This is a genomic window from Pseudomonas sp. LB3P81, assembly GCF_054897965.1.
Genome location: NZ_JBUBVG010000001.1, coordinates 1255973 through 1313340, shown reverse-complemented (window position 1 = coordinate 1313340; position 57368 = coordinate 1255973). Strand labels below are relative to the sequence as shown.

Sequence of the window (57368 nt, the reverse complement as noted above, 5' to 3'; positions counted from 1 at the left end):
GGTTTTTCCCGCGTTTGGCCGGGGTGCGGGGGATGAAGTCATTCAGGTCATCCAGATCATCGCGCTCAGCGCGCAGGTCATCGTTTTTCATGGGCTTCTCTAGATTTTCAGGATGTACACAAAACCCTGTGGGAGCGGGCTTGCTCGCGAAAGCGGTGGGTCAGCTTGCATAAGCGTTGAAGGTGCCGACGCTTTCGCGAGCAAGCCCGCTCACACATTTGATCTGTGTGCAGTCTAGAGGGCTTGGTTGGCGGGTCGAGAATTATCTGCGCCAAATAAAAAACGGGAAGCCCAAGGGCTTCCCGTTTTTCGTATCACCACACGACTCAGATCACCGCAACGATAGCCTTGGTCACGACATCGATGTTGCTCTGGTTCAGCGCGGCGACGCAGATGCGGCCGGTGTCCAGGGCGTAGATGCCGAACTCGTTGCGCAGACGGGTCACTTGCTCAACCGTCAGGCCGGAGTAGGAGAACATGCCGCGCTGACGACCGACGAAGCTGAAGTCACGTTGCGGAGCCTGTTTCGCCAGCAGGTCGACCATCTGGGTGCGCATGCCGCGAATCCGCAGGCGCATTTCGGCCAGTTCCGCTTCCCACTGGGCGCGCAGTACCGGGCTGTTCAGCACAGCGGCGACGATGCTTGCACCGTGGGTCGGCGGGTTGGAGTAGTTGGTGCGGATCACGCGTTTGACTTGCGACAGCACGCGTGCGCTTTCTTCTTTCGAATCGCTGACGATCGACAGGGCGCCAACGCGCTCGCCGTACAACGAGAAGGATTTGGAGAACGAGCTGGAGACGAAGAAAGTCAGGCCCGATTCAGCGAACAGACGCACAGCAGCGGCGTCTTCGTCGATGCCATCGCCAAAGCCCTGGTAGGCCATGTCGAGGAACGGTACGTGACCTTTGGCTTTCACCACGTCCAGGACGTTTTTCCAGTCTTGCGGGCTGAGGTCGACGCCGGTCGGGTTGTGGCAGCACGCGTGCAGCACAACGATCGAACCGGACGGCAGGGCGTTCAGGTCTTCCAGCAGGCCGACACGGTTAACGTCGTGGGTCGCGGCGTCGTAGTAACGATAGTTCTGCACCGGGAAACCGGCGGTTTCGAACAGCGCGCGGTGGTTTTCCCAGCTTGGGTCGCTGATCGCCACGACGGCGTTCGGCAGCAGTTGTTTGAGGAAGTCGGCACCGATTTTCAGTGCGCCAGTACCGCCAACGGCCTGAGTGGTGATGACGCGGCCAGCAGCGATCAGCGGCGAGTCATTGCCAAACAGCAGTTTCTGCACGGCCTGGTCGTAAGCAGCGATGCCATCGATCGGCAAGTAGCCACGGGAAGCGTGTTGAGCGACGCGAATCGTCTCGGCTTCGACAACGGCGCGCAGGAGTGGAATTCGCCCCTCCTCGTTGCAGTAAACACCGACCCCCAGATTGACCTTGTTGGTACGGGTATCGGCGTTGAATGCTTCGTTGAGGCCCAGGATTGGATCGCGTGGTGCCATTTCGACAGCGGAGAACAGGCTCATTTTTGCGGCGGCTCTGAATGGAGAGTGGAGGGACGTGTCGCGCTCCAGCCGAATGCACTAGAGCGGTGCACAAACGGGGAGCTAGTATAGAGGCCATCTGCGATTGATGGCGACAGTCGATTCGGCTTTTAGCGTAAGTTTTTTCGATTATTTTTCGACCGTTAGTCGATTGGCTGCGTCAAAGACTTCAAGGGATGTAGGACGTTTGCCTTGAAAGCGAGGGTAATCGCCACCACATTGAGCGCAATCCAGTTTTTTCCTCGGGCGACGTCGGTCGTTTGTGGTCTTTCTCGTTGCTGTCCGGTTTGCCCGGACGGGCGCGACCCAGAGGGTATTTCATGTCTGAATTCCAGCTAGTCACCCGCTTCGAGCCCGCCGGCGACCAGCCGGAAGCCATTCGCCTGATGGTCGAGGGTATCGAAGCCGGGCTGGCGCACCAGACGTTGCTCGGTGTGACCGGCTCGGGCAAGACCTTCAGCATCGCCAACGTCATTGCCCAGGTTCAGCGCCCGACGCTGGTGCTGGCACCGAACAAGACCCTGGCTGCGCAGTTGTACGGTGAGTTCAAGGCGTTCTTCCCGAACAATGCCGTCGAGTACTTCGTTTCCTACTACGACTACTACCAGCCCGAAGCCTACGTGCCGTCCTCGGACACCTTCATCGAGAAGGACGCCTCGATCAACGATCACATCGAACAGATGCGACTCTCGGCGACTAAAGCGTTGCTGGAGCGCAAGGACGCGATCATCGTCACCACGGTGTCGTGCATCTACGGTCTGGGCAGTCCGGAAACCTATTTGAAAATGGTGCTGCACGTGGATCGCGGCGACAAGCTCGATCAGCGCGCATTGCTGCGTCGCCTGGCGGACCTGCAATACACCCGCAACGACATGGATTTCGCCCGCGCGACGTTCCGCGTGCGCGGTGATGTGATCGACATCCATCCGGCAGAATCCGATTTCGAAGCGATCCGCATCGAGCTGTTCGATGACGAAGTCGAGAGCCTGTCTGCCTTCGATCCGCTGACCGGCGAGGTGATCCGCAAGCTGCCGCGTTTCACGTTCTATCCGAAAAGCCACTACGTGACGCCGCGAGAAACCCTGCTCGACGCCATCGAGGGGATCAAGGTCGAGTTGCAGGAGCGTCTGGAGTACCTGCGTTCCAACAACAAACTGGTGGAAGCGCAACGCCTTGAACAGCGCACGCGTTTCGACCTGGAGATGATCCTCGAACTGGGCTACTGCAACGGCATTGAAAACTACTCGCGTTACCTGTCGGGTCGCGATTCCGGTCAGGCGCCACCGACCTTGTTTGACTATCTGCCGGCCGATGCCTTGTTGGTGATCGACGAGTCCCACGTCAGCGTGCCGCAGGTCGGCGCCATGTATAAAGGCGACCGTTCGCGTAAAGAAACCCTGGTGGAATACGGTTTCCGCCTTCCGTCAGCGCTGGACAACCGGCCGATGCGCTTCGACGAGTTCGAAAGTATCAGTCCACAGACGATTTTTGTATCGGCCACGCCGGGCAACTACGAGGCGGAACACGCCGGTCGTGTCATTGATATGGTGGTGCGCCCGACCGGCCTGGTGGACCCGCAAATCGAGATCCGTCCGGCGTTGACCCAGGTCGACGATCTGCTGTCGGAAATCAGCAAACGCGTTGCACTGGATGAACGGGTATTGGTCACCACGCTGACCAAGCGCATGTCCGAAGACTTGACCGACTACCTGGCCGACCACGGCGTGCGGGTGCGTTATCTGCACTCGGACATCGACACCGTGGAGCGCGTGGAAATCATCCGCGATTTGCGCCTCGGAACCTTTGATGTGCTGGTGGGGATCAACCTGCTGCGTGAAGGCCTGGACATGCCGGAAGTCTCGCTGGTGGCGATCCTCGATGCGGACAAGGAAGGCTTCCTGCGTTCCGAGCGCTCGCTGATCCAGACCATCGGCCGTGCGGCGCGGAACCTCAACGGTCGGGCGATTCTGTATGCGGATCGCATCACCGGTTCCATGGAGCGGGCAATCGGCGAAACCGAGCGTCGTCGCGACAAGCAGATCGCCTTTAACCTCGCCAACGGCATCACGCCCAAAGGTGTGTTCAAGGACGTTGCCGACATCATGGAAGGCGCCACCGTGCCGGGTTCGCGCAGCAAGAAGCGCAAAGGCATGGCCAAGGCTGCCGAGGAAAACGCCAAGTACGAAGCGGAATTGCGTTCGCCGGGGGAAGTCGCCAAGCGTATCAAGGCGCTGGAAGAGAAGATGTACCAGCTCGCTCGCGATCTGGAGTTCGAAGCAGCGGCGCAGATGCGCGACGAGATCGCCAAGCTGCGGGAGCGGTTGATTGCGGTTTGATGGCGATAAGCGGTCCATGTGGCGAGGGGATTTATCCCCGTTCGCCTGCGAAGCAGGCGCTTATCCGGTGAGCGCGGTGTAACCGACACATCTTGGTCGGCGGTTTAGAGGCCGCTTCGCGGCCCAACGGGGATAAATCCCCTCGCCACAAGGTTACGCACGTCTTATCAGTGGGCTTCCCCAGCCTTCAACCCCGCCGGCAACTGCTTGGTCAACAACACCGCGATCATGCTGACCCCCAGCGCAATCCCGACAAAATGAAACGCATCGTTGTAAGCCATGATCGACGCCTGCTGATGGGCGATCTCACTGAGCTTGCCCAGCGCCGCCGTTTCACTGCCAAGCCGATCCGTCAGCGACGCCATGCGTTCGGCGACTTGCGGGTTGCTCGGCACGATCGCTTCGCGCAAATAATCAAAGTAGGTCTTGGTCCGCGCGTCCAGCAACGTGGCGAGGAGGGCGATGCCGATCGCGCCGCCGAGGTTGCGCAGGATGTTGAACAGGCTCGACGCCGACCCCGCATCCTGCGGCAGGATGTACGCGGTGGCGATCAGCGAGATCGTCACCATGATCAACGGCTGACCCAGTGCGCGGATGATCTGGATCTGATTGAACTGCGGTCCGGCAAAGTCCGGGTTCAGCACGCCCGAGGAAAAACTCGCCAACCCGAACAACCCGAAGCCCAGCGTGCATAGCCATTTTGGCGAAATGAACTTCATCAGTTTCGGCACCAGCGGAATCAGGAACAGCTGCGGCACGCCCATCCACATGATGACTTCGCCGATCTGCAGGGCGTTGTAGTTCTGAATCTGCGCCAGGTACAAGGGCAACAGAAAGATCGAGCCGTACAAACCGACACCCATTCCCAGGCTGGAAATACTCGATAAACCAAAGTTGCGATTGCCCAGGATGCCGAGGTTGATCAGCGGATTGGGCTTGGAAAACTGCACGATCACAAAGGTGATCAGACTGATCAGCGCGATGCTGCCCAGGGTCACGATCAGGTCCGACTCGAGCCAGTCCTTGCGATGGCCTTCCTCCAGAAAAACCTGCAAACAGCCAAGGCCGATACCGAGCGTAAGAATCCCGGTGTAGTCGGTGCTTTTCAGCAGTTCCCAGTGCGCTTCTTTTTTCTCCAGGCCATACATCAGGCCGGCGATCATGATCAGGCCCGGCGGGATGTTGATGTAGAAGATGTATTCCCAGCCCCAGTTTTCCGTCAGCCAGCCGCCGAGCGTCGGGCCGATGGAGGGCGCGAACGTTGCGGTCATGGCGAACATCGCCATGCCTTTGGCGCGGTGGTGTTCTGGAAGTTTGATCAGCGTCAGGGTGAACGCCAGGGGGATCAGCGCGCCGCCGGTGAAGCCTTGCAGCGCGCGGAAAATGATCATGCTTTCCAGGCTCCATGCCATGGAGCAGAGCAGGGAAGCGGCAAGAAACCCGAGCGAGACCCACACGGCCAGCCGTCGCGCCGAGAGCAGTTGCACCAGCCACGCCGTCAGCGGAATCATGATGATTTCCGCGACCAGGTACGACGTGGAAATCCATGAGCCTTCTTCCAGGGTCGCCGACAGCGCACCCTGAATATCCTTGAGCGACGAGTTGGTGATCTGGATGTCGAGCACCGCCATGAACGCGCCGAGCATCACGCTCATCACCGCGATCCAGTCCCGCCGGGTCGGTTCGCCGGCGGGGCGGATCAGATGATCACCGGCCATCGTCAGGGGCGTCTTTGATGTTCACTTTCGCGGTAACCGACATGCCCGGACGAATCTTGCCGTGCAGCGGGTTGTCCGCGGCGAAGGTCAGTTTTACCGGAATCCGTTGTACGACTTTGGTGAAATTGCCGGTGGCATTGTCCGGCGGCAACAGGCTGAACTGCGCGCCCGAGGCGGCGAACAGGCTATCGACACGCGCTTTGATCGGCGTGTCGCCGTAGGCGTCGAAGGTCAGTTCAGCTTGCTGGCCGGGCTGCATGCGGCCGATCTGGGTTTCCTTGAAGTTGGCCTGAATCCAGATGTCCTGGTCCGGCACGATCGACATCAGATAAGCGCCGGCCTGCACGTATTGGCCTTCGCGGGCGGCGCGCTGGCCAATCAGGCCGCTGATGGGTGCGTGGATTTCGCTGCGGGTCAGGTTCAGTTCGGCCTGAGCCAGATCGGTTTTGGCGTTGGCGATCATGGCGTCGAGGCGCTTGATTTCGGCGCTCAGGGAATTGACTTGCTGGCGCTGACTTTGAGCGTCCGCCTGGGCCTTGGTCACTTGCGAGCGGGCGATGTGGTTGTCGGCGGAGAGGGTGGTCACCCGCTCTTCGGAAACGTAGCCGGGTTTGCGCAGGGTTTGCGCGCGGGACAAGTCGATTTGCGAGCGACCGAGGCTGGCCTGACTGGACGCGACTTGCGCCTCGCTGGAGGCAATCAGGCTGGCTTGCTGGGTCAGTTTGCTCTGGGCTTGCAGGCGTTCGGCCTGGCGGGTGGCCAGAGCAGCGTTGGCGCGGTCGACGGCGAGGTGGAAGTCGTCGCCTTCAAGCTTGATCAGCAATTGGCCTTTCTCGACGCGCTGGTTGTCCTGCACCAGTACCTGATCGATGCGCGCGCCCAACTGGCTCGACACACGGGTGATCTCGCCCTGGACATAGGCGTTGTCGGTGCTTTCATAAAATCGTCCCTTGAAGAACCACTGGGCAAGAAAGCCCCCGGCAATCAGCAGGACGATCAACAGGAAAATAAACAGGCGACGCTTGAGTTGGGCAGGCATGGGGCAGACTGTAGTCGAGAAATTGTAAGGAAAGTTATCGGCAGGCGAATTTGGCATACAGTCCATAGTGGGTAAATGCCATTGGCTGATAAACCATCATTCATCGCGGCCAAGGCCCTTTGTAGGCGCAAACTTGGCTTAAATGCCCTGCTTACTGGAGCCGGGCGGGCAACGCCTGTTACCATTCGCCCTTTGTTTTATCTTCATTTCGAGACTTGCCATGACCACCGTCCGCACGCGCATCGCGCCATCGCCTACCGGGGACCCCCACGTAGGTACCGCTTACATCGCTTTGTTCAACTATTGCTTTGCCAAGCAGCATGGCGGTGAGTTCATCCTGCGAATCGAAGACACCGATCAGTTACGTTCGACCCGCGAGTCCGAACAGCAGATTTTCGACGCCCTGCGCTGGTTGGGTATCGACTGGAGCGAAGGCCCGGACGTCGGCGGCCCGCACGGTCCTTACCGGCAGAGCGAGCGTGGCGACATCTATCAGAAGTACTGCCAGCAACTGGTCGAGATGGGCCATGCCTTCCCGTGCTTCTGCACCGCCGAAGAACTGGACCAGATGCGCGCCGAGCAAATGGCCCGTGGCGAAACCCCGCGTTACGACGGCCGTGCGCTGTTGCTGTCTGCGGATGAAGTCGCGCGCCGTCTGGCCGCTGGCGAGCCGCACGTGATCCGCATGAAAGTGCCGAGCGAAGGAGTGTGCGTGGTGCCGGACATGTTGCGCGGCGATGTCGAGATCCCGTGGGATCGCATGGACATGCAAGTGCTGATGAAGACCGACGGTCTGCCGACGTACTTCCTGGCCAACGTGGTCGATGACCACCTGATGGGCATCACCCACGTTCTGCGCGGCGAAGAATGGCTGCCTTCGGCACCGAAACTGATTCTTCTGTACGAATACTTCGGCTGGGAACAACCGGAGCTGTGCTACATGCCGCTGCTGCGTAACCCGGACAAGAGCAAGCTGTCCAAGCGCAAGAACCCGACCTCGGTGACGTTCTACGAGCGCATGGGTTTCATGCCGGAAGCGATGCTCAACTACCTCGGGCGCATGGGCTGGTCGATGCCGGACGAGCGCGAGAAGTTCTCGCTGCAGGAAATGGTCGATCACTTCGACCTGAGCCGAGTTTCCCTCGGCGGGCCGATTTTCGACATCGAGAAACTGTCGTGGCTCAACGGCCAGTGGCTGCGTGACCTGCCGGTGGAAGAGTTCGCCTCGCGCCTGCAAACCTGGGCACTCAACCCTGAATACATGATGAAAATCGCGCCGCACGTGCAGGGCCGCGTTGAAACGTTCAGCCAGGTTGCACCGCTGGCCGGGTTCTTCTTTGCCGGTGGCGTGAACCCGGATGCCAAGCTGTTTGAATCGAAGAAATTGTCGGGCGATCAGGTTCGTCAGTTGATGCAGTTGATTCTGTGGAAGCTGGAAAACCTGCGTCAGTGGGAGAAGGACAGCATCACCGCGACGATTCAAGCGGTGGTCGAATCCCTGGAGCTGAAGCTGCGTGACGCCATGCCGCTGATGTTCGCCGCGATCACTGGCCAGGCGAGTTCGGTGTCGGTGCTCGATGCGATGGAAATCCTCGGCCCGGACCTGACGCGTTTCCGTCTGCGCCAGGCCATCGACCTTCTCGGTGGCGTGTCGAAGAAGGAAAACAAGGAATGGGAAAAGCTCCTGGGTAACATCGCCTGATTCCTTGATGTCCCGAAAAGATCGCAGGCTACGCCAGCTCCTGCATTTGAAATGCAATCCCCTGTAGGAGCTGCCGAAGGCTGCGATCTTTTGATCTTGCTTTTGGCGGCGCCCCCGTTTTACGGGGAGAGGGCGGTAAGTGATTGTTATGACGGCAAAAAACTTTGAAATATTTTAAAAATAAGTTTGACAGCCTTTCGAAGCGCCATTAAGATTCGCCCCGTCCTCAGCGATGAGGGGCTATAGCTCAGCTGGGAGAGCGCTTGCATGGCATGCAAGAGGTCGACGGTTCGATCCCGTCTAGCTCCACCAATTTACACTTCAAGGTCTGGCCACACCGGCCTTGAAGCGATCAACACTCAGCGTTGATCTGTTGTATAGAAGGGTTTGCGTCCCCTTCGTCTAGTGGCCTAGGACACCGCCCTTTCACGGCGGTAACAGGGGTTCGAGTCCCCTAGGGGACGCCAGTTTTACAGAAGCGATGTTGCAAGATGTCGCTCCGCCGCGAGGCGAAAAATCCGGGGCTATAGCTCAGCTGGGAGAGCGCTTGCATGGCATGCAAGAGGTCGACGGTTCGATCCCGTCTAGCTCCACCAATTTTACAGTTCAAGGTCTGGCCACACCGGCCTTGAATCGATCAGCTCTCAGCACTGATCAGTTGTATAGAAGGTTTTGCGTCCCCTTCGTCTAGTGGCCTAGGACACCGCCCTTTCACGGCGGTAACAGGGGTTCGAGTCCCCTAGGGGACGCCACGATTACCCGCTCTGCGGGATTTTATAAGGGTCATTCAATTATTGAATGGCCCTTTTGTTTGTCTGGCGTTTGGCTAAATCCCCTCGTTTCTTTCAAGCTGTGCTTCAGACCAGCGGTCACACTCACGACTTGCGTAAAATTATTATGAGAATAATATTCTAGTCGTAATATTCGGAGGCAACGATGAACGATAAAAAAGCTCAAACCCGCGAACGCATCCTCAAGGCCGCCAGCGCAGCGCTGATTCAGCGTGGCCCGGCCGAACCCAGCGTGGGCGAAGTGATGGGCGCAGCCGGCCTGACGGTTGGCGGCTTCTATGCGCACTTCGAAAGCAAGGACGCGATGATGCTGGAAGCGTTCAAGCAACTGCTTGGTCATCGCCGTGGCCTGATCGCCGACATGGACGCCGAATTGACCGGCGAAGAGCGTCGCGCCTTGGTCGCTGCGTTTTACCTGTCACGCAAACACCGTGATTCCTCTGAGTCGGCGTGCCCGATCCCGGCGTCCGTCGGCGAGCTGGGGCGTCTGCCGGACGCGTTTCGCGTGGCGTTGAATGAGCATGTGGAAATGATGGTCGCGCAGTTGGCGGCCAGCCCGGAAGACACCGACAAAGCCCTGGCCGACATGGCCTTGATGGTGGGTGGTCTGGCTCTGGCGCGGGCGCTGGGGCCTGGAGAGTTGTCCGATCGATTGCTGCGTGCCGCCAAGTCGGCGGTGCTATGACCTGAAGGCCGAGCCTTGGGAGTGAGAGCGATGAGCACGTTAAAGTGGGTTCGTGGCGTTAATGGCACCTTGGGCTGGTTTGCTCCGCAACTGGTCGCGAGCAAAATGCGACTGGCATTCATGACGCCGCGGGATCTGCCGCCGCGTGATTGGGAATTGCCGTTACTGGCGAAGTCCGAGCGCATCACTTTACGCTTCGGCCTGTCGGCGTTGCGCTGGGGGCAAGGCCCGGCGGTGTTGCTGATGCACGGTTGGGAAGGCCGGCCGACGCAGTTTGCCAGTCTGATCACCGCGCTGGTTGATGCCGGTTACACCGTCGTTGCGTTGGACGGTCCTGCGCATGGTCGCTCACCGGGCAACGAAGCAAACGTCGTGCAGTTCGCCCGGGCCATGCTCGAGGCCGCCGCCGAGTTGCCGCCGCTGCAGGCGGTCATCGGTCACTCGATGGGCGGTGCCAGCGCCATGCTCGCCGTCCAATTGGGTTTGCGCACTGAAACCCTGGTGACGATCGCGGCTCCGGCGCGGATTCTCGGGGTTCTGCGTGGTTTCGCGCGCTACGTGCGGCTGCCGCCAAAAGCCCGTTCGGCGTTCATTCGCCAAGTTGAAAAAGACGTCGGCATGCGCGCCGCTGCACTGGATGTCTCGCACTATCAACTCGACATGCCCGGTCTGATCGTTCACGCCGAAGACGACTGCTTCGTCCCGGTCAAGGAATCCCAGCTGATCCACGAAGCCTGGTTCGACAGTCGTCTGCTGCGACTGAAAGAAGGCGGTCATCAGCGGGTACTGGCTGACCCTCGGGTGATTGATGGCGTGTTATCACTGCTGGCCGGCCGCAGCCTGCAATCGCGCCAATCGGCCTGAGCATCCGTTACACTGCCCCGGTCGACATAATCTGATCGGGAGTGGGGCATGGGCTGGGATCGGGCAACGCCATTTATCATTGATCTGGAAGTGGGCGCCGAGGACATTGATGGGTTGGGTCACGCGAATAACGCGGTGTACGTGACCTGGCTCGAGCGCTGCGCCTGGCGCCACTCTCAGCGGCTCGGTCTGGACCTGGTCGAGTACCGGCGGCTGGATCGGGCGATGGCGGTGGTGCGGCACGAGATCGATTATCTTGCCGCGGCTTATGAAGGCGATGAGTTGCAACTGGCGACTTGGATAGTCGATTGGGATCAGCGTCTGAAAATGACCCGGCACTTCCAGCTGAAACGCCCGAGCGACAACACCACGTTGCTGCGGGCGCAGACCACGTTTGTCTGCATTGAATTGTCCACGGGCAAACCCAAGCGTATGCCTGCAGAGTTCATCGAAGGCTACGGTCCGGCGTTGCACATCCTGGCCTGACATAATCCCTGTAGGAGCTGCCGAAGGCTGCGATCTTTTGATCTTGCTCCTGAAAATCAAAAGATCGCAGCCTTCGGCAGCTCCTACACGGGCGTGGGTTTACCCGGTGAAAACCAGTAAACTGCCGCACGTTTTTCGTCGAGTGTGTTTTTCATGCAAATTGCTTTGGCGCCCATGGAGGGGTTGGTCGACAACATCCTGCGGGACGTGCTGACCCGCGTGGGCGGTATCGATTGGTGCGTGACCGAGTTCATCCGGATCAACGATCAGTTGCTCACGCCTGCCTATTTCCACAAGTTCGGCCCTGAACTGTTGACGGGCGCACGCACCGCGTCAGGCGTGCCGTTGCGCGTGCAGCTGTTGGGTTCCGATCCGGTGTGCCTGGCGGAAAACGCCGCGCTGGCCTGCGAGCTGGGCTCCGAAGTCATCGACCTGAACTTCGGCTGTCCGGCCAAAACCGTCAACAAATCCCGTGGCGGTGCGGTACTGCTCAAAGAACCTGAATTGCTCAACCAGATCGTCGAGCATGTCCGTCGCGCCGTCCCCGCGCACATTCCGGTCACCGCGAAAATGCGTCTCGGATTCGACAGCCCGGACGGCTCGCTGGTCTGCGCCACGGCCCTGGCCGAAGGCGGCGCGGAACATATCGTGGTGCATGCGCGGACCAAAACCGATGGCTACAAACCGCCGGCACATTGGGAGTGGATTCCCAGAGTGCAGGAAGTGGTCAAGGTGCCGGTGTTCGCCAACGGTGATATCTGGAGCGTTGAAGACTGGCGCCGCTGCCGCGAAATCAGCGGCGTGGAAGACATCATGCTCGGTCGCGGGCTGGTGTCGCGACCGGACCTGGCCCGGCAAATCGCCGCCGCCCGTGCGGGTGAAGAGGTGGTCGAAATGACCTGGGCCGAGCTGCTGCCGCTGATTCAGGACTTCTGGCTGCAGGCCAAGGCGCAAATGACACCACGTCAATCGCCGGGTCGCCTGAAGCAGTGGCTGGCCATGCTGACGCGCAATTATCCCGAAGCGGTTGAGCTGTTCACCGTGCTGCGCCGTGAAACCGAACTGGATCAGGTTTCGCGTTTGCTGGGTTTGCAGGTGTTGGAGGCGGCTTAAAAAACTTGAAAACAATCTCTTGAAAAGCAATCAGCGGTCCTTATTTAGGGATTACGCGATGCCGAATTCGGGTCGCGGAGACAAAAAAACTTGCTGATTGTTTTCAGGAGATTTGAATCATGACTACTGCATTTTCCCTGGCTCCACTGTTCCGTTCCTCGGTAGGCTTCGACCGTTTCAACGACCTGTTCGAAACCGCCCTGCGCAACGAGCCAGGCAGCACCTACCCACCTTACAACGTGGAAAAACACGGTGACGATCAATACCGGATCGTCGTGGCGGCGGCCGGTTTCCAGGAAGAAGACCTGGACCTGCAAGTCGAGAAGGGTGTGCTGACCATCAGTGGCGGCAAACGTGACGCGACTGAAGGCGTGACCTTCCTGCATCAAGGCATCGCCCAGCGCGCGTTCAAACTGTCGTTCCGTCTGGCTGATCACATCGAGATCAAGGCCGCCGACCTGCGCAACGGTCTGCTGAGCATCGACCTGCTGCGCGTCGTTCCGGAAGAGGCGAAAGCCAAACGCATCCCGATCAACGGAACGCAAAAACCAGCGCTGCAGCACTAAGGCAGGGCAATGAAAAGGGCGCCACTGGCGCCCTTTTTTGTACCCCTTGTCCCGTGTAGGAGCTGCCGAAGGCTGCGATCTTTTGATCTTGATTTTGCAATGTCGTCACAGGCGCAAAGATCAAAAGATCGCAGCCTTCGGCAGCTCCTACATAGTCCGTGTTATTTCAGGAGTTTCTGAAACGCCTCCACCGGCAACGGCGCACTGTGCAAATACCCCTGATAAAAATGGCAACCCAGCCCCTGCAAAAATTCAAGCTGTTCCGGTGTCTCCACGCCTTCGGCAATCACTTTCAATTCCAGGCTGCGGGCCATGGCGACGATGGCGCGGATGATCTCGGCGTCGTTGGGGTCGGTGGTGGCGTCGCGGATGAATGACTGGTCGATTTTCAGGGTATCGACCGGCAGTCGCTTGAGGTACGTCAGCGAGGAATAACCGGTGCCGAAGTCGTCCATGGCGAAGCTCACGCCGAGTTTTTTCAGGCGACGCATTTTGCTGACGGTGTCTTCCAGATTCTGGATGACGATGCCTTCGGTGATTTCCAGTTTCAACAGCGAGCAGGGCAGATCGTTGCTGGCGAGGCTCTGCTCGATGCGCTCGACGAAGTCGTTCTGGCGGAATTGCCGTGGGCTGATGTTCACGCACAGGCTGAAATTCAACGGGTCGATCAGGCCCTTGGCGATCAATTGTTTGAAGGCAGCGCACACTTCGTCGACGATCCAGGTGCCGACCTCCAGAATCAACCCGCTGTCTTCCAGAACCTTGATGAATTCGGTCGGCGATTGTGCGCCGAGTTCCGGATGGCTCCAGCGCACCAGCGCTTCGGCGCCGACGATGCGGTTGTCGCGAGCGTCCACCTGCGGCTGGTAATGCACCTCGAACTCGCCCCGGGAAAGGGCCAGGCGCAAGTCGGTTTCCATGCGCAGGCGCTCACTGGCGGCCTTTTGCATGGTGTTGTGGTACATCTGCGTGGTGTTGCGCCCGGAATCTTTGGCCCGATAAAGCGCGATATCGGCGCGTTTGAGCAGGTCGGTCGGCGTTGAGCCGTGATCGGGAATCAGCGCGATGCCGATACTCGGCGTCACTTGCAGGCGTTGACCATCAAGGAACATCGGTTCGGACAACAGTTCGCGCAAGGTGTCCGCGAGGTCGCGGACCTGGGCACTGACTTCATTGCGCGAACCTTCGAGGCCGCTGAGCAGCACCACGAATTCGTCGCCGCCCAGCCGCGCGACGGTGTCTTCCATGCGCACGCTGGCTTCAAGGCGGGCGGTGATGATCTTCAGCACCGTGTCACCCACCGGGTGGCCGAGCGAGTCGTTGATGTGCTTGAAGTGGTCGAGATCGAGAAACATCAGGGCGCCACGCAGATTGTGGCGTTTGAGCAGGGCGATCTGCTGGCTCAGGCGATCCATCAACAGCGCGCGGTTGGGCAGGTTGGTCAGAGGGTCGTGGTAGGCCAAGTGACGGATCTGCGCTTCGGCGTTTTTCAGCAGGCTGACGTCCCGCGCGGTCAGCAGCAGGCACGCGGTTTCGTTGAGCGTGATCGGTTCCACCGACACTTCTACAGTCAACAGTTCACCGCGCTTGTTGCGGCCAAGCATCTCCTGGTGATGCACCCGGCCCTTGATCTGTAGCTCGGCCAGCAGCGCCGAGCGTTGTTTTTCTTCTGCCCAGATGCCGACCTGGTACACCGTGCGGCCGACCACTTCATCGGCGCGATAGCCGGTCAGGCGGCAGAATCCATCGTTGACCTCCAGATAGCGCCCGGTGTCGCGCTCGGTGATGGTGATGGCGTCGGGGCTGGAGTGGAAGGCCTTGGCAAACTTCTCTTCGCTAGCTTTAAGCGCCGCTTCCGATCGTTGTTGTTGGGTGATGTCGCGCAAGGTGGTGACGATGCACGGCTGGTCGCCGACGCTGATCTGGCGGCTGGAAATCACGCAGGTCAGCGATTGGCCGTCCTTGTGTTGAACGAGGATCGCCACGTTGTTCAAGCCCTGTTCGCGGATGACTTGTTCGATCCGTCGCAGGCTTTTTGCCGACGCGTCCCACAGCCCGATTTCATCGGCGCTGCGGCCAATCACCTCGGCAGTGCTCCAGCCGAAGGTCTGGGTAAAACTGGAGTTGATTTCGATGAACTGGCCGGTGTCCTGGCGAGTCACGCAGATCGGGTCCGGGCTGACCTGGAACAGGGTGGCAAATTTCTCTTCGGAGGCGACCAGCTTCTGCTCGCGCTCGACCTGATCGGTAATGTCGAGCAAGGTGCCAGCCATGCGCAATGGGGCGCCGTTTTCATCGCGATAGAGCCGGGCGCGGCTTTCCAGGTAGCGCGAACTGCCGTCCTCCAGCTGAACGCGATAGGTCAACTGATAATTGCCCGCCGGGCCTTCGCGCAGGCTGCGATAGGCATCGCGCATGCTGTCGCGCTCTTCGCCGGGCACGCCTTCGAAAAAATCTTCGAAGGATTCATGGAACGGTATGGGTTCCAGTCCGTGCAACTGGGCGGCCCGTGCCGAGCCATAGAGCATGCCGCTGGGAATGTGCCAGTCCCACGTGCCGAGTTGCGCCGAGTCCAGCGCCAGGTCAAGGCGCTCCTGGCTGTCTTTCAGGGCGAGTTCGGCGGCCTTGCTTTCAGTGGTGTCGAGGAAGGTGCTGAGCAGATAGGGTTGGCCCTCGAGTTCGACTTTTTGCGCGCTGAGAATGCCGTCGTGGATCTGGCCATTGCTGGCGCGAAACTGCACTTCCATGCTGATCAGCTCGCCCTTGGCCTTGGTCGCCTTGACCAGTTTCTCGCGTTGCTCAGGGTGTACCCACAGGCCCAGTTCGAGGGTGGTACGGCCAATCGCGTTTTGCACCGGCCAGCCGAACAGGCTTTCGAAATACTGGTTGGCTTCGGAGATCAGGCCGTCTTCCTGGCGGGTCAGCAACACCATGTTCGGGCACAAGTGAAACAGCGTCGCAAAGCGCTTTTCCGAACTGCTCAGCGCCTGTTCGCGCTGGCGCTGGTGGGTGATCTCGCGGATCACCCCGATCATGCGTGGCCGACCCTGTTTATCGGGTAGCAAACTGCCATTGATCTCCAGCCAGTGCAGGCTGCCGTCGGGCCAGCGGATGCGGTGGTGCATGGCTTGTTCCAGCGGGGCGCCGGCAATCACGGCGTGGAACGCGCGAATGGTTTTGGCCCTGTCTTCGGGCGGCAGCAGGTCGAGGTATTCCAGATCGGCCGGCAACGGCTGCCGGGGATCGAAGCCGAACAAAGCCTGCGTGCCCCGCGACCAACTGATCTGCCCGCGCTCGATGTCCCAATACCAGGCGCCCAGACGTGCTCCGTTGAGGGCGGCCAGCAGCTGTGGCGCGCTTTCCCAGCTTTGCTCGGACCGTTTCGGGTCAAGCGCCTGAATACGTGGCATCGGTGGAATACGGTCAACAGATTTCGGCATTGGCAGGCCTTGGGCTGAATTGGGCGTTAGGCACAGGAAATCGAGACTCTATAGGAGTAGCACAAGTTAGCCTTGAGTCCCTGGCAGATCGATTTGCGCATCCAGCAAGGCCATAAAAGCCCGTGCTGCGTTCGACAGCGTCCGTTCGGTGTGCAAGATATAGCCTAGCTGGCGAGTCAGTTGTATGCCCGGCAAAGGTATTCGTGCAACTTGATCGTCGAGCATGGTGCGCGGCAACACGCTCCAGGCCAGGCCGATCGAGACCATCATCTTGATGGTTTCCAGATAATTCGTGCTCATGGCGATGTTCGGCGTCAGGCTTTGGGCTTCGAACAGGCGCTGGACGATGTGGTGAGTAAAGGTGTTGCCGCCGGGAAATACGGCCGGATGCAGGGCGATATCCGCCAGACTGACCGCGCCATTGCTGATCAGTGAATGCTCCGGGGCGACCACGAAGTCCAGCGGGTCGTCCCACACCGGCGTGGCCTTGACCAGCGCATGGGGCTCGGGCGCGAGGGTAATGACGGCCAGCTCGGCGCGACCATGGAGGATTTCCTCGTAGGCCACTTCCGAATCGAGGAACTGAATATCCAGCGCGACTTGTGGGTAACGGCGGGTGAACTCCCTTAATAAGGGCGGCAAGCGGTGCAGGCCGATGTGGTGACTGGTGGCGAGGGTCAGGCGACCGCTCACTTCGCCGGTCAGATTGGTCAGGGCGCGGCGGGTGTCGTCCAGCACGTTCAGAATCTGATAGGCCCGCGGCAGCAGGGCGCGACCGGCCTCGGTCAGGCCGACTTCGCGGCCCAGGCGATCAAACAGGCGCACCTTCAATTGCTGCTCCAGCCCGGCAATACGTTTGCTGATTGCCGGTTGCGTCAGGTGCAGCCGTTCGCCTGCGCCGGAGAAGCTTCCGGTCTCGGCGATGGCAATAAAGGCATTGAGATTGGCAAGGTCCATTGCTGTATTCCAGTTGGTTATCCAAAGCATAAAAAATATGAATTTGAGTTATTTAATGTAACCCCCTAGGATCGACCTCACAAGCCAAAGGGTTATTGAAACTTTCAAGACTCGGGGCATAGAAACAAGCTGATGAGGAAACCGTCTGATGGCCGGCAAAACGCTCTACGACAAGCTCTGGGATTCGCACTTGGTCAAACAGCGCGACGATGGCTCTGCGCTGATCTACATCGATCGTCACATCATCCACGAAGTGACCTCGCCGCAAGCCTTTGAAGGCCTGCGTCTGGCCAGGCGCAAGCCTTGGCGCATCGATGCCAACATCGCGACCCCGGACCACAACGTACCGACCACGCCGGAGCGCAAGGGCGGCATTGAAGCCATTGTCGACCAGGTCTCGCGTCTGCAGGTTCAGACCCTCGACGACAACTGCGATGAATATGGCATTGTCGAATTCAAGATGAATGATGTGCGTCAAGGCATCGTTCACGTGATCGGCCCGGAGCAGGGCGCGACCTTGCCGGGCATGACCGTGGTCTGCGGCGACTCCCACACCTCGACCCACGGCGCATTCGGCGCTCTGGCTCACGGTATCGGCACGTCCGAGGTCGAGCACGTGCTCGCCACTCAGTGCCTGGTCGCCAAAAAAATGAAGAATATGCTGGTGTCCGTCGAAGGAAAATTACCGTTCGGCGTGACGGCCAAGGACATCGTTCTCGCTGTCATTGGCAAGATCGGCACCGCCGGCGGTAACGGCCATGCGATCGAGTTCGCCGGTAGCGCGATCCGTGATCTGTCGGTCGAAGGCCGCATGACCATCTGCAACATGTCCATCGAGGCCGGCGCTCGTGTAGGTCTGGTGGCTGCGGATGAAAAAACCGTTGCCTACGTGAAGGGTCGTCCATTCGCCCCGAAAGGCGCGGAATGGGACCTGGCCGTCGAAGCCTGGAAAGACCTGGTAACGGATAAAGACGCCACGTTCGACACCATCGTTGAACTCGACGCAACCCAGATCAAACCGCAAGTCAGCTGGGGCACCTCGCCCGAGATGGTCCTGGCCGTTGATCAGAACGTTCCCGATCCTGCGAAGGAAATGGACCTGGTCAAACGCGGCTCCATCGAGCGCGCCTTGAAATACATGGGTTTGACCGCCAATCAGGCGATCACCGACATTCAACTGGACCGCGTATTCATCGGTTCCTGCACCAACTCGCGGATCGAAGATTTGCGCGCTGCGGCCGTTATCGCCAAGGGCCGCAAAGTGGCCTCGACCATCAAGCAGGCCATCGTGGTGCCGGGCTCGGGTCTGGTGAAGGCGCAGGCTGAGTCGGAAGGCCTGGACAAGATTTTCCTCGACGCCGGTTTTGAATGGCGCGAGCCGGGTTGCTCGATGTGCCTGGCGATGAACCCGGACCGTTTGGAGTCGGGCGAGCATTGCGCATCGACCTCCAACCGCAACTTCGAAGGCCGTCAGGGCGCCGGTGGCCGTACCCACCTCGTGAGCCCGGCGATGGCCGCAGCCGCCGCGGTAAACGGTCGTTTCGTCGACGTCCGTGAATTGATCTAAAGGAGCGCAGCATGAAAGCTTTTACCCAGCACACTGGTCTTGTCGCGCCTCTGGATCGTGCCAACGTCGACACCGACCAGATCATCCCAAAGCAGTTTTTGAAGTCGATCAAGCGCACGGGTTTCGGCCCGAACCTGTTCGATGAATGGCGTTATCTGGATGTGGGCCAGCCGTACCAGGACAACTCCAAACGCCCGTTGAACAAGGACTTCGTCCTCAACGCCGAGCGTTATCAAGGCGCCAGTGTGTTGCTGGCCCGCGAGAACTTCGGTTGCGGCTCCAGCCGCGAGCACGCGCCATGGGCGCTGGAAGAATACGGTTTCCGCAGCATCATCGCGCCGAGCTACGCCGACATCTTCTTCAACAACAGCTTCAAGAACGGCTTGCTGCCGATCATTCTGAGCGACGCTGAAGTCGATGAACTGTTCGAGCAGGTTGAAGCGAATCCTGGCTACCAGTTGCAGGTTGATCTGGAAGCCCAGACCGTGACCCGTCCGGATGGCAAAGTGTTGAGCTTCGAAATCGATGCATTCCGTAAGCATTGCCTGCTCAACGGTCTGGATGATATCGGCCTGACTTTGCAGGACCACGAGGCGATTGCGACGTTTGAAGCCAAGCACCGTGCGAGCCAGCCGTGGTTGTTTCGTGACGCTTGATTGATCCGGGATTATTTATGTAGGCAGGGCTGGCCTCTTCGCGAGCAAGCCCGCTCCCGCATTGATCGTGTGGACGCTCGAGATCCAATGTGGGAGCGGGCTTGCTCGCGAAGACGGCAGCTCAGACAACACAAATACAAGGACTTCACTATGACCAGCACCGCCCAGCACACTCAGGTTGTACAAAAGCAATTCGGTGAACAGGCCTCGGCCTACCTGAGCAGCGCCGTCCACGCTCAAGGCACCGAATTTGCGCTGCTACAAGCCGAGCTGGCAGGGCAGGGCGATGCCCGTGTGCTGGATCTGGGCTGCGGCGCCGGTCACGTGAGTTTTCATGTGGCTTCGCTGGTGAAAGAAGTGGTGGCCTACGACCTCTCGCAGCAAATGCTCGATGTAGTCGCCGTCGCAGCCGTTGATCGGGGTTTGAGTAATGTGACCACCGTCAACGGCTCCGCCGAACGCCTGCCGTTTGCCGATGGCGAGTTCGATTTCGTCTTCAGCCGTTATTCGGCGCACCATTGGAGCGATCTCGGCCTGGCCCTGCGCGAAGTCCGGCGGGTGCTGAAACCGGGCGGCGTGGCGGCGTTCATTGACGTGTTGTCACCGGGTAGTCCGTTGTTCGACACTTACCTGCAAAGCGTCGAAGTGCTGCGCGACACCAGCCATGTGCGCGATTATTCCGCCGGCGAGTGGTTGCGTCAGGTCAGCGAGGCGGGGTTGCACACTCGCAGCACTACGCGCCAGCGCCTGCGTCTGGAGTACAACAGCTGGGTCGAGCGCATGCGCACACCGCCAGTGATGCGCGCCGCGATCCGCGAGTTGCAGCAGTCGATGGGCAACGAAGTACGCGAATATTTTGAGATTGAGGCCGATGGTTCGTTCAGTACGGATGTGCTGGTGCTGATGGCCGAACGATAGAATTTTTCCGGGCGCGTCTACGAACGCACCGACTGATGACATGAGGAAAGCATGAGCAAGCAGATTCTGATTCTCCCGGGTGACGGTATTGGTCCGGAAATCATGGCCGAAGCGGTCAAGGTGCTGGAACTGGCCAACGACAAGTACGCGTTGGGCTTCGACCTGAGCTTTGATGTGATCGGCGGCGCCGCCATCGACAAGCACGGCGTGCCGCTGGCCGACGAAACCCTGGCGCGTGCCCGCGCAGCCGACGCTGTCCTGCTGGGCGCCGTGGGCGGTCCGAAATGGGACACCATCGAACGTGACATCCGCCCTGAGCGCGGCCTGCTGAAGATTCGTGCGCAACTGGGCCTGTTCGGCAACCTGCGCCCGGCGATCCTGTACCCGCAATTGGCCGAGGCTTCCAGCCTGAAAGCTGAAATCGTTTCCGGTCTGGACATCCTGATCGTTCGCGAGCTGACCGGCGGCATCTATTTCGGCACGCCACGTGGCACTCGCACCCTGGAAAACGGCGAGCGTCAGTCCTACGACACCCTGCCTTACAGCGAAAGCGAAATCCGCCGCATCGCCCGTGTCGGTTTTGACATGGCCATGGTGCGTGGCAAGAAGCTGTGCTCGGTGGACAAGGCCAACGTATTGGCTTCCAGCCAGCTGTGGCGTGAAATCGTCGAGGAAGTGGCCAAGGATTACCCGGAAGTCGAATTGAGCCACATGTACGTCGATAACGCCGCCATGCAGTTGGTGCGCGCACCGAAGCAGTTCGACGTGATTGTCACCGACAACCTGTTTGGCGACATTCTGTCCGACCAGGCGTCGATGCTCACCGGTTCCATCGGCATGCTGCCGTCGGCGTCCCTCGATACCAACAACAAGGGCATGTACGAGCCGTGCCACGGTTCGGCGCCGGACATCGCGGGCAAGGGCATCGCCAACCCGTTGGCGACCATTTTGTCGGTGTCGATGATGTTGCGTTACAGCTTCAACCAGCAAGGCGCGGCGGATGCCATCGAGAAAGCCGTGAGCCTGGTGCTGGATCAGGGGCTGCGTACGGGCGACATCTGGTCGACCGGTTGCACTAAAATCGGTACGCAGGAAATGGGTGACGCAGTAGTCGCCGCGCTGCGGAATCTGTAATCTCTCGGGCCCGCTGCCACTTTCCACTTCGAAAGCAGCGGCCCACTTTTCAAGAAGGTGTAGTTGCGATGAAACGTGTAGGTCTGATCGGTTGGCGCGGTATGGTCGGTTCCGTGCTCATGCAGCGGATGCTGGAAGAGCAGGATTTCGATCTCATCGAGCCGGTGTTTTTCACCACTTCCAATGTCGGTGGCCAAGGCCCGTCCGTGGGCAAGGACATTGCTCCGCTCAAGGACGCTTACAGCATTGAAGAGCTGAAAACCCTCGACGTGATTCTGACTTGCCAGGGTGGCGACTACACCAGCGAAGTCTTCCCGAAGCTGCGCGAAGCCGGCTGGCAGGGTTACTGGATCGACGCCGCTTCCAGCCTGCGCATGCAGGACGACGCGGTTATCGTGCTGGACCCGGTGAATCGCAAGGTCATCGACCAGCAGCTCGACGCGGGCACCAAGAACTACATCGGCGGCAACTGCACCGTCAGCCTGATGCTGATGGGCCTGGGCGGTCTGTTCGAGGCCGGTCTGGTGGAGTGGATGAGCGCCATGACTTATCAGGCGGCCTCCGGTGGCGGCGCGCAGCACATGCGTGAACTGATCAAGCAAATGGGCGTGACTCACGGCGCTGTCGCCGATCAACTGGCCGACCCGGCCAGCGCCATCCTCGACATCGACCGCCGTGTGGCCGAAGCCATGCGCAGCGACGCGTACCCGACCGAACACTTCGGCGTACCGCTGGCCGGCAGCCTGATCCCGTGGATCGACAAGGAACTGCCGAACGGTCAGAGCCGCGAAGAGTGGAAGGCCCAGGCCGAGACCAACAAGATCCTCGGTCGCTTCAAGAGCCCGATCCCGGTAGACGGCATCTGCGTGCGCGTCGGCGCCATGCGCTGCCACAGCCAGGCACTGACCATCAAACTGAACAAAGACGTGCCGATCGCCGACATCGAAGGGCTGATCAGCCAGCACAACCCTTGGGTCAAACTGGTGCCGAACAACCGCGAAATCAGCATGCAGGAACTGAGCCCGACCAAGGTCACCGGCACCCTGAATGTTCCGGTTGGCCGTCTGCGCAAGCTGAACATGGGTTCGCAGTTCGTCGGCGCGTTCACCGTTGGCGACCAACTGCTGTGGGGCGCGGCCGAGCCGCTGCGTCGCATGCTGCGGATTCTGCTTGAGCGTTGATTGATTGACGCAATGAAAGAACCCGTGCCTTGAAAGAGGTGCGGGTTTTTTTTTTGTGAGCTTTCCTGCCTCAAAAAAGATCGCAGCCTTCGGCAGCTCCTACGGTATTGGGTTTGCACGCGGTCAATGTAGGAGCTGCCGAAGGCTGCGATCTTTTGCTCTAAATTGCCGAACTGTCAACCACCCGGTAAAGTGCCGCTCCCCCCGTTTCGCCAGAGGTAGAACCATGAGCCAGTCCTTTGATATTGCCGTGATCGGCGCCACCGGTACTGTCGGCGAAACGCTGGTGCAGATCCTTGAAGAACGTGACTTTCCGGTCGGCAACCTGCATCTATTGGCCAGCAGCGAATCCGCCGGGCATTCGGTGCCGTTTCGCGGCAAGAACGTGCGGGTGCGGGAAGTGGATGAGTTCGACTTCAGCAAAGTACAGCTAGTGTTCTTCGCCGCAGGCCCGGCGGTGACCTTGAGTTTCGCCTCACGCGCCACGGCGGCCGGGTGCTCGCTGATCGATTTGTCCGGCGCCTTGCCCGCCGATCAGGCGCCGCAAGTGGTGCCGGAAGCCAATGCTCAGGTGTTGTCTGGTCTGAAAAAACCGTTCCAGGTCAGCAGCCCAAGCCCGTCGGCCACCACGTTGGCTGTGGTGCTCGCACCGTTGCTCGGTTTGCTCGATCTGCAACGCGTCAATGTGACCGCCAGTCTGGCCGTCTCTGCCCAGGGCCGCGAAGCCGTCACCGAACTGGCGCGGCAAACCGCCGAGTTGCTCAATGTGCGGCCGCTGGAGCCAACCTTCTTCGATCGGCAGATGGCTTTCAACCTGCTGGCGCAAGTCGGCAAGCCGGACGATCAAGGCCATACGCTGCTGGAAAAACGCCTGGTGCGTGAACTGCGTCAGGTCATGTCCTTGCCTTCATTGAAGATTTCCGTCAGTTGCATTCAAGCCCCGGTGTTTTTTGGCGATAGCTTTAGCGTGACCCTGCAGACAGCAAGCGCTGTGGACCTGGCAAAAATCAACGAAGCGCTGGAAGACGCTCCGGGTATCGAGCTGGTGGAAGCCAGCGATTACCCGACGCCGGTAGGCGACGCGGTAGGGCAGGACGTGGTCTACGTCGGTCGGGTTCGTGCTGGAATCGACGACCCGTCGGAACTTAATTTGTGGCTGACGTCAGATAACGTACGCAAAGGCGCGGCGCTCAATGCTGTGCAGGTGGCTGAATTGTTGATAAAAGACCTGCTGTAAAAGATACTTGGCAACAATTTGCAAAATGATTCTGGCCGGGCGCTATGTCTGGCCAGATTGCTGAAGGCGAGTCACCCTGCGGGACTTTCCGGGGCATGAAAGAAATGATCGCGCGCGACGACCCTTCGCCGCCGCGCGCAATGCCTTGCGGCAGCGACTATCAACACCTTCTCGCTGGCCGAGGAATGTTCAAACAAAGGATGAGGCTATGGTTCAAGTTCGCAAACTGGTGTTAGCAATAGCGGCCGCCTCGGCGCTGTCCTCCGGTATGGCGCATGCGCTCGGGCTCGGGGAATTGACCCTGAAGTCGTCGCTGAACCAGCCGCTGGTGGCGGAAATCGAGCTGCTTGATGTCAAGGAACTCACCGCTGCTGAGGTGGTGCCGAGCCTGGCTTCGCCGGAAGACTTCGCCAAGGCCGGTGTCGACCGCCAGGCGTTTCTCAACGACCTGAGCTTCACCCCGGTGCTCAACGCCAGTGGCAAAAGCGTCCTGCGTGTGACCTCCAGCAAGCCGCTGTCCGAACCGATGGTGAAATTCCTGGTTCAGGTGGTGTGGCCCAACGGTCGCCTGCTGCGCGATTACAGCGTGCTGCTCGATCCGTCCAAATTCTCGCCGCAAACCGCTGAAGCGGCGGCGCAACCGGCACCGACCCAAACGATCACAGCACCCGTGACCGGCGCCACCAAGCCGACCCAATACACCACCACGCCACGCGATACCCTGTGGGAAATCGCCGCGAAGGCGCGTAATGGCGGTTCGGTTCAGCAAACCATGCTGGCCATCCAGGCGCTGAACCCGGATGCGTTCATCAACGGCAACATCAACCTGCTGAAAACCGGTCAGGTCCTGCGCCTGCCGGATCAGACGCAGAGCGCCAGCGTGCCGCAACCCAAGGCCGTTGCTGAAGTCGCTGCGCAGAACACCGCGTGGCGCCAGGGTCGTCGCTATGTGGCCAAGCCCGCCGCCGGGCAGCAGCAACTCGATGCCACCAAGCGCGGCCGCGGCGAAGGCGCTCCCGCACAGCCCGCCAAGGATAATCTGAGCCTGGTGTCTGCCGAGTCCGGCAAGGCCGGTGGCAAAGGTGCCGCAGGCGACGCCAAGGCGTTGAGCAACAAGCTGGCCGTGACCCAGGAAAGCCTCGACACGACCCGTCGTGACAACGCTGAACTGAAAAGCCGCATGACCGATCTGCAAAGCCAGATGGACAAGCTGCAGCGCCTGATCGAACTGAAGAACAATCAACTGGCCAAGATGCAGGTTGAAGGTGCTGCGGGTGCGCCGGCTGCTGCGACGACGGCTCCGGTCATCTCGGCCGAATTGACGCCGAGCCCCGCGCCTGTCGAAGCCGCGCCGGCAACGCCAGCCCCTTCGGCGGCCCCTGAAGCAACGCCAGCTCCAGCTGAACCAACGCCTGCAACATCCGACGACCAGAAGTTCAACGAGCTGCTGACCAATCCGTGGCTGCTGGGTATGGTTGGTGGCGGGGCGGTGGTTCTGCTGCTGTTGCTGCTGTTGCTGGCCCGTCGCCGCAAAGCCCAGCAGGAAGCCGAGAAACACCTGCGCATGGCCCGTGCCTTGTCCGAGGAGCAGGAATTCTCGGTTGATGAGGACTTGCCTGAAAGCAGCTTCGAAGGTCTGGAGGTGCCGCCGCCAAGCGTGAAGCTTGCAGTCGCGCCGGCCCCTGCTCCAGCGCCGACTCCAGCACCGGCTCCGGTAATTGCACCCGTGGTGGTAACGCCGCCGATCGCCGCGCCACTGGTTGCGCCCGCCGCTGATCGCGATGACGACGTGCTGACCAAGGCGCAGTCGCACATGGCCGCCGGTCGCCTGAATCAGGCTGCTGCGTTGCTGGAAGACGGCATCAAACAAGAGCCCCAGCGCAGTGACCTGCGTCTGAAGCTCATGGAAGTCTACGGACAGCAGGGCGACCGCGATGCGTTCGTGGCTCAGGAACGTCAGCTCGTGGCCAACGGTGAAAACTTCGCTCGTGTCGAAGAGCTGAAAAGCCGCTTCCCGGCCATGGCTGTCGTCGTGGCTGGTGGCCTGGCTGCTGCGGCCGTCGTTGCCGAACTGGACGCCCAATACGTCAAGGACCTGTTGATGGACGAGCCCGAAGTACCGGCACCGGCACTGGCCGATGACGACTTCGACAGCGCGTTTGATCTGAGTCTGGATGATCTGGAAGACGCCTCTCCTGCGGTGGTTGCGCCTGAGCCGGCGCCTTCGCCAGAGGCTTTGGCCGAGCTGGATGAATTCCCGCTGGACGACGACCTGAGCTTTGAGTCGTTGCTGCAGCAGCAGACCGAAATCAAGGAAAACCTCGACGACCTGTCGGACTTCGACCTGGACATGGATCTCGGTGCCGAGCCTTCGCCGGCGGTGCTGGCCGAAGATGATTTCCTGTTGAGCCTGGATGACGACATCAAGGACCTGCCTGCTGCTGACGTGCCGGCCGTGCCTGAGGTGGCTCTGGATGATCTGGAGCTTCCGGCTGATTTCGATCTGTCGTTGTCCGATGAAATGGATGAACCGGATGCGTTCGCGGCAGAGCTGGATGATGTCAACGCCGAGCTGGATCGTCTGTCCCAGAGCATTGGCGAGCCGACTTTCACGGCAGAAGACGCATTGCTCTCCGCCGCTGACGAGCCGGAATTCGATTTCCTCTCCGGCACCGACGAAGTCGCCACCAAACTCGACCTGGCCCAGGCCTACATCGACATGGGTGACGCCGACGGCGCGCGTGACATCCTCAACGAGGTCGTGACCGAGGGTGATGCTGGTCAGAAGAGCGAAGCCAAGGAGATGCTTGCGCGTCTGGCTTGATTGGTCGGTAAGACGTAAACAAAACGGCAGCCCATTGAGGCTGCCGTTTTTTATTCTGCCGGATACGATGCGCCTGATCGGACGCCTTCGCGGGCAAGTCGAATCGTCGCACCGCCGCTCCCACATTTAATCGGGTTGTCCGCATTATTTGTACCTGGCATCAATCCCTTGTGGGAGCGGGCTTGCTCGCGAAGAGGCCAGCACATTCAACGCAGTGTCGGCTGTTACACTGGCATCCCCGCTCGGCAGCCTTATAATGCCGACCTTTGCGTACATCAGCAGGCTGTCACTCCTTGGCAAATATAGATAACCCGGCCGCCGAAATGGCGGCTGACGGCTTTTTCCGCATCGCCTTGGGCGTTGAATACAAAGGCTCGCGCTTTCGCGGCTGGCAGCGTCAGGCGTCCGGTGTGCTCACGGTGCAGGAAACCCTGGAAAAGGCCTTGTCCAAAGTCGCCGACTCACCGGTGTCGCTGCTCTGCGCCGGGCGCACGGACGCGGGCGTGCATGCGTGCGGGCAGGTGGTGCACTTCGACACGCAGGTCGAGCGTTCGATGAAAGCCTGGGTCATGGGCGCCAACATCAACTTGCCCCACGATGTCAGCGTCAGTTGGGCCAAGGTCATGCCGGCGCATTTCCATGCGCGGTTCAAGGCCATCGCCCGGCGCTATCGCTACGTGATTTACAACGATCAGATTCGCCCGGCGCACCTCAACGAAGAAATCACCTGGAATCACCGTCCCCTCGACGTCGAGCGCATGGCTGAGGCCGCGCAATACCTGGTCGGCATCCACGACTTCAGCGCTTTCCGCGCGGGCCAGTGCCAGGCGAAGTCGCCGATCAAAGAATTGCATCACCTGCGCGTCACGCGTCACGGCAAGATGATCGTGCTGGACATCCGCGCCAGCGCCTTCCTGCACCACATGGTGCGCAACATTGCCGGTGTACTGATGACCATCGGTGCCGGCGAGCGTCCGGTGGAGTGGATGAAAGAAGTGCTGGAGAGCCGGATTCGCCGTTCCGGCGGGGTGACGGCGCATCCATTTGGCTTGTATCTGGTGCAGGTCGAGTACCGTGACGAGTTCGAATTGCCCGAGCGTTACATCGGTCCACACTTCCTGACCGGTTTCGCCGAACTTGACGGCTGACGCCCTCGAATGCATTTGTTACCATCCGGGACTTTCCCGGATTTGCCCTGAGGTTTTATCGACATGTCAGCCGTTCGCAGCAAGATTTGCGGGATTACCCGCATAGAAGATGCGTTGGCGGCGGTCGAGGCCGGGGCTGATGCCATCGGATTTGTGTTTTACGCCAAGAGCCCACGGGCCGTGACGTTCCAGCAGGCGCGCGACATCATCAAGGCGCTGCCGCCGTTCGTGACCACCGTGGGTTTGTTCGTCAACGCCAGCCGCTGCGAGTTGGGCGAACTGCTCGACGCCGTTCCGCTGGACTTGTTGCAGTTTCACGGTGACGAAACCGCAGCCGACTGTGAAGGCTGGCACCGGCCGTACATCAAGGCGTTGCGGGTCAAAGCCGGTGACGATATCGCGGCGGCATGCGATGCATTTCCGAGCGCCAGCGGTATCCTGCTCGACGCCTATGTTGAAGGCGTGCCCGGCGGAACCGGCGAAGCATTCGACTGGTCTCTGATACCGCAAGGCTTGAGCAAACCGATCATCCTCGCGGGCGGCTTGACGCCGGACAATGTCGCCGAGGCGATTGCCCGGGTCCGGCCTTACGCCGTGGACGTCAGCGGTGGGGTAGAGGCAAGCAAGGGCATCAAGGATCACGCAAAGGTTCAGGCATTCATTAACGCGGTACGTACGTCGATGTGACGGCTGGCACACTGCTGCCGTCCACAGGCATGGCTGAGGGTTTTTGGGTTGTACGCAGGTCACGTTTAGCTGATCCGGCATCCCACCGATCATCGCCACACACATGAATTTAGCTCAAGGGCATACGCGGGGCTGCGAACCAGAGCGTTCGGGCCGCCGGTACTGGAGAAAGTAAGCATGAGCAACTGGTTAGTAGACAAACTGATCCCTTCGATCATGCGTTCCGAGGTCAAGAAGAGCTCGGTGCCTGAAGGTCTGTGGCACAAATGCCCGTCTTGCGAGGCAGTGCTGTATCGTCCGGAGTTGGAAAAGACCCTGGACGTTTGCCCCAAGTGCAACCACCACATGCGTATCGGCGCTCGCGCCCGTATCGACATTTTCCTCGACGCCGAAGGCCGTAACGAGCTGGGCGCGGACCTGGAGCCGGTCGACCGCCTGAAATTCCGTGACGGCAAGAAGTACAAGGACCGTCTGACCGCTGCCCAAAAGCAGACCGGCGAAAAAGACGCACTGATCTCCATGAGCGGCACGCTGCTGGGCATGCCGGTGGTGGTTTCGGCCTTCGAATTCTCCTTCATGGGCGGTTCCATGGGCGCCATCGTCGGTGAGCGCTTCGTGCGCGCCGCCAACTACGCCCTGGAAAACAAATGCCCGATGATCTGCTTCGCCGCTTCCGGTGGTGCGCGGATGCAGGAAGCCCTGATTTCCCTGATGCAAATGGCCAAGACCTCCGCGGTGCTGGCGCGTCTGCGTGAAGAAGGCATTCCGTTCATCTCCGTGCTGACGGACCCGGTCTACGGCGGCGTTTCCGCCAGCCTGGCGATGCTCGGCGACGTGATCGTCGGTGAGCCGAAAGCCCTGATCGGCTTCGCCGGTCCACGCGTGATCGAGCAGACCGTTCGCGAAAAACTGCCGGAAGGCTTCCAGCGCAGTGAATTCCTGCTGGAGCACGGCGCGATCGACATGATCATTCACCGTCAGGAACTGCGTCCGCGCCTGGGCAACCTGCTGGCGCAACTGACCGGCAAGCCGACGCCGAAATTCGTCGCCGCGCCGATCGAGCCGATCGTGGTTCCGCCGGTGCCTGCAAACATATGACCCAACGCACCCTTGGCGAGTGGCTCGCCTACCTTGAGCAGTTGCACCCTTCGGCCATCGACATGGGGCTGGAGCGCTCGCAACAGGTAGCGTCCCGCATGGGGCTGGGTAAGCCGGCGCCTCGGGTGATCACGGTCACCGGCACCAACGGCAAGGGTTCTACCTGCGCATTCGTGGCTTCGTTGCTGCGGGCGCAGGGTCTGAAAGTCGGTGTCTACAATTCTCCGCACCTGCTGCGTTACAACGAGCGGGTGCAGGTCAACGGCGTCGAAGCGACTGACGCCGAGCTGTGCGAAGCCTTTGCTGCGGTAGAGGCTGGCCGTGGCGAGACTTCCCTGACGTATTTCGAGATGGGCACCCTGGCGGCGTTCTGGTTGTTTCAGCGGTCCGGACTTGACGCTGTGGTGCTGGAAGTCGGTCTGGGCGGGCGTCTGGACACGGTCAACGTGGTAGATGCCGACATGGCGCTGGTGACCAGCATTGGCGTTGATCATGCGGACTATCTGGGTGATACCCGTGAGTCCGTGGCGTACGAAAAAGCCGGCATCTTCCGCCAGGGCGCGCCTGCGCTCTGTGGTGACCTGAATCCTCCTCAACCTCTGCTGGACAAGGCGCGCGAGCTTGCTTGCCCGTTTTTCCTGCGTGGGCGCGATTTTGACCTCGGTGTGACCGATCACAACTGGCAATGGCGCGGTCTGGACGCTCAAGGGCGTGCGGTCGAATTGCGCAATTTGCCGTTGCTCGACCTGCCGATGGAAAATGCCGCACTGGCATTGCAGGCTTATCTGCTGCTTGGTTTGCCTTGGGTGGATGCGCAAATTATTGATGCCCTGAAAACCACGAGAGTTGTCGGGCGTCTCGATCGCCGACAGTTCGACTGGCAGGGCAAGCGTCTGAACCTGTTGCTGGATGTGGGGCATAACCCCCATGCGGCCGAGTATCTGGCCCGTCGCCTGGCGAGCCGACCACCGGTCGGCAAACGTCTGGCCGTATTTGGATTGCTGGCGGACAAGGATCTGGATGGTGTTGTCGGCGAATTGAATGCTAGTGTCCAGCACTGGGCCGTTGCGCCGCTGGATTCGCCGCGGGCGCGACCGGTAGCTGAATTGCACGGGGCGTTGCAGAACCTTGGTGCTTCGGTAACGTCCTATGACAGCGTGACCGCCGCCCTGGAAGGGCAGTGCGCGCTGGCGACGAGCAGCGACGAGATTCTGTTGTTCGGATCATTTTATTGTGTCGCCGAGGCCCTTGAATGGCTGGCCCGGCGCTCCACGGAGGAAGCGGCAAATGGCATTGCTGGATAAGGCTTACAAACAGCGCATGGTCGGCGCCCTGGTGCTGGTGGCGCTGGCAGTGATTTTCCTGCCGATGCTGTTTTCCCGGCAGGATGAACAGCGTCAGGTCACGGTCGACGCGCCGGCTGCGCCGCAGGTGCCTTCGGTGCCGCAGGTTCAGGTTGAGCCGGTGGTCGTGCCCGAGCCTCAAGCCTTGCCACAAGAGCCCGTGCCGAGTGATGACGACATCGCACAGCAGGAAGAGCCAACGATGCCGATCGCGTCGACTGCGCCCGCCGCTCATGCGCCTGCCGCAAAATCGGTAACGCCGCCTCCGGCCCCGGCTCCGGTCAACAAGCCGACGACGGCACCTGGCCAGCCGATTACCGCCGCACCGGGCAAGCCGGACACCACGCAAAGCCGCGTCGACGCCAATGGCCTGTCGGTCAGTTGGTCGGTGCAACTGGCCAGCCTGTCGAACCGTGCAAGTGCGGAAAACCTGCAAAAAACCCTGCGCAGCCAGGGTTACAACGCCTACATTCGCACGGCTGACGGCAAGAATCGGGTGTTCGTCGGGCCACTGATCGAGCGCGCAGAGGCCGATCGTCTGCGTGACTTGTTGAACCGCCAGCAGAACCTCAAGGGTTTTGTAGTGCGCTTCCAGCCTGAGCGCGGTTGAAAACTATCGCTCCGATTTGAAATGCACTGACAATCGCAGCTTACCGATAAGCATGGGCTCTGCTAAAATGCGCCGCCTTATCCGTCTGTAGGCTGCACTGTGCCATTTACCTGGGTTGACTGGGCGATCGTTGCAATCATCGCCATCTCCGCATTGATCAGTCTGAGCCGCGGCTTCGTCAAGGAAGCATTATCGCTGGTGACCTGGATCATCGCAGGAGTCGTCGCCTGGATGTTCGGTGGTGCATTGTCCGAGTACCTCGCCGGATACATCGAAACGCCATCGGCTCGCGTGATCGCGGGCTGCGCAATAATGTTTGTCGCCACGCTGATCGTAGGCGCAATGATCAATTATCTTATCGGCGAATTGGTTCGCGTTACCGGATTGTCCGGGACCGATCGATTCCTCGGCATGGCCTTCGGCGCCGCGCGTGGCGTGTTGCTGGTGGTCGTGGCGGTCGGGCTGTTGAGCCTGGGGCCGGTACAGCAGGACGGGTGGTGGCAACAGTCGCAGCTCGTGCCAAAATTTCTATTGGTTGCAGACTGGTCCAAAAACCTGATCCTCGGGTGGAGCAGTCAGTGGCTTGCCAGCGGTATCAGCGTACCCGCTGAAATACCGTTCAAGGAGCACCTCTTGCCGACGGCCAAAACGCCTCAGTGAGTGGTATTCAGTTCAGATCCATTAAGTAGGGGTTGCGTCGCATGTGTGGCATCGTCGGTATCGTCGGTAAGTCGAACGTCAATCAGGCGCTGTATGACGCGCTAACCGTCCTCCAGCACCGCGGCCAGGACGCTGCCGGTATCGTGACCAGCCATGACGGCCGGTTATTCCTGCGCAAGGACAATGGCCTGGTGCGTGACGTGTTCCATCAGCGTCACATGCAGCGTCTGGTCGGCCACATGGGCATTGGCCATGTGCGTTATCCGACCGCTGGCAGCTCGACTTCGGCCGAAGCTCAACCGTTTTACGTCAACTCGCCTTACGGCATCACCCTGGCGCACAACGGCAACCTGACCAACGTTGAACAGCTGGCCAAGGAGATTTACGAATCTGACCTGCGCCACGTCAACACCAACTCCGATTCGGAAGTGCTGCTGAACGTGTTCGCACACGAACTGGCCCAGCGCGGCAAGTTGCAGCCGACTGAAGAAGACGTGTTCGCCGCCGTGACTGACGTGCACAACCGTTGCGTGGGTGGTTACGCGGTCGTGGCGATGGTGACCGGTTACGGCATCGTCGGTTTCCGCGACCCGCACGGCATCCGTCCGATCGTCTTCGGCCAGCGTCACACCGACGAAGGCGTCGAGTACATGATCGCCTCCGAAAGCGTGTCCCTGGACGTGCTCGGTTTCACCTTGATTCGCGACCTGGCCCCGGGCGAAGCGGTCTACATCACTGAAGACGGCAAGCTGCACACCCGTCAGTGCGCGACCAACCCGTCCCTGACCCCATGCATCTTCGAACACGTCTACCTGGCGCGTCCGGACTCGATCATCGACGGCGTGTCGGTCTACAAGGCCCGTCTGCGCATGGGCGAGAAGCTCGCCGAGAAGATCCTGCGCGAGCGTCCGGATCACGACATCGACGTGGTCATCCCTATTCCGGACACCAGCCGCACCGCTGCGCTGGAACTGGCGAACCACCTGGGCGTCAAGTTCCGCGAAGGCTTCGTGAAGAACCGCTACATCGGCCGGACCTTCATCATGCCGGGCCAGGCCGCACGGAAGAAGTCCGTACGCCAGAAGCTCAACGCCATTGAACTGGAATTCCGCGGCAAGAACGTGATGCTGGTGGACGACTCGATCGTTCGCGGCACCACCTGCAAGCAGATCATCCAGATGGCCCGCGAAGCCGGCGCCAAGAACGTCTACTTCTGCTCCGCGGCACCGGCGGTTCGCTACCCGAACGTCTACGGCATCGACATGCCGAGCGCTCACGAGCTGATTGCTCACAACCGTTCGACTCAGGACGTCGCTGACCTCATCGGCGCTGACTGGCTGATCTATCAGGACTTGCCTGACTTGATCGAAGCGGTGGGTGGCGGCAAGATCAAGATCGACAAGTTCGATTGCGCGGTGTTCGACGGCCAGTACGTCACCGGCGACGTCGACGAGGCTTACCTGAACAAGATCGAGCAGGCGCGCAACGATGCCTCCAAGGTCAAGACGCAGGCAGTCAGTGCGATCATTGATCTGTACAACAACTGAGTAACTACCGGCCCTGAGGGGCCGGTTTTGTATCTACTAAAAACTCTCTATATCAAGAGCAGGGCAAGGAGTGACAGCATGAGTCAGGATTGGGATGCCGGTCGGCTGGACAGCGACCTCGAAGGCGTAGCGTTCGATACCCTGGCCGTACGCGCCGGTCAGCACCGCACGCCGGAAGGCGAGCACGGTGATCCGATGTTCTTCACTTCCAGCTACGTATTCCGTACCGCTGCCGATGCGGCCGCCCGCTTTGCCGGGGAAGTGCCGGGCAACGTTTATTCGCGTTACACCAACCCCACCGTTCGCGCGTTCGAGGAGCGCATTGCCGCGCTGGAAAGCGCTGAGCAAGCGGTGGCCACCGCCACCGGCATGGCCGCAATCATGGCTGTGGTAATGAGCCTGTGCAGCGCTGGCGACCATGTGCTGGTGTCGCGCAGCGTATTCGGTTCGACCATCAGCCTGTTCGAGAAGTACTTCAAGCGCTTCGGCATTGAAGTCGATTACGTGCCTCTGGCGGACCTGTCCGGCTGGGATACGGCGATCAAGGCCAACACCAAATTGCTGTTCGTCGAGTCGCCGTCCAATCCGCTGGCCGAGTTGGTGGACATCGCCGAATTGTCGAAAATCGCTCACGCCAAAGGCGCGATGCTGGTGGTGGACAACTGCTTCTGCACACCTGCGTTGCAGCAGCCGCTGAAGATGGGCGCTGACATCGTCGTGCACTCGGCGACCAAGTTCATCGACGGCCAGGGCCGTTGCATGGGCGGCGTTGTGGCCGGTCGTAGCGAGCAGATGAAAGAAGTCGTTGGGTTCCTGCGCACCGCCGGGCCAACCTTGAGCCCGTTCAATGCCTGGATTTTCCTCAAGGGCCTGGAAACGCTGAGCCTGCGTATGAAGGCGCATTGCGCCAACGCGCAGCAACTGGCCGAGTGGCTGGAGCAGCAGGACGGTATCGAGAAAGTCCATTACGCCGGCCTGAAAAGCCACCCGCAACATGAACTGGCTCAGCGTCAGCAGAAAGGTTTCGGTGCGGTGGTGAGTTTCGAGGTCAAGGGTGGCAAAGAAGGCGCTTGGCGCTTTATCGATGCGACCCGGTTGATTTCGATCACCGCCAACCTCGGCGACAGCAAGACCACCATCACCCACCCGAGCACGACCTCTCACGGCCGTCTGGCACCGCAGGAGCGTGAAGCGGCGGGCATTCGTGACAGCCTGATCCGTATTGCGGTCGGTCTGGAAGACGTGGCCGACCTGCAGGCGGATCTGGCGCGCGGGTTGGCTGCCTTGTGATCGAGTTGTCCGCGCCGACTACCGGTTCCTATGGCCGTGTTGCACTAGTGACCGGTGCTGCGCGGGGCATTGGCCTGGGGATCGCGGCCTGGCTGATCAGCGAAGGCTGGCAGGTGGTGCTGACGGATCTGGATCGGGTACGCGGTTCGAAAGTGGCGAAGGTGCTGGGCGACAACGCCTGGTTCATCGCCATGGACGTTTCGAACGAAGGGCAGGTGGCGTTGGGCGTTGCCGAGGTGCTGGGGCAGTTCGGGCGTCTGGATGCGCTGGTGTGCAACGCGGCAGTGGCCGACCCGCACAACATCCCCCTGGAAAGCCTTGATCTGGCTTACTGGAATCGGGTGCTGGCAGTGAATCTCAGTGGGCCGATGCTGTTGGCCAAGCACTGTTCGCCGTACCTGCGTGCTCACAGCGGTGCGATCGTCAACCTGGCCTCGACCCGCGCTGGACAGTCGGAACCCGACACGGAGGCTTATGCGGCGAGCAAGGGCGGGCTGTTGGCCCTGACTCACGCGTTGGCAATCAGCCTGGGGCCGGAAATTCGCGTCAATGCCGTCAGTCCTGGCTGGATCGATGCGCGGGATCCCTCGGTACGCCGTGCCGAACCGCTGACCGAAGCCGACCATGCGCAGCATCCGGCGGGCAGGGTAGGGACGGTCGAGGACGTGGCGGCGATGGTTGCGTGGCTCTTGTCGAAGAATGCGGGTTTCGTCACGGGCCAGGAGTTCGTGGTCGATGGCGGCATGACCAAGAAGATGATTTACAGCGAATAACAGAGCGGGGCTGTCTTCAGCATTGATGTTGAATGTGCCGCCGCTTTCGCGAGCAAGCCCGCTCCCACATTGGAACCCGGTCAACTAATGTGGGAGCGGGCTTGCTCCCGAAAGCGGTCTGACGTTCGCCGACTTCGTCAGGAATGACACGATTTTGTCTTTTTCAGAAAAACTTCAATCCTGCTATTGACTTAGCTTCGTTAGGTGCGTAAATTTCGCGGCCTCGGAGAAGCAAAGGGTGATTAGCTCAGCTGGGAGAGCGTCTGCCTTACAAGCAGAATGTCGGCGGTTCGATCCCGTCATCACCCACCACTTCTTGAGAGTCTTGCGAAAGCAAGATGGAAGCTGAAAAGCCTCCACCGACGCGCAGCGGTAGTTCAGTCGGTTAGAATACCGGCCTGTCACGCCGGGGGTCGCGGGTTCGAGTCCCGTCCGCTGCGCCATATTTTCCGAGTCAGGTTCGCCCTGATTCGAGATTGAAAGAGAGATTGAAAAGTCTCGGAGCTTTCAATCAGACGAGTTAGGACGCAAGTCCAAAGCGATACGCAGCGGTAGTTCAGTCGGTTAGAATACCGGCCTGTCACGCCGGGGGTCGCGGGTTCGAGTCCCGTCCGCTGCGCCATATCTGCCTCAAGGCCCACTGAACGCCTTGGAGCTACGAAGGAAACCACTGGTTTATCTTCGAGTCGATAGCAAAGACCCTGGTCGAAAGACCGGGGTTTTTTGTGTCTGAAATTTTACTTCTCTGAATCTGAAGCACAGCCCCTGTAGGAGCGAGCTTGCTCGCGAAGAACGATCAGACGACGCGGGCTTACAGAAGCGCTACGTCATCGTTGAGGTTCTTCGCGAGCAAGCTCGCTCCTACATCTATGGTTACCCCCTTTTCTGCAATACTGTTTTTGATACGTGTTTGGCTTGCTTTCATCTATCCGGCGTCTGAGTGGGGGGGTGTCCCCGCGCCTCGATGAGAATCGATGCCCAACGACCCTAATTAGTGGAACGGCCTTTCAGCCGTGTAGGAGCCCAGGGTTGTCGTCAGGCCGGTTGGCCGTTCACGTCATCAGTTATCCAGCATCGCAAAACCAGGTGGGTGGTGCTCGGGTGACAGCGGGGTCAGGCGTTCATCGCGGCTGGCCCCGCATCGAATTCAGTGTGGTGGGCTGCAATCGCCCAAGCGATTCGGGCCAGCTTGTTGGCCAACGCACAGACCACAAGGTTGGAGTGATGGCGGGACGCCAAGAGCTGGCGGACCCAGTCCGCCAAAGCGCCTTTTTGTCGATCCAGCTGTATCAAGTACACGCGGGCGCACTGGATGAGCAGGCGTCGCTGGTTTCGATCGCCACGTTTGCTGATACCCAGCAGCACGGTTTTGTCGCCCGTGGAATGTTGTTTGGGCACCAATCCGATGGAGGCCGCATAGCCGCGCCCGCATTTGAACTGCTTGCCATCACCGAGCTCGGCAGCCAGGGCGCTGGAGGTGATCGGGCCGACACACGGCATGGTCATCAAACGCGCCGCCAGATCATCTTCAGCGGCCTGGCATTCCACGTCTTTATCCAGCGCTTTGACCTGCCCATCCAGGTAATTGAAGTGCCCATGCAGCAGCATCAGATTTTTCTTGATGCGTTCAGAAAATGAACTCACCTCAAGCAACGCTGGAAGCTCTTTGATGGCTTTGAAGCCGGCGGCGAGACTGACGCCCACCTCCAGCAGGGCGGCGTGAATCCGATTGACGGTCGCCGTGCGGTCTTTAATGAACGACTCACGTAGCGAATTGGCCATGGCCAGCGCCTGCTGGGCTTGGGTTTTGGGTGGTACAAAACGCATCGTGGGCCGGGTCGCCGCCTCGCAGATCGCTTCGGCATCAGCGAAGTCGTTTTTGTTGCTTTTTACGTAAGGACGCACCAGATGAGGGGCAATGAGCTTGGGTGTATGCCCGAGCCTGGCGACCTCTTGCGCCATGAAGTGGGCGCCGCCACAGGCTTCCATCACGACGGTGCAGGGCGCGAGATTTGCGAGGTGCTGCGTGAGCGCCACCCGCGTAAATTTTTTACGGTAAAGCTCATGGCCGCGATCATCTTGCGCATGCAGGTGAAAGGTATGTTTTCCCAGGTCGATGGCGGCGATAGCTACGTTGTTCATGGCAATGATCTCCGATGAGCCCCCTGTGAAGGTTAGTGGGCGATCACAGGGGGCGGTGGGGGTAGCCATTTCATTAGGGGGGAGTGTGCCGTCTCACAATTCACACCTTTCTGCTCGGTCCGTGCATAAAGGGCTTCCTTCGCGACACCGACATTAATTAGAATCACTCTCATTTACGGTAACTCCTTGGCACAGGGCTTCTTGAGATGAGTGATGCAGTGATGCCGAAGGAGCAAACCCTTCACGACCTGTACCGCGATCACCGTGGCTGGCTTGAAAGCTGGTTGAGAAGACGCATGGGCAACGGCTGTGATGCGGCGGACCTGAGCCAGGACACGTTCCTGCGTTTGCTCGCCAGTTCCCAGCGGATCGCCGACCTGCAAGAACCCCGTGCCTATCTGCTGACCGTGGGCAAACGCCTGCTGAGCAATTTCTACCAGCGTCGCAGTCTGGAGCAGGCCTATCTGGCCGCGTTGGCGTCGATGCCCGAAGAGTGCGCGCCATCGCCCGAGCAGCGCTGGCTGCTGCTGGAAACCCTGCAAGCGCTGGACGAACTGCTCGATGGACTGCCGAGGGCGGTGCGCCGGGCCTTTCTCTGGAGTCAACTCGAAGGCTTGAATTACCAGCAAATTGCCGAGCGTCTGCAGGTGTCCGAGCGCACGATCAAACGCTACATGGCGCAAGCTTACGAGCATTGCCTGTTGGTGGAACTGTGAGCAGTCAAACGTCCGATGCCCGTCAGGCTGTGCGTGCTGCGGCGCAGTGGCTTGCGTTGCTGGAATCTGGCGGCGCCAATGAGCAGGATCGAGCGAATTTACAGCGTTGGCGTGATACGTGTGCCAGTCACGAGCAGGCCTGGCAGAAGGCGCAAGCCTTGCGTCAGCGTTTCGCCGATCTGCCTTCAGGGCTGGCGTTGAGTAGCCTGGATCGTCCCGATCCGGGTCGTCGCGTGGTGCTCAAGCGTGCATTGGGCGCCGTGGCGTTGGTGCCGACGGCCTGGCTGATCAGCCGACAATTGCCTCTGGATGTCTGGCGTGCCGACCTGCACACCGCCACCGGCGAGCACAAAAAAGTACAGCTCGCCGATGGCAGTTCCTTGCAACTCAACACCGCCAGCGCCGTCGATGTGGATTTGCAGAGCCGTCGCGTGAAATTGATCGAGGGCGAACTGTCGCTGAAGGTGCCGGGTGCGGCGCCGATGATGATCCAGACCAGGTTCGGAAACGTAATCGTCAGCCAGAGCGAAATCTGTGTTCGTCAGGATGCGCACGGCTGCCGGGTGTCGGTGTTCAATGGTTCTGTGCAGTTGCAGCCCTTGCAAGGTCCGGCCTTGGCCTTAAGCGCTGGTCAGCAGGTCAATCTTCAAATCGCGGGTGCCGGAGCGATCACGCCATTCGATGCGCTTGCTCCAGGTTGGCGCGAAGGTGTGCTGATGGCGAAGAACCAGCCGCTGGGAGATTTCCTGCGCGAACTCGGCACTTACCGACCGGGCGTTCTGCGTTGGGAGCCGGAGCTGGAAACACTGCGCGTCACCGGCAGTTTCCTGCTGGACGACACTGATCGCGTCCTCGCGCTGCTCGCGGCCAGTCTGCCGCTGGAGGTGCATTTCCGAACCCGTTACTGGGTCACGTTGCGGCCGCGTAAAAATAGTGTGTGAAGCCTGTCCCCTTTTTTCGGCTCGCTTGTCATTCAAGGCATGTGAACGAATCAAGAGAGCCATTTCAATGTCCGCAACTTGCAATCCACGCCCGGCTTCTTTCCGCCTGCGTCCGTTGTTGCACCTGAGCCTGTTGTTGAGCCTGAGTGCCAGTCCATTGTTCATAACCGCCAGTTGGGCCGACAACAGTGCCCGGCGCAATTATCAGGTGCCTGCCGGCAGCCTGAGCGATGCGTTGACCCGTTTCGCCGGGTTGGCTGGCGTCAATCTCTCGGTAGACCCGGCACTGGTGAGCGGTCGCAACAGCGCCGGTCTGTCCGGCGAATACGCCGTGGAGGAGGGCTTTGCCCGGTTGTTGCAGGGTTCCGGCCTGAAACTGCAACCGGTGGGCGAACAGGCTTACATCCTGACCCCGGCGCCAGAAGGCAGCAGCCTGCAACTGGCTCCCACCTCGATTCTTGGTGCTACAGGCGGGGCGGATGGCGAAGTGTATGCCGGCGGCCAAGTCGCGCGCCGCGGTTCGCAGGGCTTGCTGGGCTCGAAAGACTTCATGGAAACGCCGTTCAGCATGACCACTTACACCAGCCAAGCGGTCAAGAACCTGCAGGCGCGTACCCTCGGCGACCTGATCGCCAGCGATCCCTCGGTTCGCGCCACCAACCCGGTCGGTGGACGTTATGAGCAATTCACCATTCGCGGGTTCAGCCTGTTCAACAGTGATGTCGCCTACAACGGTCTCTACGGCGTCCTGCCGACCTACACGATCGACATGGAGATGGCCGACCGCGTCGATATCATCAAAGGCCCGAGCCAGCTCATCAACGGCATCTCGCCACGGGGCGCCGTGGGTGGCGGGATCAACGTGGTGCCCAAGCGTGCGACTGACAAGCCGATCACTTCGTTTACCGGCAACTACGCGTCCGACAGCCAGACCGGCGGTGCCGTGGATGTCGGCAGGCGCTTCGGTGAAGACAACAAGTTCGGTATCCGTTTCAACGGCGTGAAGCAGTCCGGCGACACCGAATGGGATCGTCAGAATGTCGATCGCGAGATGGCCGTACTGGGCCTGGATTTTCGCGGTGAACGCCTGCGACTCTCGACCGACCTCGGGCGCACCGAGCGTGATACCGACGCCCCTCAGGAGCGCGTGCAGGTCGGCGCCAACGCGCAGGTTCCGCATGCCAGCGATGTACGTCACAACTATGCGCAGCCCTGGAGCAAGGCGAGTACCAACGACACGTTCGGCACGGTGAACGGCGAATTCGATGTCAGCGATAACGTCATGTTGTACGGTGGTGTAGGGGCGCGCGAAAGCAATCATGACTTCCTCCGTCATGCCGTTGCGGTCACCAACAACAAGGGCGACTTCAGCGTTCAACCCCGTGACTTCACCCGCGACGAAAATGTCCGGACGGCTACTGCCGGGGTGCGCAACTGGTTCCACACCGGCCCGGTGAGCCATGAGGTCAACCTGGCCGCCAGCTATTTCTACATGGACTTCGAAAATGGCGGCGCCCGTTATGCTGCGGCCAACAGCAACCTCTACAACCCCGTGGAAACACGGACGCCAGTCAGGCCCACTCGACTCGATTCGAAGGTCTACACCGAGAACCGCTTCAGCGGCGTGGCGTTGTCCGACACCCTGGGTTTCTTCGATGACCGGCTGCTGCTGACCCTCGGCGCTCGCTGGCAGCGCGTGAAGGTCGACGACTGGACCGATGATGTCAAAGGCGACACCGCCTACGATGAGGAAAAGGTCTCGCCGTCGGGCGGCATCCTGTTCAAGGCGACCGACAAGTTGTCGCTGTATGCCAACTACATGGAAGGCCTGAGCCAGGGCAAGATCGCGCCGTCGACCTCGATCAACGAAGACGAGATTTTCCCGCCGTTCATCAGTCGCCAGGTCGAGGTCGGCGCCAAGTATGACGCAGGTGCATTTGCCGTGACCGCCGCTGTGTTCCGGATCAAGCAGCCGGCCTACGAGACCAACGCCACGACGCGCGTCTTCGGCCCGAACGGCAAGCGCCAGAACGACGGGGTGGAACTGAGTGTGTTCGGTGAGCCGCTCAAAGGTTTTCGCTTGCTCGGCGGCGTCATGTACATCGACAGCGAGTTGACCCATACCACCAACGGCACCTTCGACGGCAATCGTGCACCGGCCACGCCGAAATACAACGTCAACCTGGGCGCCGAGTGGGACGTGCCGACCGTGCAGGGTTTGACCCTGACCAGCCGTGGCATCTACTCCAGCTCGCAGTTTCTGGACCAGTCCAACAACAAGGAAATCGACTCGTGGGAGCGTTTCGACGTGGGCGCACGCTATGCGTTCAAGGTCGAGGAGAAGAACATCACCCTGCGGGCCAATATCGAGAACGTGGCAGACAAGCGCTACTGGAGTTCGGCCGGGGCCTCGGATGACAGCGAGCCTGGATTGACGCTGTCGACGCCACGAACCTACCTGCTTTCGGCGACGGTCGACTTCTGAACCGAACCTGTGGGAGATTCTATGTTGCAGGGCAAGCCCGCTCCCACAGTGGTCGGAGATGAACACAGATTTTTGAACAACGGTGATCCCTGTGGGAGCGGGCTTGCCCGCGAAGGCGTCGCGTCAGCCGATATAAATGTTGATGGACACACAGCTTTCGCGAGCAAGTCGGATCGCCGTACCGCCGCGCCCTCAAAGGATTCTTGATGTCTGAAAAAAAGTCCGCTTCAAGCGGCCCTTTGCACATCTGTCGTCAGAATCCGAGCTTGTCCCGCAAGCCGTAATACCAGGCCCCCAACGCCGCAAACGGCGTCCGCAGTAGTTGCCCGCCGGGGAATGGGTAGTGCGGCAGATCGGCAAACGCATCAAAACGCTCAGCCTGACCGCGCAACGCCTCGGCCAGCACCTTGCCCGCCAGGTGCGTATACGTCACGCCGTGGCCGCTGCAACCCTGGGAATAGTAGATGTTGTCGCCCAGGCGCCCAACCTGCGGAAGACGCGACAGGGTCAGCAGGAAGTTACCGGTCCAGGCGTAATCAATTTTCACGTCCTTGAGTTGCGGGAACGCCTTGAGCATCTTCGGCCGGATGATCGCCTCGATGTTCGCCGGATCTCGCGCGCCGTAGACCACGCCGCCACCGAAAACCAGACGCTTGTCGCCGGTCAGGCGGTAATAGTCGAGCAGGTAATTGCAGTCTTCGACGCAGTAATCCTGCGGCAACAAGCTCTTGGCCAGTGCCTCGCCCAATGGTTCGGTGGTGATTACCTGAGTTCCGCAAGGCATCGACTTGGCCGCCAGCTCCGGCACCAGATTACCGAGATAAGCGTTGCCCGCCACGATGATGAACTTGGCCCGGACTCTACCCTGAGGCGTGTGCACCACCGGGTTCGCGCCACGCTCGATACGCACCGCCGGCGACTGTTCATATATGGTGCCGCCCAACGACTCGATCGCCGCCGCTTCGCCGAGTGCCAGGTTCAGTGGATGAATGTGCCCGCCGCTCATGTCGAGCATGCCGCCCACGTATTGGTCACAGTTCACCACTTCGCGGATGCGCTTCTGATCCATCAGCTCAAGCTGCGTGTGACCAAAACGCTCCCACAGACGCTTCTGCGATTCCAGATGGCCCATCTGCTTGGCGGTGATGGCGGCGAACACACCGCCGTCCTTCAGGTCGCACTGGATGTTGTATTTGGCGACCCGCTCACGAATGATCCGCCCGCCCTCGAACGCCATCTGCCCCAACATCTGCGCCTGCTTGGGACCCACGGTGCGCTCGATCACATCGATGTCGCGGCTGTAACTGTTAACGATCTGGCCACCGTTGCGGCCTGACGCGCCAAAACCCACCTTGGCGGCTTCCAGCACCGTGACCTTAAAACCGTTCTCCAGCAAAAACAGGGCAGAGGACAGGCCGGTGTAACCGGCACCGATCACACAGACATCAGTCTCTACGTCACCCTGCAAGGCCGGGCGCGGCGGAACCGCATTGGCCGATGCAGCGTAATAGGACTCTGGGTAGGGGGTGTTAGCCATCCTGCAGCCTCTGTTTAATATATTTTACGAGTGCGCCGATCCTACCCGAGTTAAAAATCGACCGCCAGCCACCGCAAAATCTTCTTTACGGCGGCGAAATTAAATATTTTGCATATTCATAGGGTTAGCTCGAAAAAAGGTGTTGACACCCCTCCGGAATTCCGTAGAATGCCGCCTCACAGCAGGCACGTAGCTCAGTTGGTTAGAGCACCACCTTGACATGGTGGGGGTCGTTGGTTCGAGTCCAATCGCGCCTACCAAACAAAATCCGCTCTGCTGGGCGGTCTAGAAGGGCTCACCGAAAGGTGGGCCCTTTTTTGTTGTCTTGAATTCACGCAGAACGTTCACAAAATATAGGCTTCGTTCACACTGGGCAATGTGAACGCCTAAAGAGTCCGATTCTCTCCCTCCTATATCTCGATACTCTTCACCACCTGTCTTCTCCCACTTGAGCAACCATATTCCAATCTGTACTGTGCGTATATACAGTAAGCGGTGCGTGGTGTGATGGACGACGATCTGATTGATGATTCGGGCTTTGACTCGGGAATACCCACCCACGCGGAAATGCTGAAACACCAGTGTGATTTGCTGTGTGCTGAGCTGGAGACGACGCGCCGGGACCTGAGTAAGGCCAGCAAGAACATTGCCGGACTGATTGTCATGTATCGAGGATGCCGAAGGAGCTTGCCGCTCTGAAGGTTGAGCATGAGCGTGTTCAGTGGAGGTTGAAGTCCTGCTTGCCGAATCGGCCTTCAGCTTTGCTGCTGGAGGTCTTGTGCGTCATGACCCACTTTGAACCTGGGGCGAAGGCCTCCGAGAGTCCCCAGCCGGGCTAAGCTGTGATATTGCGCGCAGCGCGCGCCTGGCAACCATTGATGCAGATCATGACGACGGTCTTGTTAATCTGGTTGGCTTTACGATGAGGAAAAAGGTAAGGAAAGTGAAAGGAAGTCATTCAGTATTTCCTGTAGATGAACCCGCCGAGAGAGGCAGTGTGGAACCGCATCTGAAGACATTGAAAGCAGCTCACTCCGGCACCGCTCCCCTTCGCCTCGACGCAGTATCGGGGCTCACGGCTGCCGCAGTCGTACTACCCAAAGCAATGGCCTACGCGACAGTCGCGGGTCTACCTGTTGCCGTCGGCCTGTATACGGCCTTCGCCCCGATGTTGATCTACGCACTCCTTGGGACGTCGCGCGTACTCAGTGTCAGCTCCACTGCTACGCTGGCGATTCTGGCCGGTGCGCAGATCGGTTTGGCCGTACCGGACGGCGCCCCAGAGAAGCTGATCACGGCAAGTGCAACGCTAACCGTGTTGGTTGGCACGATGCTGCTCCTGGCGCGAATAATACGCCTGGGATTTCTCGCGAACTTCATTTCCTCCCCGGTATTGAGCGGCTTCAAAGCGGGGGTCGGGCTTGTCATCGTGCTGGACCAGGTGCCCAAACTCCTCGGCCTCCACATCGCAAAGCACAGTTTTTTTGTCGACATCCTCAACATAGCGCATCACGTGCCGGAGAGTTCCCTGATCACGTTCGCGGTAGCGGTGGTGGCGTTCCTGATGCTCATCGCGATGGAGCGCCTGTGGGCACATTCGCCTGCGCCATTGATTGTGGTCGGTGTCAGCATCGCCGCCTCATGGTACTTCGGCTTACAGGCTCTGGGAGCTTCGACGGTCGGCGTGATTCCACAAGGGTTACCATCATTTACGTTGCCTGATCTCGCGCTGATCAAGCAGCTGTTACCGGGTGCGCTTGGGATCGCGCTGATGAGTTTTACCGAAACGATTGCGGCGGGGCGCGCATTTGTCCGGCCAGGCGATCCCCCCATCGATGCGAACCGCGAGTTGATCGCAACCGGTCTCGGCAACCTTGGTGGTGCTCTGCTCGGCGCGATGCCTGCCGGTGGCGGCACCTCACAGACGGCTGTTGTACGTGCCACTGGTGGGCAGTCTCAGGTGGTCTCGATCGTCACTGCTTGCGCGGCTTTTGCCACGATGCTGCTGCTATCCGGGTTACTCGGGCTTCTACCTCACGCCACACTGGCCGCTATCGTCATCTACTACTCGGTCGGGCTGATTCAGCCGCGAGAGTTCCTGGCTATTCGCAAGGTGCGTCCAATGGAGTTCCACTGGGCGCTCGTTGCCATGGTGGGCGTGCTTTTGTTTGGCACGCTTCAGGGGATCACTGTGGCAATCATCGTATCGTTGGTCAGTTTGGCCTACCAGACCGCCCGCCCGCACGTGTATGTCCTTGGTCGCAAGTGTGGCACCGACGTGCTACGCCCCTTGTCAGAAGACCACCCTAATGACGAGACTTTTGAGGGACTGCTGATTGTGCGGCCGGAGGGACGCCTGTTTTTTCTCAACGCTGACTATGTGAAGGAACAGATTATCGCGCTGGAGAGACAGTATCAGCCGCGAGTGGTTGTCTGGGACATGAGTGCGGTGCCCGATATCGAATACTCGGCACTGCAGGCGCTGATAGAGGGCGAGAAAAGCTTGGCCGAGCTGGGCACCAGTCTCTGGCTGGCGGGGTTGAATCCCGGCGTACTTGAGATGGTGCGACGTGCAGGGTTCGACGAGAGACTTGGGGGCGAGCGTATGTTGTTCAATGCCCATGCAGCGATCGAGCGCTATCAAGCACAGAAATCTACTCTGGCGGGTGACGCGCAGTAGCTCAGGTGTTGGAGGCGCAGTTCAAACGTCACCTGGACTTGTGGTGGTCGGCTGTCGTGTGGAAAAACTGATAAATATGATTGACCACAGCGAAGAAGACACCTGTGGATAAACCGCACATAAGGATGCCGGTCAAGCCTTCCATCAACCCGAACAGACGCCAGGGTTTCCCCAGCACCACGTCGCCGTAACCAATCGTCGCATAGGTCACCCCAGAGAAATAAAACGCCGTTTCGAGATCGGGCAGACACCCCTGCCACACATAGAATGCCCCCCAGATCGAGATCGCCATCAAATGCAGCAGAACCATATAGCAGGCAACCCACACCAACCGCATGCTAATGGCCCCTAGTCGCGTCATAAGAACATTTCCCCTGTGGTCCAGAAACTTAAGCAACAGGGCCAGACCGACTGCATGCAAGCCCACGGTAATGGCCGCCAGCCCCCATGCGAAAAAGATGCTTGAATACATCAAGTGCTCCTCCAAGATGTTACCCCGACCGACCAAGAGCCAGAATCCAACCGCTCACTTGCGCACAGTCCCTGAGCGAGCGGCTGAACATCCTTCCACCGGAAAGGTACGCCGCGTCAGCTCAGCAAAAACCGCCACTAATGCCATTAAAACGCCATCCTGGCATCGAGCAAAACCGGGTGTTTGACCGACATCAACAAAAGCCGCTGGCAGTTGAGGATAGATGGGTGGCCTTCGCGAGAGACTGCAAACGACCGATTATGTTGAATAAGTCCAGCGGTATGACCACCACCGGAGAGGCTACTCACCACCTGAGAGGTTACTCAGCCTTTCGTTGACCTTTGCGGCTCTGTTATTAGGTTCGTTTGTGATAACACTCATATTTCTTCCGCTGGTTTTGGCTGCATAGAGAGCCTTATCAGCGGCACCGATCAAGGCTTTGGGTGAGTCATCTACTGTTGGACTACATGCACTTACCCCAAGGCTGACCGTGACGATGCCCTGGGCACTTTCGCTGTGCTCGATTCCCGCTTGCTGCACGGCACGCCGGATTTTCTCTGCCACCAGAAATGCCCCCGCAGAGTCAGTGCCAGGCAACACCACGGCAAACTCCTCGCCGCCATAGCGAGCGGCGAGATCGCCGGGCCGTTTGATGTTCGCTCCTATGATCGCGCTGATGCTGCGTAGACACTCGTCTCCGGTCAAATGACCGTATCGATCATTGAAACGTTTGAAGTCGTCGACATCGATCATCAGTAACGCAAGGCTCCCTTGGCTGCGTTTGGCGCGCCCCATTTCTGCACGAAGGAAAAGGTCGAACTGGCGCCGGTTTGCCAGCCCAGTCAATGCGTCCTCCAGCGCCAACAACTCAAGCGTTCGATTGACCTCAATCAATTTTTTTTGAGTGCCCAGCAATTCGTTCTGAATATGATTCTGCCCCTTCATCAGCCTGATAAAGCGATAGCCGAGCACACCTAGAATTGCTATCAGCAAAGCAACTATCGCCGCGCTCAGCAGCGACTCTTGCCGCCAGTTCGCCAATACTTCCTCCTTATCGTGAGCTGTAAAAATGATGAGTGGATATTCATCGACTCGCCGAAAACCCACTACTCGTTCCACACCGTCCATATTGGATTTAACAATTGCCGAGCCAAAAGGTCCCTTGGGTAAGAGCAAGAGTTGCATGTAGAGCGGACCTTTGGCGACGTTGGTATCGATTTCAGCTTCGTTAAACGGGCGGCGGACCACGATCCTGGCATCGTCGGATATCAAACTGATGGCCCCATTACCGCCGATATCGATGCTGTTGTAGAGCTTGAGAAAATGATCGAGGTACAGGGTTGCCACCACTACACCGGCAAAACTGCCATCAGCATGATTGATCCTGCGAGACACCGGAATGACCCATTCGCCCGTGGTGCGACTTCTTATCGAGTGCCCAATATGCGGACCAAGCTCAGGATGGTCGCGATGAAAGATAAAATACTCGCGGTCGGAATAGTTGGTGCTTGATGGGGTGAACTTACTCGAACTCGCTACCGACTCGCCTTTTTCGTTATGGATGAACAGGCCGTGTAACTGAGGCAGTTCATTGCGCTGGGCATTGAGCAACAGTCCTAATCGGGGTAACTGGTCGCGGCCCATACCATCGATTTCAAGGCGCTCTACCAAGCTGAACAAAACGGTGTCGGCCTGCTTGATCGACGCTTGTGCCTGGGATGACAGGGTTTGCGCAAGGTTTGACATCGCTACTTCTTTGTCATGCAAACGATACTGGCGCGAGTTCCAGCCTTCCCAGATAGCCACCGCCACCAAGGACATGCATACGGCCATCAGAAAGAGGATTGCAGATCGAACCTTGAGTCTTGCCACAAACTGCTCAGCCGTTTCGGGCCCGATGCCCTTTATCTCAGCGAGACGAACTGCGAAAGGCTGATGAGGCATGATGCTTCCTTAATAGTATTAATACGGCGGTACCTGCCTTTGAAAATCACCACCGGCGCATCTAGCGCTTCAGGGCAGAGTCCACACATAGTCCAAGAGAAATGGGGTGATTTACAAGAGAAGAGTCACAGGTAAGCGTTCGATGGTCCGTGGTGAAGTTCTGAAAATCGGACCAGTCGGCATTACGGCGTGTGCAGGTCAAGTCGAATGCAAGCGGTGGGTCAGCCAGGATGCAATTCATTGGTCAGTGGCAATGGAGGGGCCAAGTGGGATATTGAAGGCAGAGCTTTTGCTCCAGCGCCCACAGGATTTAACGCAGGTGAAGAAGATGGTCAGTGAGTCGGTATCGATCTACAACCACGAGCGTCCGCACCAGTCTTTGAAATACAAAACGCCCGATGCGATGCATCGGGCGTTGGGGTGAAACAGGTGTAAACCCGTTTCAGGACTAGACACTGCGATTTGCAACCCCCATCAAAACTCGGCGCCCACTTCCAGGTCATCACCTCAAGGCAATCGCCGAGGTACAACCAAGGCTCCTGGGTCATGGTCATTTCCAGTCAGGTGCCCCCCTCCGTGACCGGATGCGTCAATGAGGTGGTGGCAATTTGGCATTGCTCAAATTAACGAGTATTGTGGCGCCCGATCCCCCACACGCCATGGACGCGGTAATGACAACAGTGCCTTTAATCGTTACGAAACAAGAGACTCACTTAGGTTACGACATCCAGGTGGTTACAGTCGGGCCGATCAAAACACAGCAGGACGAACCGGAAAATCTGCACACGCATCACAAGGCCAGGATTTCTATTTGGTTCGATGGCAAAGAGATCAGAGAAGCAGGTGAGGCCCCTTCCATGCGTTTTGTGTCGCGCGAGGATGCAGCTGAGTTTGGTTTCGAAATCGGCCGAATGATTGTCATGCAGCGTCGCAAGCTAACCGCTTTCAAACTGATTGATCGTGCGTGCGAACTCTTTAAGTTGCCGCGATTGCTGTTCCGTAATCAAGATTTCAAGTTGCGACAGGGGCGCGAAGCGGGTGGGCTCTGATCCTTTTGGCTGAGTTTTCCGTCCGCGGTGAGTGTCGTAATGCTGCGAAGTAATCATTCAACTGCAGGGCTGACACTTTTCATGAAGTGCCGGACAGCGCGGGCGGCCTCTATCGGAGATGCCTGATGCAGGCAATGCGGTGCGTCCAGAGCGACTTCCAATACCATGGGGTTTGCTTCAAGACTCGTATCGACGCGGTTTGCGGTACAGCCCAATCCCGCTACAAGCATTGGTAGTGCTGAGCCAACCATGTCTTCCATCCTTGGCCGCAGGCAGGTTCCTGCTTTTTGGGCTACTACTGTCAGGCCAATCGGAACGTTGGCCTGACGGGAGTATATCGATGCTTGTGCACTGGTTTCTTGCTGCGATCCATCTCTTGGCGTTTGCCCTCGGCTTCTGGGCAGTCCTGTCCCGCGGCACGGCTTTTCGGCGCCTGGCGACTGGCGTGGGGGAGGCTCGCAGCGTATTGATCGCGGATAACCTGTGGGGGATTTCTGCGGTCGTCCTGCTGGTCACCGGTGGGATGCGAGCCTTTGGCGGGTACGAAAAGGGCACTGACTACTATCTGCATCAGCCGCTGTTCCACCTCAAATTGACGCTGTTCGTCCTGATCCTGTTGCTTGAAGTTGCACCGATGGTGACGTTGGTCAAATGGCGGATTGCGCAGGCGCGGGGTGCAGCCGTCAATTCCGATCGTGCAACGCTATTTGCACGGATCAGTCATATCGAAGCGCTGCTGGTGCTGCTGATGGTTGTGGCGGCTACGGGCATGGCGCGGGGTGTGACATTTGGTTAGCCGAGTGTGATTGCGCACTTCCCCAGGATTTATCCGAAACGTCCGACAGCCATGACGTGAGACATGCCGCTAGTATCGGCTTCACGTTCTGGGTGGGTGACTGCGGTGGTGTTAGCAACACGTGAATCTTAGCCAGCCGTGATTCCAGGGCGAACGGGCTGGCTACTGACTGCAGCAGGATTCAGGTTTGCGGCTTTTCCGGGGCGGTCAGGCCAGCCTGAATGCGCTGATAAATTTCTTCACGGTGCACCGCAACGTCTTTCGGGGCGTTGATGCCAATTCTGACTTGCTGGCCGCTTACGCCCAGAATGGTGATCGTAATGTCATCGCCAATGTTTATGCTTTCACCGACTTTGCGGGTGAGTATCAGCATGGTCTTCTCCTTGATTGCTTTGTGGGGCACCTGATTCGGACAGTGCAGAGGTCGGTGGTATGTATAGATTAGTGCGAAGTCTCACGGTTTGGGTGCCTCTTTCTGACGCGCAGATGCTGCATTAATTCCCAAGGCGTAACTATACAGAGGCCGCATCCATCATTCTCGTTGTTTTGCGCCCATTTTGCGGCACTCGGGAAGTATTCATGAATGTTAAAATCCCCGCTTTCAGCATTCAGAGGGAAGCGTTGTGCGCAAAATGGCCTTGGTAATCGCCGTACTGGCAATGGCGGGATGTGGTGAAGGCAAGAGCGTTGACGCGCAAAAGCCGCAGCCAGCAGCGACTGCAGCGCCTGCGGTGGCCTCCGGACCGCAGTGGGATCTGGAAGTGCGAGGTGAAATAACGCAGGCTGTCAGCGATCTGAGTGGCTGGCTGATCGAGCACAGTTTCGTTGCCAGTGTGGTCAAGGAAAATGGCAAGACCCGCATCCTGATGGGGCCATTCAGTTCGAAAGCCGAAGCTGAAGCCAAGCAGGAAGAGGTGCGCGCAGCACTGACCCGTGCGAAAAAGCAGAACATCGAATTGCTGGTCATCGAGCGCCCGTTGACTCAGTAACGGCGTCATCCGCCGGCCGAGCGCCTTGGGATGTCGAGCGCGGTTGAAAACAAAAAGGCCTCGGGCAATTACCCCGAGGCCTTTTTTGTGCGCGTGCGTTTAACCGCAGGCCTTCATGTCCACCGGCCCGACAAACTCGTTACCGCGCCCCATCACGCACGCCACGCTCTGGTTGCGTTGCTGTTCCCAGGCTTGAACCGGGTAGGTTTTGTTCCAGGCTTCGTACAGTTGCCGATCCTGTTTTGACAGGCGCAAACCGTACTGCTTGCTCATGTAGAAATAAGTCCGGGCGATCATGCCGCGAATGGAAGGGCGGGGCATAACCTTCTTCGCCTTGAAATCGACCTGAGTCAGGCACGAGCCGTATTGACCGGATTGCTCCGGCAGCCAGCCGAAGCTGAAATTGCTGCGATCGCCATTCACTTCGCCGATGCTTGGCACCAGGTTATGCAAATCGGCCTCGGCTTTCTGATAGGTCGGGTCGTAACGCGTGCAATTCTTGCGTCCGCCTTCCTGCCAGCACTGACGCTGGTGGCCGATCTGCCAGGCGGGGACGATGTGCTCCCATTCGATGCGGGAAGCGCGCTTGGCATTTTTGCGCGGTACATAACCGCAGGCGGAGAGGTTCACCTTGTTGCCGGTGTACTTGCACCCGCAGTAGAACTCGGTGGATTGCGGCGCATACAGCTTCCAGGCGACCTTCTTGGCTTCGTCGAAAGTGCGCGGCGCGTCAGCCTGGGCGCCCATCGCGAAGAACAGAAACAGCAAAACAAAACAACGGACACTCATTGACTCAATCTTCCTTCGGCACAACCCAGAAAATCTGCACGCCGCCATCGTCGCGGTAGGCGAGGGTGACGTTGTCGTTCTCGTCGATTTCTTCGAGCAATTGTTCCCACTCATCCACGGGCTCGTCCGGAAGACGGAAGATCAGTGCGGCTTTGGCTTTCTGCGCGGTGGGGGAATTGATGATTTTTTGAACACGCATGCCCATGCGTTGATAGGCGTCAGGAGAGGCAGAGGTGGTGGTCACGAAATTATCCTTATTAAGCTGTACGTGCATACAGTATTTAACTGTAGGCATTTTCGCAACTGCTTAAAATTCAAGAAAATCGTCTGACAGCGGTTTTTTCCGTTTGGTGTGGGAAGAGGGAAATTTTTTTATCGGATAAGAGACCTCTTGCCAGTGGTGGCGAGAGGCGACGGCGGTGCCCGACCGGAACCGGTCGGGCGAGGGCGAATCAGTATTCCCAGAACATCCGCTGCAGCTCCTTGCTGTCATTGGTCTTGGTCAGCGCGACCATGGCCAGGATGCGAGCTTTCTGTGGATTCAAGTCATGCGCCACGACCCAGTCGTACTTGTCGTCAGGCTGTTCAGCGTTACGCAGTACGAAACCACCAGCGTTGACGTGGGAAGACCGAATGATTTGCACGCCGTCCTTGCGTAGCGCCTGCAGGGCTGGAACAACCCGCGAAGACACCGAACCGTTGCCTGTACCGGCGTGGATGATGGCTTTGGCGCCGGATTGAGCCAGCGCTTTGTAGGCGGTATCACTCACGTTGCCGTAGGAATAGGCGATTTCGACATCAGGCAGGCTCTTGATGTTCTTGATGTCGAATTCCGAATCCATGGTGTGGCGCTTGGCTGGCAGGCGGAACCAGTAGGATTTGCCTTCAACCACCATGCCGAGGGGGCCCCAGGCACTTTTAAACGCCTCGGTCTTGATGTTGATCATCTTGCTGACGTCGCGGCCCGACTGGATTTCATCGTTCATGGTCACCAGTACGCCTTTGCCGCGAGCATCTTTGCTGCTGGCCACGGCCACGGCGTTGTACAGATTCAGCATGCCGTCGGCGGACATCGCGGTGCCTGGGCGCATGGAGCCCACGACGATGATCGGCTTGTCGGTTTTTTCGACCAGGTTCAGGAAGTAGGCGGTCTCTTCCAGGGTGTCGGTGCCGTGGGTGATGACGATGCCATCGACGTCCTTGCTGTCGGCCAGTTCGGCCACACGACGGCCCAGTTGCAGCAGGTTGTCGTTGGTGATGCTTTCTGACGCAATCTGCATGACCTGTTCGCCGCGAACGTTAGCCAGTTGGCTCAGTTCGGGAACCCCGGCGATCAATTGTTCAATGCCGACTTTTGCCGCTTGATAAGTCGCGCTGTTGGCGGCGCTGGCGCCTGCGCCGGCAATGGTGCCGCCGGTGGCGAGGATCACCACGTTCGCCAGTTTTTGTTGGGTTTCGGCTTCTTTTGCCTGAAGGGCTGTCGGAAGGAGTAGCAGGAGGGCCAAGGCGCCCGGAACGAAAGTCTTGAAAGCAGATGTCATTATTTTTCTCTTCTAGTAGTGAGACGGTGCTGATGCAGGTTCATCTAGATGTGCCCCAGGCGGATCTGAACGCTTGGGGTGAAGGAGAGTGAGCAGGATCTGTACCAGTCATATCCGGAAATGAAAAAATGTCTTTAACCTTATGATTGGTATCAACTTTCTGGTTTGTGTCAGAGAGACGTTAAACGGTTTGTTGTCCGGGTTTCCGAATATGTCTGGCATTTACGTTCGGCTCTCCGAAAAGGACTACGGCCTCTGTCGAACAGATCGTCTTGCCAGATAGCGAATCAGCACTTAAAGAAACAAGCGCGCAGGTCGATGCCCTTCAAAGGATCTTTTTCTCCAGGAGTTTCACATGTCATTTTCGGTTGGCTTCCCCAATGCAGGCGCAATCACCATCGGTGGCAAGTCCACGGCGACGATCAACGCTTTGAGCGAATCGACTTCCGAAGTGTCGGCGCTGGCGTTGGGTAACGAGGAAGCGGCTGACGAAACCAAGGTCCGCACAGGTGGCGGCACCCAGGCCGAAGCCAAAGCAGAAAGCGGCAGCGACCAAAGCATCGCAGTAAAAATATTGCTCAAGCGCATGCAGGAACTGCAACAGCAACTGCGCGAGCAACAGCAGCAATTGGCCGCGGCTCAGGCGGCGTCTTACCCGACACCGGAAGCCAAGACAGCGGCAGTCATGGCAATTCAGGGGCAGGTCGCGAACACCAGCGGCGCGCTGGCAGAAGTAACCGGCAATCTGGTCAAGGAACTGGCCAAGGGTTCCGACGCGGGTGGTATTGTCAGCACAACGGCGTAAAGAGACGCTCGCCGAAGTACAAAACGGTTTTTCGGTCGTTGACAAATGACGAAAGGGTTCGCATAGTTCTGCCTACGCAAACGTTTGCGAGGCTCCGCCGATGGCTTGTCCCTCGGCGAATGCAGTGAAGCTTATGCCAGCGCAAGCGTTGCTCAGAATAATCATAAGATCGGAGTGAATCCATGAAGCTGCCATTCGCTGGACGTCTTCTCGCTGTCGCTATGCTGGCTGCCGCATCCGTCGCGTTGCCTGTCTCCTCGGCTTTCGCCGAATCCCCTGAAAAACCTAAAGTCGCGCTGGTCATGAAGTCCCTGGCCAACGAATTCTTCCTGACCATGGAAGACGGCGCCAAGGCCTACCAGAAAGACCACTCCGCCGATTTCGACCTGATCTCCAACGGCATCAAGGACGAAACCGACACCGCTGGCCAAACGCGCATCGTCGAGCAAATGATTCTGGCCAAGGTCAATGCACTGGTCATCGCACCCGCTGATTCGAAGGCCATGGTTCCGGTGATCAAGAAAGCCATCGATGCCGGCATCACGGTGATCAACATCGATAACCAGTTGGATCCTGCCGTCGTCAAAAGCAAAAACATTACTGTTCCGTTCGTAGGTCCGGATAACCGCAAAGGCGCGCGTCTGGTAGGTGAATACCTGGCCAGGCAACTGAAGGCCGGTGACGAAGTCGGCATCATCGAAGGCGTGTCCACCACCACCAACGCCCAGGCCCGGACTGCTGGCTTCAAGGATGCGATGGAAGCGGCGCAAATCAAGGTCGTTTCTCTACAGTCCGGCGATTGGGAAATCGATAAAGGCAACAAGGTCGCCGCTTCGATTCTTAGTGAATACCCGGACGTCAAAGCCCTGCTGGCCGGCAACGACAGCATGGCCGTCGGCGCGGTCTCCGCCGTGCGAGCCGCGGGCAAGGCCGGCAAGGTGCAAGTTGTCGGCTACGACAACATCAACGCCATCAAGCCAATGCTCAAGGATGGCCGTGTCCTGGCCACCGCTGACCAGTTTGCCGCCAGGCAAGCCGTGTTCGGCATCGAGACGGCATTGAAAATCATCAAGGGCGAGAAGGTCGACAGCGGCACCAACGGCGTCATCGAAACTCCGGTAGAGCTGGTGACCAAGTAGTCCTTCTGGCGACACGGTGGTGCTCGCCCGTCCGGGCGAGCGCATGGAGAGTTTTTTATGTCAGTTTTCGCTCCGAACGCTGTCCTCTCGGTCAGCGGTATCGGTAAGACTTATGCGCAACCTGTCCTCAGCGGCATCGACCTGACGTTGATGCGCGGTGAGGTGCTGGCGCTGACCGGCGAGAACGGCGCCGGCAAAAGCACGCTGTCGAAGATCATCGGCGGGCTGGTCACGCCGACCACCGGCCAGATGCAGTTTCAGGGTCAGGATTATCGCCCCGGCAGTCGCACCCAGGCTGAAGACCTGGGCATTCGCATGGTCATGCAAGAACTCAATCTGCTGCCGACCCTGTCGGTGGCTGAAAACCTGTTTCTCGACAACCTGCCCAGCAACGCTGGCTGGATCAGCCGCAAGCAATTGCGCAAGGCAGCGATAGAGGCCATGGCTCAGGTCGGGCTCGACGCGATTGACCCGGATACTCTGGTCGGCGAGCTGGGTATCGGTCACCAGCAAATGGTCGAAATCGCCCGCAACCTGATCGGCGATTGTCATGTGCTGATCCTCGACGAACCGACCGCGATGCTGACGGCCCGTGAAGTCGAGATGCTGTTCGAGCAGATCACGCGCCTGCAAGCGCGCGGCGTCTCGATCATCTATATCTCGCACCGCCTCGAAGAGTTGGCCCGTGTCGCTCAGCGCATTGCGGTGTTGCGCGACGGCAACCTGGTCTGCGTCGAGCCGATGGCCAACTACAACAGCGAGCAACTGGTCACCCTGATGGTCGGCCGTGAACTCGGCGAACACATCGACATGGGCTCGCGCCAGGTCGGAGCGCCGGCGTTGACAGTCAAGGGGCTGACCCGCTCGGACAAGGTGCGCGACGTGTCCTTCGAAGTGCGTGCCGGCGAGATCTTCGGGATTTCCGGTTTGATCGGAGCAGGACGCACTGAACTGCTGCGCTTGATCTTCGGCGCCGACACGGCGGACAGCGGCACGGTTGCGCTGGGTTCGCCAGCACAGGTCGTGAGTATTCGTTCACCGGTGGACGCGGTCGGACACGGCATCGCCCTGATCACTGAAGACCGCAAGGGCGAAGGCTTGCTGCTGACCCAATCGATCAGCGCGAACATTGCCTTGGGCAACATGCCGGAGATCTCCAGCGGTGGTTTCGTCAACAACGGTGAGGAAATGTCCCTGGCCCAGCGTCAGATCGACGCCATGCGCATTCGCAGCTCCAGCCCGACGCAATTGGTGTCGGAGCTGTCCGGCGGCAACCAGCAGAAAGTCGTGATCGGCCGTTGGCTGGAGCGCGATTGTTCGGTGTTGCTGTTCGACGAGCCGACTCGCGGCATCGACGTCGGCGCCAAATTCGACATCTATGCACTGCTCGGTGAGCTGACCCGTCAGGGCAAGGCGCTGGTGGTGGTGTCCA

The 57368-nt window shown here is 59.2% G+C and carries 48 protein-coding genes, 8 tRNA genes and 1 pseudogene (2 of these 57 running past the window's edge); 43 read left to right on the top strand and 14 right to left on the bottom strand.

The genetic code is table 11. From position 1 onward, the window contains the following. Together ACYZTL_RS06040 and ACYZTL_RS06035 are read right to left on the bottom strand one after the other, a co-directional pair. A protein-coding gene (locus tag ACYZTL_RS06040) for a hypothetical protein (RefSeq protein ID WP_461951004.1) crosses the window boundary here: on the bottom strand, window positions 1-91 show its start. It extends 119 nt beyond the left edge of the window; the window shows 91 of its 210 coding nt (coding positions 1-91); its start codon is at window positions 89-91; the stop codon falls past the left edge of the window. Window positions 92-326: 235 nt separating this feature from the next. Beyond that, window positions 327-1523 carry an amino acid aminotransferase gene (locus ACYZTL_RS06035; protein WP_461951003.1) on the bottom strand — a complete coding sequence of 399 codons (1197 nt, stop codon included), beginning with the start codon at window positions 1521-1523 and terminating at the stop codon, window positions 327-329. Between the two features lie 338 nt (window positions 1524-1861). Between ACYZTL_RS06035 and uvrB the strand changes: the two genes are divergently transcribed. Further along, complete coding sequence (gene uvrB / locus ACYZTL_RS06030) at window positions 1862-3877, top strand: excinuclease ABC subunit UvrB (protein WP_461951002.1); 2016 nt, start codon at window positions 1862-1864, stop codon at window positions 3875-3877. Between the two features lie 167 nt (window positions 3878-4044). Here the strand turns inward: uvrB and ACYZTL_RS06025 are convergent, their stop codons facing one another. Together ACYZTL_RS06025 and ACYZTL_RS06020 are read right to left on the bottom strand one after the other, a co-directional pair. Next, window positions 4045-5595 (bottom strand): MDR family MFS transporter, encoded by a 1551-nt coding sequence (locus tag ACYZTL_RS06025; RefSeq protein ID WP_461951001.1) that lies wholly within the window; start codon window positions 5593-5595, stop codon window positions 4045-4047. Continuing rightward, window positions 5585-6634 carry an HlyD family secretion protein gene (locus tag ACYZTL_RS06020; RefSeq protein ID WP_461951000.1) on the bottom strand — a complete coding sequence of 350 codons (1050 nt, stop codon included), beginning with the start codon at window positions 6632-6634 and terminating at the stop codon, window positions 5585-5587. Before ACYZTL_RS06020 ends, ACYZTL_RS06025 begins: the two co-directional genes overlap by 11 nt. Before the next feature lie 220 nt (window positions 6635-6854). Between ACYZTL_RS06020 and gltX the strand changes: the two genes are divergently transcribed. The 10 genes from gltX to ACYZTL_RS05970 all read left to right on the top strand — a co-directional run bounded on the left by gltX (window position 6855) and on the right by ACYZTL_RS05970 (window position 12841). After that, window positions 6855-8336, top strand: a complete 1482-nt coding sequence (gltX, locus tag ACYZTL_RS06015; RefSeq protein ID WP_461950999.1) for a glutamate--tRNA ligase — start codon at window positions 6855-6857, stop codon at window positions 8334-8336. Between the two features lie 236 nt (window positions 8337-8572). Continuing rightward, window positions 8573-8648: transfer RNA gene (locus tag ACYZTL_RS06010), tRNA-Ala, on the top strand. 79 nt (window positions 8649-8727) lie between these two features. Continuing rightward, window positions 8728-8803 (top strand) — tRNA-Glu (locus tag ACYZTL_RS06005). 53 nt (window positions 8804-8856) lie between these two features. Then, a tRNA-Ala gene (locus tag ACYZTL_RS06000) sits at window positions 8857-8932 on the top strand. An 80-nt stretch (window positions 8933-9012) separates the two neighbouring features. Further along, window positions 9013-9088, top strand: a tRNA-Glu gene (locus tag ACYZTL_RS05995). Between the two features lie 184 nt (window positions 9089-9272). Beyond that, window positions 9273-9812, top strand: a complete 540-nt coding sequence (locus ACYZTL_RS05990; protein WP_008028313.1) for a TetR/AcrR family transcriptional regulator — start codon at window positions 9273-9275, stop codon at window positions 9810-9812. A 30-nt stretch (window positions 9813-9842) separates the two neighbouring features. Further along, window positions 9843-10676 (top strand): alpha/beta fold hydrolase, encoded by an 834-nt coding sequence (locus ACYZTL_RS05985; protein WP_461950998.1) that lies wholly within the window; start codon window positions 9843-9845, stop codon window positions 10674-10676. Between the two features lie 48 nt (window positions 10677-10724). Continuing rightward, entirely contained in the window at window positions 10725-11162 is a 438-nt protein-coding gene (locus ACYZTL_RS05980; RefSeq protein WP_461950997.1) for an acyl-CoA thioesterase, read from the top strand. A 153-nt stretch (window positions 11163-11315) separates the two neighbouring features. Beyond that, window positions 11316-12275 carry a tRNA dihydrouridine synthase gene (locus ACYZTL_RS05975; RefSeq protein ID WP_461950996.1) on the top strand — a complete coding sequence of 320 codons (960 nt, stop codon included), beginning with the start codon at window positions 11316-11318 and terminating at the stop codon, window positions 12273-12275. A 119-nt stretch (window positions 12276-12394) separates the two neighbouring features. Further along, window positions 12395-12841, top strand: a complete 447-nt coding sequence (locus ACYZTL_RS05970; RefSeq protein ID WP_253439292.1) for an Hsp20 family protein — start codon at window positions 12395-12397, stop codon at window positions 12839-12841. Window positions 12842-13002: 161 nt separating this feature from the next. Here the strand turns inward: ACYZTL_RS05970 and ACYZTL_RS05965 are convergent, their stop codons facing one another. Beyond that, window positions 13003-16281: a sensor domain-containing protein gene (locus ACYZTL_RS05965; RefSeq protein WP_461950995.1), complete on the bottom strand. Its 3279-nt coding sequence runs from the start codon at window positions 16279-16281 to the stop codon at window positions 13003-13005. 66 nt (window positions 16282-16347) lie between these two features. Further along, entirely contained in the window at window positions 16348-17238 is an 891-nt protein-coding gene (locus ACYZTL_RS05960; RefSeq protein ID WP_461950994.1) for a LysR family transcriptional regulator, read from the bottom strand. A 148-nt stretch (window positions 17239-17386) separates the two neighbouring features. Between ACYZTL_RS05960 and leuC the strand changes: the two genes are divergently transcribed. The 19 genes from leuC to ACYZTL_RS05865 all read left to right on the top strand — a co-directional run bounded on the left by leuC (window position 17387) and on the right by ACYZTL_RS05865 (window position 36533). After that, window positions 17387-18805: a 3-isopropylmalate dehydratase large subunit gene (leuC, locus tag ACYZTL_RS05955; protein ID WP_461950993.1), complete on the top strand. Its 1419-nt coding sequence runs from the start codon at window positions 17387-17389 to the stop codon at window positions 18803-18805. Between the two features lie 11 nt (window positions 18806-18816). Beyond that, entirely contained in the window at window positions 18817-19461 is a 645-nt protein-coding gene (leuD, locus tag ACYZTL_RS05950) for a 3-isopropylmalate dehydratase small subunit (protein WP_461950992.1), read from the top strand. A gap of 150 nt (window positions 19462-19611) precedes the next feature. Then, window positions 19612-20379, top strand: coding sequence for a class I SAM-dependent methyltransferase (locus ACYZTL_RS05945; RefSeq protein WP_461950991.1), 768 nt, complete (start codon window positions 19612-19614; stop codon window positions 20377-20379). Window positions 20380-20430: 51 nt separating this feature from the next. Next, the gene (gene leuB / locus ACYZTL_RS05940; protein ID WP_461950990.1) at window positions 20431-21513 is read left to right on the top strand and encodes a 3-isopropylmalate dehydrogenase; all 1083 of its coding nucleotides are present in this window, start codon (window positions 20431-20433) and stop codon (window positions 21511-21513) included. 68 nt (window positions 21514-21581) lie between these two features. Further along, a complete protein-coding gene (gene asd, locus ACYZTL_RS05935) occupies window positions 21582-22694 on the top strand; it encodes an aspartate-semialdehyde dehydrogenase (protein ID WP_150771075.1) in 1113 nt (370 codons plus the stop codon). A gap of 226 nt (window positions 22695-22920) precedes the next feature. After that, window positions 22921-23931: an aspartate-semialdehyde dehydrogenase gene (locus ACYZTL_RS05930; RefSeq protein WP_461950989.1), complete on the top strand. Its 1011-nt coding sequence runs from the start codon at window positions 22921-22923 to the stop codon at window positions 23929-23931. Between the two features lie 208 nt (window positions 23932-24139). Then, on the top strand, window positions 24140-26755 hold the full coding sequence (locus tag ACYZTL_RS05925; protein ID WP_461950988.1) for a FimV/HubP family polar landmark protein: 2616 nt from the start codon (window positions 24140-24142) through the stop codon (window positions 26753-26755). 323 nt (window positions 26756-27078) lie between these two features. After that, entirely contained in the window at window positions 27079-27903 is an 825-nt protein-coding gene (gene truA, locus ACYZTL_RS05920) for a tRNA pseudouridine(38-40) synthase TruA (protein WP_461954272.1), read from the top strand. 63 nt (window positions 27904-27966) lie between these two features. Further along, entirely contained in the window at window positions 27967-28590 is a 624-nt protein-coding gene (locus ACYZTL_RS05915; protein ID WP_461950987.1) for a phosphoribosylanthranilate isomerase, read from the top strand. Between the two features lie 177 nt (window positions 28591-28767). Next, complete coding sequence (gene accD / locus ACYZTL_RS05910) at window positions 28768-29688, top strand: acetyl-CoA carboxylase, carboxyltransferase subunit beta (RefSeq protein WP_214382092.1); 921 nt, start codon at window positions 28768-28770, stop codon at window positions 29686-29688. Further along, window positions 29685-30992: a bifunctional tetrahydrofolate synthase/dihydrofolate synthase gene (folC, locus tag ACYZTL_RS05905; protein WP_461950986.1), complete on the top strand. Its 1308-nt coding sequence runs from the start codon at window positions 29685-29687 to the stop codon at window positions 30990-30992. Before accD ends, folC begins: the two co-directional genes overlap by 4 nt. Then, window positions 30976-31641, top strand: coding sequence for an SPOR domain-containing protein (locus ACYZTL_RS05900; RefSeq protein ID WP_461950985.1), 666 nt, complete (start codon window positions 30976-30978; stop codon window positions 31639-31641). The genes folC and ACYZTL_RS05900 overlap by 17 nt, the downstream gene beginning before the upstream one ends. Window positions 31642-31740: 99 nt before the next feature. Beyond that, complete coding sequence (locus ACYZTL_RS05895) at window positions 31741-32301, top strand: CvpA family protein (RefSeq protein WP_017337640.1); 561 nt, start codon at window positions 31741-31743, stop codon at window positions 32299-32301. Window positions 32302-32342: 41 nt separating this feature from the next. Next, the gene (gene purF, locus ACYZTL_RS05890; protein WP_007935163.1) at window positions 32343-33848 is read left to right on the top strand and encodes an amidophosphoribosyltransferase; all 1506 of its coding nucleotides are present in this window, start codon (window positions 32343-32345) and stop codon (window positions 33846-33848) included. A 78-nt stretch (window positions 33849-33926) separates the two neighbouring features. After that, window positions 33927-35138, top strand: coding sequence for an O-succinylhomoserine sulfhydrylase (locus tag ACYZTL_RS05885; RefSeq protein WP_461950984.1), 1212 nt, complete (start codon window positions 33927-33929; stop codon window positions 35136-35138). Further along, entirely contained in the window at window positions 35135-35911 is a 777-nt protein-coding gene (locus ACYZTL_RS05880) for an SDR family oxidoreductase (RefSeq protein WP_461950983.1), read from the top strand. Before ACYZTL_RS05885 ends, ACYZTL_RS05880 begins: the two co-directional genes overlap by 4 nt. A 236-nt stretch (window positions 35912-36147) precedes the next feature. Next, window positions 36148-36223, top strand: a tRNA-Val gene (locus ACYZTL_RS05875). 54 nt (window positions 36224-36277) lie between these two features. Next, a tRNA-Asp gene (locus tag ACYZTL_RS05870) sits at window positions 36278-36354 on the top strand. Window positions 36355-36456: 102 nt separating this feature from the next. Continuing rightward, window positions 36457-36533 (top strand) — tRNA-Asp (locus tag ACYZTL_RS05865). A gap of 491 nt (window positions 36534-37024) precedes the next feature. Here the strand turns inward: ACYZTL_RS05865 and ACYZTL_RS05860 are convergent. Beyond that, window positions 37025-38053, bottom strand: coding sequence for an IS110 family RNA-guided transposase (locus tag ACYZTL_RS05860; RefSeq protein WP_461950982.1), 1029 nt, complete (start codon window positions 38051-38053; stop codon window positions 37025-37027). 206 nt (window positions 38054-38259) lie between these two features. Between ACYZTL_RS05860 and ACYZTL_RS05855 the strand changes: the two genes are divergently transcribed. The 3 genes from ACYZTL_RS05855 to ACYZTL_RS05845 all read left to right on the top strand — a co-directional run bounded on the left by ACYZTL_RS05855 (window position 38260) and on the right by ACYZTL_RS05845 (window position 42195). Beyond that, window positions 38260-38769, top strand: a complete 510-nt coding sequence (locus ACYZTL_RS05855) for a sigma-70 family RNA polymerase sigma factor (RefSeq protein WP_461950981.1) — start codon at window positions 38260-38262, stop codon at window positions 38767-38769. After that, on the top strand, window positions 38766-39710 hold the full coding sequence (locus ACYZTL_RS05850; RefSeq protein ID WP_461950980.1) for a FecR domain-containing protein: 945 nt from the start codon (window positions 38766-38768) through the stop codon (window positions 39708-39710). The genes ACYZTL_RS05855 and ACYZTL_RS05850 overlap by 4 nt, the downstream gene beginning before the upstream one ends. Window positions 39711-39777: 67 nt before the next feature. Continuing rightward, the gene (locus ACYZTL_RS05845) at window positions 39778-42195 is read left to right on the top strand and encodes a TonB-dependent siderophore receptor (protein WP_461950979.1); all 2418 of its coding nucleotides are present in this window, start codon (window positions 39778-39780) and stop codon (window positions 42193-42195) included. Between the two features lie 253 nt (window positions 42196-42448). Here ACYZTL_RS05845 and ACYZTL_RS05840 read toward each other — a convergent pair whose 3' ends face one another. Then, a complete protein-coding gene (locus ACYZTL_RS05840; RefSeq protein ID WP_461950978.1) occupies window positions 42449-43732 on the bottom strand; it encodes an NAD(P)/FAD-dependent oxidoreductase in 1284 nt (427 codons plus the stop codon). A 183-nt stretch (window positions 43733-43915) separates the two neighbouring features. Here ACYZTL_RS05840 and ACYZTL_RS05835 point away from each other — a divergent pair. The 3 genes from ACYZTL_RS05835 to ACYZTL_RS05825 all read left to right on the top strand — a co-directional run bounded on the left by ACYZTL_RS05835 (window position 43916) and on the right by ACYZTL_RS05825 (window position 46412). Beyond that, window positions 43916-43992, top strand: a tRNA-Val gene (locus ACYZTL_RS05835). 247 nt (window positions 43993-44239) lie between these two features. Further along, window positions 44240-44431: a hypothetical protein gene (locus tag ACYZTL_RS05830; RefSeq protein WP_461950977.1), complete on the top strand. Its 192-nt coding sequence runs from the start codon at window positions 44240-44242 to the stop codon at window positions 44429-44431. 298 nt (window positions 44432-44729) lie between these two features. Continuing rightward, a complete protein-coding gene (locus ACYZTL_RS05825; RefSeq protein ID WP_461954271.1) occupies window positions 44730-46412 on the top strand; it encodes a SulP family inorganic anion transporter in 1683 nt (560 codons plus the stop codon). Window positions 46413-46440: 28 nt separating this feature from the next. On the opposite strand, the gene ACYZTL_RS05820 is transcribed toward ACYZTL_RS05825, so the two are convergent. Then, on the bottom strand, window positions 46441-46884 hold the full coding sequence (locus tag ACYZTL_RS05820) for a potassium channel family protein (protein ID WP_461950976.1): 444 nt from the start codon (window positions 46882-46884) through the stop codon (window positions 46441-46443). Window positions 46885-47184: 300 nt separating this feature from the next. Next, entirely contained in the window at window positions 47185-48828 is a 1644-nt protein-coding gene (locus tag ACYZTL_RS05815) for a sensor domain-containing diguanylate cyclase (RefSeq protein WP_461950975.1), read from the bottom strand. Window positions 48829-49084: 256 nt separating this feature from the next. Here ACYZTL_RS05815 and ACYZTL_RS05810 point away from each other — a divergent pair. From ACYZTL_RS05810 to ACYZTL_RS05800, 3 genes and pseudogenes are all read left to right on the top strand, one after another. Next, window positions 49085-49280 (top strand): annotated as a pseudogene (locus ACYZTL_RS05810) (integrase core domain-containing protein); the annotation flags it as partial. Window positions 49281-49436: 156 nt separating this feature from the next. After that, on the top strand, window positions 49437-49877 hold the full coding sequence (locus ACYZTL_RS05805; RefSeq protein WP_461950974.1) for a hypothetical protein: 441 nt from the start codon (window positions 49437-49439) through the stop codon (window positions 49875-49877). A gap of 340 nt (window positions 49878-50217) precedes the next feature. Continuing rightward, window positions 50218-50673 carry a DUF2214 family protein gene (locus ACYZTL_RS05800; RefSeq protein ID WP_461950973.1) on the top strand — a complete coding sequence of 152 codons (456 nt, stop codon included), beginning with the start codon at window positions 50218-50220 and terminating at the stop codon, window positions 50671-50673. A gap of 181 nt (window positions 50674-50854) precedes the next feature. Here the strand turns inward: ACYZTL_RS05800 and csrA are convergent, their stop codons facing one another. Beyond that, entirely contained in the window at window positions 50855-51046 is a 192-nt protein-coding gene (csrA, locus tag ACYZTL_RS05795) for a carbon storage regulator CsrA (protein ID WP_008057174.1), read from the bottom strand. Between the two features lie 250 nt (window positions 51047-51296). On the opposite strand from csrA, the gene ACYZTL_RS05790 reads away from it, so the two are divergent. After that, a complete protein-coding gene (locus ACYZTL_RS05790) occupies window positions 51297-51662 on the top strand; it encodes an SPOR domain-containing protein (protein WP_461950972.1) in 366 nt (121 codons plus the stop codon). Between the two features lie 99 nt (window positions 51663-51761). Here ACYZTL_RS05790 and ACYZTL_RS05785 read toward each other — a convergent pair whose 3' ends face one another. From ACYZTL_RS05785 to ACYZTL_RS05775, 3 genes are all read right to left on the bottom strand, one after another. Beyond that, the gene (locus tag ACYZTL_RS05785; RefSeq protein WP_461950971.1) at window positions 51762-52451 is read right to left on the bottom strand and encodes an endonuclease; all 690 of its coding nucleotides are present in this window, start codon (window positions 52449-52451) and stop codon (window positions 51762-51764) included. Between the two features lie 4 nt (window positions 52452-52455). Then, window positions 52456-52746: a DUF1654 domain-containing protein gene (locus ACYZTL_RS05780; protein ID WP_461950970.1), complete on the bottom strand. Its 291-nt coding sequence runs from the start codon at window positions 52744-52746 to the stop codon at window positions 52456-52458. Between the two features lie 157 nt (window positions 52747-52903). Continuing rightward, window positions 52904-53992 carry an asparaginase gene (locus ACYZTL_RS05775; RefSeq protein WP_084317973.1) on the bottom strand — a complete coding sequence of 363 codons (1089 nt, stop codon included), beginning with the start codon at window positions 53990-53992 and terminating at the stop codon, window positions 52904-52906. A 355-nt stretch (window positions 53993-54347) separates the two neighbouring features. On the opposite strand from ACYZTL_RS05775, the gene ACYZTL_RS05770 reads away from it, so the two are divergent. The 3 genes from ACYZTL_RS05770 to ACYZTL_RS05760 form a co-directional block, all read left to right on the top strand. Next, the gene (locus tag ACYZTL_RS05770) at window positions 54348-54797 is read left to right on the top strand and encodes a hypothetical protein (RefSeq protein ID WP_461950969.1); all 450 of its coding nucleotides are present in this window, start codon (window positions 54348-54350) and stop codon (window positions 54795-54797) included. A 182-nt stretch (window positions 54798-54979) separates the two neighbouring features. Then, entirely contained in the window at window positions 54980-55936 is a 957-nt protein-coding gene (locus tag ACYZTL_RS05765) for a substrate-binding domain-containing protein (RefSeq protein ID WP_461950968.1), read from the top strand. Between the two features lie 57 nt (window positions 55937-55993). Then, on the top strand, window positions 55994-57368 hold the 5' portion of the coding sequence (locus tag ACYZTL_RS05760) for a sugar ABC transporter ATP-binding protein (RefSeq protein ID WP_461950967.1). The gene runs 179 nt beyond the window's last position; only the first 1375 of its 1554 coding nucleotides appear in the window; its start codon is at window positions 55994-55996; its stop codon lies off the right edge, out of view.

Bases quoted from the DNA above. Each gene is read 5' to 3' on its own strand.
- ACYZTL_RS06035 (WP_461951003.1), bottom strand. From the start codon at position 1,523: ATGAGCCTGTTCTCCGCTGTCGAAATGGCACCACGCGATCCAATCCTG.
- uvrB (WP_461951002.1), top strand. From the start codon at position 1,862: ATGTCTGAATTCCAGCTAGTCACCCGCTTCGAGCCCGCCGGCGACCAG.
- ACYZTL_RS06025 (WP_461951001.1), bottom strand. From the start codon at position 5,595: ATGGCCGGTGATCATCTGATCCGCCCCGCCGGCGAACCGACCCGGCGG.
- ACYZTL_RS06020 (WP_461951000.1), bottom strand. From the start codon at position 6,634: ATGCCTGCCCAACTCAAGCGTCGCCTGTTTATTTTCCTGTTGATCGTC.
- gltX (WP_461950999.1), top strand. From the start codon at position 6,855: ATGACCACCGTCCGCACGCGCATCGCGCCATCGCCTACCGGGGACCCC.
- ACYZTL_RS05990 (WP_008028313.1), top strand. From the start codon at position 9,273: ATGAACGATAAAAAAGCTCAAACCCGCGAACGCATCCTCAAGGCCGCC.
- ACYZTL_RS05985 (WP_461950998.1), top strand. From the start codon at position 9,843: ATGAGCACGTTAAAGTGGGTTCGTGGCGTTAATGGCACCTTGGGCTGG.
- ACYZTL_RS05980 (WP_461950997.1), top strand. From the start codon at position 10,725: ATGGGCTGGGATCGGGCAACGCCATTTATCATTGATCTGGAAGTGGGC.
- ACYZTL_RS05975 (WP_461950996.1), top strand. From the start codon at position 11,316: ATGCAAATTGCTTTGGCGCCCATGGAGGGGTTGGTCGACAACATCCTG.
- ACYZTL_RS05970 (WP_253439292.1), top strand. From the start codon at position 12,395: ATGACTACTGCATTTTCCCTGGCTCCACTGTTCCGTTCCTCGGTAGGC.
- ACYZTL_RS05965 (WP_461950995.1), bottom strand. From the start codon at position 16,281: ATGCCGAAATCTGTTGACCGTATTCCACCGATGCCACGTATTCAGGCG.
- ACYZTL_RS05960 (WP_461950994.1), bottom strand. From the start codon at position 17,238: ATGGACCTTGCCAATCTCAATGCCTTTATTGCCATCGCCGAGACCGGA.
- leuC (WP_461950993.1), top strand. From the start codon at position 17,387: ATGGCCGGCAAAACGCTCTACGACAAGCTCTGGGATTCGCACTTGGTC.
- leuD (WP_461950992.1), top strand. From the start codon at position 18,817: ATGAAAGCTTTTACCCAGCACACTGGTCTTGTCGCGCCTCTGGATCGT.
- ACYZTL_RS05945 (WP_461950991.1), top strand. From the start codon at position 19,612: ATGACCAGCACCGCCCAGCACACTCAGGTTGTACAAAAGCAATTCGGT.
- leuB (WP_461950990.1), top strand. From the start codon at position 20,431: ATGAGCAAGCAGATTCTGATTCTCCCGGGTGACGGTATTGGTCCGGAA.
- asd (WP_150771075.1), top strand. From the start codon at position 21,582: ATGAAACGTGTAGGTCTGATCGGTTGGCGCGGTATGGTCGGTTCCGTG.
- ACYZTL_RS05930 (WP_461950989.1), top strand. From the start codon at position 22,921: ATGAGCCAGTCCTTTGATATTGCCGTGATCGGCGCCACCGGTACTGTC.
- ACYZTL_RS05925 (WP_461950988.1), top strand. From the start codon at position 24,140: ATGGTTCAAGTTCGCAAACTGGTGTTAGCAATAGCGGCCGCCTCGGCG.
- truA (WP_461954272.1), top strand. From the start codon at position 27,079: ATGGCGGCTGACGGCTTTTTCCGCATCGCCTTGGGCGTTGAATACAAA.
- ACYZTL_RS05915 (WP_461950987.1), top strand. From the start codon at position 27,967: ATGTCAGCCGTTCGCAGCAAGATTTGCGGGATTACCCGCATAGAAGAT.
- accD (WP_214382092.1), top strand. From the start codon at position 28,768: ATGAGCAACTGGTTAGTAGACAAACTGATCCCTTCGATCATGCGTTCC.
- folC (WP_461950986.1), top strand. From the start codon at position 29,685: ATGACCCAACGCACCCTTGGCGAGTGGCTCGCCTACCTTGAGCAGTTG.
- ACYZTL_RS05900 (WP_461950985.1), top strand. From the start codon at position 30,976: ATGGCATTGCTGGATAAGGCTTACAAACAGCGCATGGTCGGCGCCCTG.
- purF (WP_007935163.1), top strand. From the start codon at position 32,343: ATGTGTGGCATCGTCGGTATCGTCGGTAAGTCGAACGTCAATCAGGCG.
- ACYZTL_RS05885 (WP_461950984.1), top strand. From the start codon at position 33,927: ATGAGTCAGGATTGGGATGCCGGTCGGCTGGACAGCGACCTCGAAGGC.
- ACYZTL_RS05860 (WP_461950982.1), bottom strand. From the start codon at position 38,053: ATGAACAACGTAGCTATCGCCGCCATCGACCTGGGAAAACATACCTTT.
- ACYZTL_RS05855 (WP_461950981.1), top strand. From the start codon at position 38,260: ATGAGTGATGCAGTGATGCCGAAGGAGCAAACCCTTCACGACCTGTAC.
- ACYZTL_RS05845 (WP_461950979.1), top strand. From the start codon at position 39,778: ATGTCCGCAACTTGCAATCCACGCCCGGCTTCTTTCCGCCTGCGTCCG.
- ACYZTL_RS05840 (WP_461950978.1), bottom strand. From the start codon at position 43,732: ATGGCTAACACCCCCTACCCAGAGTCCTATTACGCTGCATCGGCCAAT.
- ACYZTL_RS05830 (WP_461950977.1), top strand. From the start codon at position 44,240: ATGGACGACGATCTGATTGATGATTCGGGCTTTGACTCGGGAATACCC.
- ACYZTL_RS05820 (WP_461950976.1), bottom strand. From the start codon at position 46,884: ATGTATTCAAGCATCTTTTTCGCATGGGGGCTGGCGGCCATTACCGTG.
- ACYZTL_RS05815 (WP_461950975.1), bottom strand. From the start codon at position 48,828: ATGCCTCATCAGCCTTTCGCAGTTCGTCTCGCTGAGATAAAGGGCATC.
- ACYZTL_RS05800 (WP_461950973.1), top strand. From the start codon at position 50,218: ATGCTTGTGCACTGGTTTCTTGCTGCGATCCATCTCTTGGCGTTTGCC.
- csrA (WP_008057174.1), bottom strand. From the start codon at position 51,046: ATGCTGATACTCACCCGCAAAGTCGGTGAAAGCATAAACATTGGCGAT.
- ACYZTL_RS05785 (WP_461950971.1), bottom strand. From the start codon at position 52,451: ATGAGTGTCCGTTGTTTTGTTTTGCTGTTTCTGTTCTTCGCGATGGGC.
- ACYZTL_RS05780 (WP_461950970.1), bottom strand. From the start codon at position 52,746: ATGCCTACAGTTAAATACTGTATGCACGTACAGCTTAATAAGGATAAT.
- ACYZTL_RS05775 (WP_084317973.1), bottom strand. From the start codon at position 53,992: ATGACATCTGCTTTCAAGACTTTCGTTCCGGGCGCCTTGGCCCTCCTG.
- ACYZTL_RS05770 (WP_461950969.1), top strand. From the start codon at position 54,348: ATGTCATTTTCGGTTGGCTTCCCCAATGCAGGCGCAATCACCATCGGT.
- ACYZTL_RS05765 (WP_461950968.1), top strand. From the start codon at position 54,980: ATGAAGCTGCCATTCGCTGGACGTCTTCTCGCTGTCGCTATGCTGGCT.